The sequence below is a fragment of the Bradyrhizobium sp. USDA 326 genome, from assembly GCF_049739485.1.
Classification (GTDB): Bacteria; Pseudomonadota; Alphaproteobacteria; order Rhizobiales; family Xanthobacteraceae; genus Bradyrhizobium.
The window spans coordinates 6206191-6259463 of the sequence record NZ_JBMGQA010000001.1; the positions used below are offsets into that span (position 1 = coordinate 6206191).

Sequence of the window (53273 nt, forward strand, 5' to 3'; positions counted from 1 at the left end):
ATCCACGCATTGTTGCTGGAATAGGGCAGCAGGGCCGCGCTCGCGACCAACCGTGCGCCGTCGCGGATGCCGAACACGAAGCCTTCGCTCAAGAAGAAGCGCCAGTCCTCGATCGTCTGGTTCCAGTGCGCTTCGGTCGAGAGCACAAGGCCCGCGGCGGCGTCCTCGACGCCGAGCCGGACGATGCGCGGCCCGTCAGTAGCGGCCATCGCGCACCTCGTATTTGGTGGGCTTGCCGAGGCTCGGCATGGCGCGAGAGACCCAATCCGCGGTCCAGGCGATCAGTTGCTCGGTGTCAACGACGGGCAGGCCGAACAGTTCGACCGCCTTCGACGTGTCGGTCAGCCAGGCCGTCGGCTCTTCCTTGCCGGTCAGCACCGGCGCGCGGCCGAACCTTGCGCCGAATTTTTGCGCGAGATCGCGGACCGCCAAGATCTCATGGCCGCTGACATTGATCGGCGAGGTCGGCGTCGTGCAATGCGCGAGGCAGCGCAGCGCCTGGGAGGACGCATCGCCCTGCCAGATGAAATTGACATGGCCGAGGCCGACGTCGATCGGTGTGCCGGTCAGCACTTTCGTCGCGATGTCGTGCAGCACGCCATAGCGCATGTCGATCGCGTAGTTGAGGCGGAACAGCCGCCCTGGCGTGCCGAACTTGCGCGAGAAATATTCGAACATGCGCTCGCGGCCGACGCAGGACTGGGCGTATTCGCCGGGCGGGTTCGGCGCCATTTCCTCGCTCGAGCCTTTGCCGTCGACGGGAACGAACGGATAGATGCAGCCGGTCGAGAACGCCACGATGCGGGACGAGGGGAAGGCCTGCGCGACCAGCGCCGGGACATGCGCGTTCATCGCCCAGGTCAGCGACAGATCGCCCTCGGCGCCGAACTTGCGGCCGGCCATGAAGACGATGTTCGGCGCCTTCGGCAGGGCCGCAATCGCCTTCTCGTCCATCAGGTCGCAGTTGATCGTCTCGATCCCGCGCGCGTGCAGCCAGTCCTTCACATCGGCGTCGCTGAAGCGGGCGACGCCGATGATACGGCGATCGGGCGCGGCGGCCTTCGCAAGTCCTGCCAGCGTCGGGCCCATCTTGCCGGCGACGCCGAGGATCATGATGTCGCCCTCGACCTTCCTGAGGTCGTCGATCAGGGCCTGGCTCGGCCGGCACAGGAGGTCGTCGAGCGTAGCGATGTCGGGAATGGTCTTCGGCAGCGTCTGGCGGGTGAGCAGCATGAATTTATCCCAGTGCTAGTTCTGCCTGGCGTCGCCGACCACGAACATGCGTTCGAGGGCCAGGACCAGGCCGTAGAGAGCGACACCAAGCAGCGTGAGCAGCACGACCGCCATCACCATCGCGGGCGTGTCGAGCGAGGACTGCACCTGGATCATGAGGTAGCCGAGCCCGCGCTCGGAGGCGATGAACTCGCCGACGATGGCGCCGGCGACCGCGAGGATGGCGCCGACCTTCATGCCGGAGAACACGTAAGGCAGCGATCCCGGCAGCTGGATCTTGCGGAACAGAGTCCAGCGCGAGCCGCGCAGCGATTTGACGAGATCGAGCAGATCAGGCTCGACCTCGCGCAATCCTCGCGCGGTGGTGAGCAGGATCGGGAAGAAGCAGATGCTGAAGGCAATCAGGATGTTCGGCACGATACCGTAGGAGAACCAGACGATGAAGAGCGGGCCGAGCGCCACTTTCGGAATCATGTTCAGCGTGACGAACAGCGGCAGCAGCACGAGGCTGAGCAGTGGTGCCCAGCTGAAGATAACGGCGAGCGCGACGCCGACGAATGCGCCGAGCGCAAAGCCGCCGAGGATCTCCAGCGCCGTCACCAGCGTATTGGCACCCCAGGCGTAGCCCGTGGTTCCCAATGTCTGAATTGTCGCAAGCGGCGAGGGCAGGATGAATTTCGGCACGTGGAAGGCGTCGACCGCGACCTGCCACAGCACGAGCACGGCAAGGTGCACGATCAGGACGATCGCAAAGCTGCGCCAGCTGCGTGCCCCGTCTCCTGCCACCGATTGCTCCTGTTGCTCGCAGCCACCCCTGCCGCGGGCCGCAAGCCTAGCCGGACTCGAGGGAAGTTTCAACCAGTTGGTTGATTAGGGCCGGAGCGACTGGAGCACCAGATCGGCGACGTGCCGGCGGCGGGCGCGCCGCTGGGCCCGGCTCGACAGGTCCTTGCCGAAGATCGCCGACAGCGTCGGCGTGTTGGAGAAGAAGAAATAGCTGAGGCCGGCAATGGAGATATAGAGCTGGACGGGGTCGATCCCCTTGCGGAATACGCCCGAGCGCACCCCCTCGTTGAGGATGTGGGAGACGCTTTTGACGAGCGGTGAGTGCATCGCTTCCAGCCGGGTCGAGCCGCGGACGTGGCGGGCGCCGCCGCGGTTCTCGTCGTTCAGGAGCACGATGAAATCAGGGTTTGCCGCCAGATGGTCGAACGAAGCTTCGATCAGCTTGCGGATCGCCTTCTCCGGCGCCAAGCCTTCGAGATTGAGCCTGCGCTCCTGCTCGCGGATGTCCTCATAGACCCATTCGAGCACGGCGAGGTAGAGCGCGTCCTTGTCGCCGAAATAGTGGTAGACGAGCTGCTTGTTGACGCCGGCGCGCTCGGCGATCTCGTCGACACGGGCGCCCGCGAGGCCGTGCCGGGCGAATTCCTGGCGCGCCGCGGTCAGGAGCTTCTTGCGGGTGGCGACGGGGTCGCGGCGCTGCGGCACGGTGTCGCCAGATCGTTTTGCGGGCATTTCCAACCAAACAGTTGACAAGCGGAGGGCGGGCTTGTTGCATTGGTATCCTCACAAGGGGAGAGCGACAAGCCGGGTCGCGGCAACGAGGAGAGATACGATGAAGCGTTTGCAGGCGGCGGGCTCGGCCCTGGTGTTGGCTCTCGCGCTCGGTGTGCCGGCGGCGCCCGCGCATGCGGGAGAGGCCGTCAATCTGATCCTGAACTGGACGCCGACGGCCGACCACTCGCCGTATTACTACGCCAAGGCGCTGGGCTGGTACGAGAAGGCGGGCATCGACCTCACCATCGAGACCGGCAAGGGCTCCGGCGTCTCCGCGGCCAAGGTCGGCTCCGGCGGCTCGCCCTTCGGCGTCGCCGATCTCGCGACCATGCTGGTGGCCAAGAGCAAGGGCGCCGACACGGTCGCGGTGATGAGCGTCTATGCCAATACCGGCCAGACTTTCTATTGGCTGAAGAGCTACGGCGTGAACGGCGTGAAGGATTTCGCCGGGCACAAGATCGGCAACCCGCCCGGCGATGCCTCGCGCGTGATGTGGCCGGCCTTCGCCAAGGCGGCAGGGCTTGCGCCCGACTCCGTCGGCTTCGTCAATGTCGGGCCGACCGCCAAGATCGCGGCGCTGAAGAGCCACACCGTCGATATCATCAGCGACTTCTACAACGAGCACGACCTGAAGGTGATCGAGTTCGGTCCCGATCTCGGCTACGTCAACTGGAAGGACATCGGGCTCAACCCCTACGGCAATTCGCTGATCGTCAACGGCGCCTATCTGCAGAAGAATCCGAAGGTCGTCGAAGACTTCGTGCGCGTCACGCAGAAGGCCTTTGCGGCCTGCGTCGCCGACGTGGCCCCGTGCCTGAACGCGCTGCTCGAGCAGGTCTCGGGGCTCGACCGCGCCAACCAGGAGCGCCAGTGGGAGCGCATCAAGTTCCTGATGACGGACGAGTTCACCACCACCAAGGGGCTCGGCTGGATCGACGGCGAGCGGATGAAGAAGGACTACGAGCTGGTCCAGACCTATCTCGGCATGGAGAAGCCGTTCGACGTGACGACGGCGTTCACAACGAAGATGCTGGATCCGAACATCAAGATGGATGCGAGCAAGGTGAAGAAGTGAGCGGCGCTTGACTGCTGGCTGCGTCAGCCCTTCTTCATGTCGTAGACGTGTTCCGGTCCGGGAAAGGCACGCGACCGCACGTCGGCGGCATACCGTTCGACCGCCGCTTCGATGGCCGGACCGAGATCGCCGTAGCGCCGAACGAATTTAGGGGTTCGTGGCGAGAGCCCAAGCATGTCCTCGAGCACGAGCACTTGGCCGTCGCAGGCCGCGCTCGCGCCGATCCCGATGGTGGGGATCGCGATCGTTTCCGTGATCTTGCGCGCCAACGGCTCGGCCACGGCTTCAACGACGACTGAGAACGCACCGGCATCGGCGACCGCTTTCGCATCGTCCTCGATCGGCCCCCAGTCGATCTCGTTGCGGCCCTGGGCGCGAAACGAACCGAGCGTGTTGATGGATTGCGGCGTAAGGCCGATATGACCCATCACCGGGATGCCACGCCCGGACAGGAATGCGACCGTCTCCGCCATGCGGACCCCGCCTTCAAGCTTCACCGCGCCGCACTGCGTTTCCTTCATGATCCGTACCGCGGAATTGAATGCCTGCTCCTTGGAGGCTTCATACGATCCGAACGGCATGTCGACCACGACCAGCGCCCGCTTCGATCCCCGCATCACGGCCGCGCCCTGAAGGATCATCATGTCGAGCGTGACCGGCACTGTCGTCTCGAAGCCGTGCATGACGTTCCCAAGGGAATCGCCGACCAGAATGACGTCGCAATGCTGATCCACCAGCGCTGCCGTGTGCGCATGGTAGGAGGTCAACATGACGACCGGCTCGCCTTGCTTGCGGGCGCGGATGTCCGGGGCTGTCTTGCGTCTGATGGAGGACTGAATTGACATGATCGGCTCCGTCTGCGGGACGCGCATCGAAACCAGATGGCACGACCGTGTCAATCCGGGCAGCCGGGCCAGCAACCACATGGATGGTACGACATCCGAGGGTGGTGGACATGATCGCTTCCGCGTGACTGCTCGCAGCGCGACCCCGAAAAGCCAGCGGCGGTCCAGCGGTTCACCTTTCCACGTGATGCCACGGGAAATTAACTGGTCGTTAACCATATCCGCCGCATCGTTAACCATTCAATAACAGGGAACGAGTCGGCCGCTATGCAGGCTGCAGCAAAAGTCCAACGTCAGATGGTGCGCCTGCGCGGACGCTCCTATGTGGCGTTCGTGTTCACGCCGACGGTTCCGGTCCAGGACTGGCTGCATGAGATCGACGTCACCATTGCGCGGTCGCCGGGCTTCTTTGCCGGCCGGCCCGTGGTGATCGACCTGTCCTCGGTCGATCTCAGCCAGGCCGGCATCGGCCATCTGCTCACCAGCCTCCAGGAGCGCAACATCCGCGTGCTCGGCATCGAGGGCGTGGAGGAGAGCCGGCTGACCTCCGTGATGCCGCCGCTGCTGTCGGGCGGCCGCAGCTGCGTGATCGAGCCGAGCGCGCCGAAGAAGGCCGACGTGAAAGTGGAGACCAAGCCGACCTCGCTGCTTCTCGAAAACCCCGTGCGCTCGGGCCAGACCGTGATCTTCCCGGAAGGCGACGTCACCATTCTCGGCTCGGTCGGTTCCGGCGCCGAGGTCGTCGCCGGCGGCTCCATCCACGTCTACGGCGCGCTGCGCGGCCGCGCCATGGCGGGCGTGAACGGTCACACGAGCGCGCGCATCTATTGTCAGAAGATCGAAGCCGAACTGCTTGCAATCGATGGGTTTTATCAGACCGCCGACGACATCGACGAGGCCTTGCGCGGGCGGCCCGCCCAGGCCTTCCTGCAAGGCAACACCATGCGAATTACTGCGCTGAACTGACCAGAAGGAGATAATTGAGATGGCCAAGGTACTGGTCGTGACATCAGGCAAGGGCGGGGTCGGCAAGACCACGACGACAGCCGCGCTGGGAGCGGCGCTCGCGCAACGCGGCGACAAGGTCGTCGTCGTCGATTTCGACGTCGGCTTGCGCAATCTCGACCTCGTGATGGGCGCCGAACGCCGCGTGGTGTTCGATCTCATCAACGTGGTGCAGGGCGTTGCGAAGCTGCCGCAGGCGCTGATCCGTGACAAGCGGCTGGAGAATCTCTGGCTGCTGCCGGCATCGCAAACCCGCGACAAGGACGCGTTGACGGAAGAGGGCGTCGGCAAGGTCATCGCCGATCTGCGCAGCCGTTTCGACTGGGTGATCTGCGACAGCCCGGCCGGCATCGAGCGCGGCGCCTCCATGGCGATGCGCTTTGCCGACGAGGCCGTGATCGTCACCAATCCAGAAGTCTCCTCGGTGCGCGATTCCGACCGCATCATCGGCATGCTCGATTCCAAGACGGTGCGGGCCGAGAAGGGCGAGCGGGTCGAGAAGCACGTCCTCATCACCCGCTACGATCCCTCCCGGGCCGCGCGCGGCGAGATGCTGACCATCGACGATATCCTCGAGATCCTTGCCACGCCCTTGCTCGGCATCATCCCCGAGAGCCAGGACGTGTTGAAGGCGTCCAACGTCGGTACGCCCGTGACTTTGTCGAACGCGGATGGAGCGCCGGCGCGGGCCTATATGGACGCGGCCAAGCGCCTCTGCGGCGAGAATGTGACGATGCATGTTCCTGCCGAGCGCCGAGGTCTGATGGATCGTTTGCTGCGACGGAGGGCTGCATGAGCATGGGTCTGCTTCGACTTCTCCGCGGCAAGAAGGCCTCGGCTCCCGTCGCTCGCGAACGGCTGCAGATCCTGCTTGCCCATGAACGTGGAATGCGCGGCCAGCCCGATCTGCTCGGTGTGCTGCGCGAGGAAATTCTCGCCGTCGTGTCCAGGCATGTGGCGCTGGACCCGACCAAGGTCATCGTCCGGCTCGAGCGCGGCGACGAGGTTTCGACCCTGGAGGTCGATATCGAGGTGCCGAACGATTTCGAGCGCAAGAAGGCGGCGGTCGCGTAGGGGCCGCGGCTGAAGTCTGAAAGTTCTGGGGTGGGTGAAAGGGCGGTCCGCCGGGCATGGCGGGCCGCCTTTGTCTTGGCTCACATCGACGGGACGGAACGAGCTCCGGGCCTCGATCGTTGTGAGACACCCGCGGCGGCAGTTGTGCACTGCACCGCAGTTCCCTCAAGCGGGAGAGCGCCCATGATGTCCGAGGTCCAGGTCCATACCGTTGCCCGGCAGATGCTCGAACAGCACGGTTTTGTTGCGATCGCGAAGGCCGCCGAGCAAGCCCAAGCCTGCGAGAGCCGCGGCGAGGCCGACGAGGCCAGGGAGTGGCGTCACATCGCCGACGCCATGAAGATCATGCGCGGCCCGCATCAGAGCTGACATTCGTCAGCGCGATCGGCTTCAACGTTCCCCGCGATCGGCGCCTTGGGGCGACGTTCGGTTCTGTGTCTGCGGCTGCCCACGCTCGCCTGTCTCTTTGCAGGGGAGTGGCTCCCACGAGCCATCCGGCGCCTGCTGATAGGCACTGCAGGACGACGAGGTGGATTTTTCCTGGCCTTTCTGGGCGTCGGAATTCCTCGCCAGCACGGGCGCAACCAGCACCGTGGTGGCTGCAATCGCGCCGGCGAAAACGAAATGGATACTCCGCATGAGGACCTCCTGTTCGGATTCGAAGAGGCCGCATGCTTTCGAGGATTGTGACGATTTTGGGCCGCAGCGGAGGTTCCGTCGCGGCGTGCTTAACACGAATGGTGTGCTAGCTTAGCCGCCCTTGCTTCGGATCAGGCCGGCGAGGTTGGTCTTCTGGGCCTCGCACCAGCCGGACATACCGAGACGGCGCTGATCCATGTCGGTCGCCTGGGTCGCGACCGCGACCTCGGCCATCAAATCATCGTCCTGTTTCTCGCCCATCTTGCCGCCGGTGTGCATCCAGGCGATCGCCTTGCGCACCTTCTCCGTGGTGCCGTCGGGCAGGTGCATCTGCTGCGCCTTCTGCACCAGGTCCTGATAGACGAGGTCTGTGTTGGGACACTCGACCTTGGCCGCGAAGGCCTGCAAGACCATGGTCACATAGACCGATCGCGGCGGCGCGTCGGCCGCATGGGCCGGCGCGGTCAGCAGCAGCAGGCCCGCCATCAGAAAAACCGGTGCGCATCCTTGGAACCTCCTCCGTTTTTTGAGAGGCTAGCGCCCGGCACGGCGCTCCGCAATGGTGCGAGGCACAATTGTCGTCGGTCCAGGCGGTGGGCTAACCTGCCGCTCCCCAGCCTCGGAGCACGACATGAGCCTGTTCAGCACGCCCTTCGATTCCGCACGCGACACCGCGCTCGTCACCGGCGCAGGGAATGGCATCGGCCGCGCAATCGCGCAGGCACTGGTCGGTGAGGGCGTGCGGACGGTGTTTGCCGATGTGAGCGCGGAGCGGGTGCATGCCGCGATCGGCGCGAGCGAGAGGCCCGCACTGGCCGTGCCCTGGGTCGGCGATCTCGCCAGGCTCGAGGCCTGCGATGAGCTGCTGGCCGCCGCATATGCCGCGCTGGGCGAGGTCACGCATTTCGTCCACAGCGCCTCGCCGCCGCGGCGCGAGGCCGATCATGCCCTCGCGGTCGATCGCAGGACGTGGCAGGAGATGCATGCCGTCAATCTCGATGCCGGCTTTCACCTCGGGCGTGAACTCGCAAAACGGCTGATCGCGGCGAAACGGCCGGGCTCGTTCTTGTTGCTGACCTCGCTGCATGCGGGCACCCCGCGCAACCTGCCGCATTATTCGACGGCCAAGGCGGGGCTGGGGATGCTGGTGAAGGAGCTGGCCAAGACGTTTGGCCGCCACGATATCCGCGTCAACGCACTGGTGCCCGGTGCGATCGCGGCCGGTGGATTCGTTGCAGATCCCGCGCTGGCGCGGCACATTCCGCTCGGGCGTCTCGGCGAGGCCAAGGACCTCGTGCCGATGGCGCTCACGGTGCTGTCGAACAAGCTCTCCGCTTACGTCACCGGCGCCGCCTTCGTCGTTGACGGTGGATTGTCGCTGACGAATTGGTTCGAGCCGCCGACGCTTGAAGATTAAAGATCCAGTTCGCTTGAAAACGCTATGCCTGGCGTTGCCAGGCCGGCACCGGATCGAGCGGCGTGCGATAAAGCTCGTTGTGATCGCGATCGGTGACGCGCACCGCGCAACCCTTTTGCTGCAGCTCCGGCTTCACCTGCGACAGCTCGCACGCCAGCTGATCGGCGCGATCGGAGGCAACCTCGATGTCTTCGAGGATGATTCCCCCCTGGTTCTTGAACTCTTCACCAACCACAAGATCGAAATAGTAGTAGGGCATGTGGATTCCCCGTGTGACGATCTGAGCTTCAGTGCAAGTCTCAACACATCTCGGATGATACCACTGAGTCGATAGCTGCCGAATGAACAGGCCGCGCAATCTCTGTGCTTATGGCGCAGAAATGATGTGCAACGTGTGAGTGCGTTAACATTTTATTAAATATGCTTGCGCGACCATAACGCATGGAATTGCAGCAGAACCGGGCTCCGGGAACCGGCAGCTGCAAGAGAAGGCCGGCGGCATAGATCCCGACGGCCTTTTCTCTTGAGCGAAAGATGCGCGGCCTCGCTCCCGTAATCGCCCGGACTCAACCTATCACACCGACTCGGACAGCCTGCGCGACGTTGTCGCTTTATCGCAGCGGCATTGGCGGGCGCACGACCGGCCCATCGTCATCGGCAACGGCTTGTGTCGTCGTGACCGGCGCGGCTGGTGGTGAGGCCGCGGCAGACTGCGACGGCGGGGGCGCGAGCGGCGTCGGCGCATAAGCCGGCACGTAGGTCTGCGACACGGCCGGCTTCGGTTTGCGAACCGGCGGCGCCGGAGGCCGCGGCGGAAGCACCGACGCGCGCGCGCGGGGATCGACCGGTGGCTTCGCCTCGGCCTGGGGCTTCGGTGCCGGTGGCTTCGTCATCTCACGCGCCATCTGCTCCTGTCCCGCCTTCAGCTCGGCGATGTTGGCCTTGAGCTGCTCGATCTGCTGCGCCATCGCGGCGAGATCGCGCGTCATCGATTGCATCGACTGCGTTGTGTCGACGGGCAGTGTCGGGGCAGGCGCGACCGCGGCAAGCTGAGCGGCGGGCGGCGTCGCAGATTGGTCGGCCGCTTGATCCGAAGTGGCTTCCACCGTGGGCGGTGCGGCCTGCGAGGCGGCCACGGGCGTGGTTTGCGATGTCGCAGGTAGCAGCGAGGTCGCGGGTATCAGCGAAGCCAGTGCCGGCGTCCATTCGGCCAGCATTTGCGTTGCCGTGTCGCCGTGCTTCTCCCACGCGATGCTGGCGGCCACGCTGGCGCCGGCAAACAGGAACGCGACGAACGCACCGCGCAGCCACTTGCCGAGCGAGGATCGCTTCTGCACGACAGGACCGTCGCTGGACGTGACGCGGACAGCCGTGTCGACAAACGGTGCCGCGGCGGGCTTTCCGTAGACGACGTGGATGATGGGCTCGGGCGCACGCGCCTGCTCCGGCGTGAACTTCGGCTCCGAAGTAAGCTTGGGCTCCGGAGTGAACCTGGGCTCCGGACGCGGCGCGATCTCCGGTGCCAGCGCAGGGGACGCGCTGGTGGGCCGCGAGGCCAGCACGATCTCGGGAGAGATCTGAACCGCGTCGTGTGGGTCGTTGTCCTTGACCGTGTCCTTCACGATCTCATCGACAATTTGCTTGGCATTCAGCGTCGCGAGCATCGCAACTCCTTTGAAGCCTAGTGTTTGAAGCCTAGGTCGTCCGCATTGGCGCGGCGCCGATCGGTTGAGGTGAGCCCATCCCGAGCCCCGTGGCGCACGAGTCCAGCCGGGTTTGACCAAAGCAAGGCGAGGGGATGGAGATGATGCGACGGTCTTCCGCCGTTTGTGGTGATGGAACCCGGCTGATCGAACACGCGCACGTGTTCCTCTCCCGCCTTGTTTTCAGCACGATTTTGGCGATATGTGGCGGTGCTGGGGGTGCTGCGATCCGCTATCGGGGGGCCGGCGGTGCCAAGATCTCTACTCGTTTTGTTCGTCGCAGTCTTGTTGCCGCTTGGCGGCTGCATGCAGACGACACTCTCGCCATCGACAGATGCGAGCATGACGCCGCGCGACCGTCAGTTGCTGGCGCATACGCCTTACGCTCAGGCGAAGGTGCCTGAGCAATATCTCCGCCACATCGTGGACTACCACCGCAAGGAACAGCCAGGCACGATCCTGGTCGATACGGATGCGCGCTACCTCTATTATGTGCTCCCCGACGGCAAGGCGATCCGGTACGGCGTTGCGGTCGGCGAGGAAGCCATGGCGTTCTCCGGCGTCGCGCGGGTCGGCCGCCTGGCGGAATGGCCGGACTGGGTTCCGACGGCGGATATCCAGGCGCGGCTCGGACCGTATCCGGCGCGCGTTCCCGGCGGTCCCGCCAATCCGCTCGGCGCGCGGGGCATCTATCTATATGTCGGCAACAAGGACACGCTCTACCGCATCCACGGCACCAATCAGCCCGAATATATCGGCCAGGCGATCTCGTCCGGCTGCATCCGGATGCGCAATGAGGATGTCATCGATCTCTACGACCGGGTAAAGCTCAATTCGACGGTCGTGGTGTTGCCGCCAGGGCAGAACGCGCAGGCGCAGACGGGCGTGGGCTGGCGCGGGTGAGGGCTTGTGCGGATCGTTGCATTCCGTCGCAGGATCGTCCGTCATCCGCCGATGTTCTCGCCCTAGTTCTCGGGCCGCGCGATCCGCCATTGCAAGGTCGTGGCATTGCCGTTGGTATCGCCCGGCGCCTTGTCGGCGGGTGAGGTGTAGAGCGGACGATAGCGGTACGCCCACATCTTGCTGCCGTCGTTGCGGCTGATCACGGTGAAGTCGCCGACGGCCCTGGCGTCGGCCGTCGCCGCCAGCGGAACCCAGCTCTCGGTGCACTTGCCGTTGCAGTTCGACGTCTTACCCGTGGTGTCGCGCTCGTAAGTATAAAGCGTCATGCCATTGAGATCGACGAGCTTTGGGCCCTGTTTGGTCAGGATTACCTTCGCCGGAGCTGCCGGCGCCTCGACCTTCGGCGGAGGAGGGTCGCCGCCGCCGTGGCCGCCTGCGACTGCATGACTGGTCGAGAGCGTCATGGCTGCGGCCATAACGAGGAACCTGAGCATTCCGAAACTCCGCCCCGCAAAGTTAATCGCGCGTTAAGCGCCCAATGCGGCTGACGTTAGCAGGCGAAGGTTAGTTCCTGGTTTCGTGCGCTGCGACAATGACCGATGCGGTCCGGGATCAGACCTGAACGTCGCGCAGCGGGGCCCGGCTGAGCTCATTGCCGGCGGCAATGGCCTTGCGCAGCAGCCGCATCAGCTCCTCGGCCTCCTTCGCGCTGAGGCCACGCAGCATGATGCGCTGCGCAGATTCGACGGCCGGCGTGATATTGCGCAGCGTACGCCGGCCTTCATCGGTGATTTGAAGCTCCCGCGCGCGGCGGTCGCGGCTGGAGGGACGGCGCTCCGCGAGGCCCTTCTGTACGAGGCGATCGATCACGCCGGTGATGGTGGTGCGATCGTAGGCGATCAGTCCGGCGAGCGTCACCTGGCCGAGCCCCGGATTAGCCTTGATGGTCGCGAGCGCGGCGTATTGTACCGGCGTAAGATCGAATCCGGCGTCTTCGACCTCGGCCAGGAACACCGCCACCGCGATCTGCTGGAAGCGGCGCGCCAGATGCCCGGGCATGTCGTTGTTGTCTTTCACCGAAGTCTCCGCGGAGGGCAGGGAGGTTTCGAGGGTCGTTGACAAGTATACTGATAGTCAGCATACTGAGCAATATCCAAACAAAAATTTGGCGGGAGAGGTGCTCATGCAATTCCATCTGAATGGATTTCAGCCGGGCGATCCCGAAATTGCCGATCCCGCCGAGCGCGTTCAGGCATCGGGCGCAACGGGCGCCCTGCCTGGCGAGGTCGATGTTCTCATCGTCGGCTGCGGGCCTGCCGGCCTGACGCTCGCCGCCCAGCTTGCGCAATTCCCCGACATCAAGACCTGCATCGTCGAGCAGAAGCCGGACCGGTTGCTGGTGGGTCAGGCGGACGGCATCGCCTGCCGCACCATGGAGATGTTCCAGGCCTACGGCTTCAGCGAGCGGGTGCTGAAGGAAGCCTATTGGGTCAACGAAACGACGTTCTGGAAGCCGGATGAGCGGACGCCGGAGAAGATCATCCGCAGCGGCCGGGTTCAGGACGTCGAGGACGGGCTGTCCGAACTCCCGCACGTCATTCTGAACCAGGCGCGCATCCATGACCATTTCCTCGACGTCATGCGCAAATCGCCGGCGAAGCTCGAGCCGTACTACAGCCGACGGGTGCTTGATCTCCACGTCGATCCTGCCGGTGATGCCGCCGATCATGCCGTGACCGTGCGCCTCGAACGCGTCGATGCCGCGAACGAGGGCCGCATCGAGACGATCAGGGCGCGCTACGTCATCGGCTGCGACGGCGCACGCAGCACCGTGCGTAAATCGATCGGGCGCGAGCTGCACGGCGATTCCGCCAACCATGCCTGGGGTGTGATGGACGTGCTGGCGGTGACCGACTTTCCTGACATCCGCTTCAAGTCGCTGATCCAGTCGTCCAAGGACGGCAGCCTGCTGATCATTCCGCGTGAGGGCGGCTACATGGTCCGCATCTATGTCGAGCTCGCAAAACTCGATGTCGGCGAGCGCGTTGCGAACCGCAACATCACCGCCGCCGACGTGATCGCCAAGGCGCAGCGGATCCTGAAGCCGCATACGCTCGACGTGAAGGAGATCGCCTGGTGGTCGGTCTACGAGATCGGCCAGCGCCTCACCGACAAGTTCGACGACGTGCCGGAGGCCGAGACCGATACGCGCCTGCCGCGCATCTTCATCGCCGGCGATGCCTGCCATACGCACAGCCCCAAGGCGGGGCAGGGCATGAACGTCTCGATGCAGGATGCTTTCAATCTCGGCTGGAAGCTCGCTGCCGTGCTGAGGAGGCAGTGCGCCCCAAGCCTGCTGCATTCCTATTCGGCGGAGCGCCAGGCGGTCGCGAAAGAGCTGATCGATTTCGACCGCGAATGGGCAGGGATTCTCGCCTCCTCCGCTAAAGCCGGCGGCGCCGATGCCGCCAAAACGCAGGACTATTTCGTCAGGCACGGGCGCTACACCGCGGGTACGGCTACGCATTACAGGCCATCGGTGCTCACGGGCGCGGCTTCTCATCAGCACCTCGCGCAAGGCCTCATGATCGGCAAGCGCTTCCATTCCGCGCCGGTGATCCGGCTGGCGGACGCCAAGCCGGTCCATCTCGGCCACGCCGCGCAGGCCGACGGCCGTTTCCGCATCTACGCGTTTTCACCCGCGGAAGATCCTGCGGCCGCCGGCTCGGCCATTCGCGCGCTGTGCGGCTTCCTCACCGAGGCTCGGGAATCGCCATTGCGGCGATACACGTCTGCTGGCGCCGACATCGACAGCGTGATCGACCTGCGTGCCGTCTTCCAGCAGGATCATCGTCAGCTTGCCGTCGCGGCGATGCCGTCGCTGCTGCTCCCGCGCAAGGGCCGCTATGGTCTGATCGACTACGAAAAGATGTTTTGTCCGGACCTCAAGGGCGGCCACGACATCTTCGCAATGCGAGGCATCGATCGAAAGAGCGGTTGCATGGTCGTGGTGCGGCCGGACCAGTATGTCGCGAATGTGCTGCCGCTCGACGATTATGCCGGGCTTGCATCGTACTTCGACCGCTTCATGCTGAAGGTGCTCTGACTGCCGGCGTCGAGTTCCCTGCGCTTACAATTTAAGAAAGATCTTCGCGGGCAGATTTCATCGATCGTAAGATGTGTACCCAAAGATGTAAGCATCCACTCGGGGCAGCGGGGCACGGGAGGATGAGATGAGACAGAGCCAGGCGGAGACGCGCCGTCAGCAAAATGTCGCGAAGCGGTCGATGACCAGGGAGGCCAAGCAGCTCACCGGACTGATTGCCGGATTGCGCAAATCCCTCGAAGCGATCCACAAGGAACGGGCGAGCACAAAGCTCACGGGTGCCGAGATGGGTGTGCTCGACGAGCGCCGCAACAATCTGCTGCTCACCATTGCGGCCCTCGATGACCGCCTTTCGGCGGTGCAGGGCCTGATCAATCTCGGCCGCCCCCACATTATCCGCGTGCATTAAAGCGCGATGATTTGGATGAATCGTCATCGCGCTTCAAGCTGCTTTTTGCGCATGATCTTTCCGGAGGACCGCTCCGCACCTTTCCGGGTCATGCTCTAGAGCGTTAGCCGATCAGGTTGCAAATAGCCGGCGGCGGCGAAGTAGTTTTTGGATTCAGTGGGCGTGTAGGTGTCGACGATGCGCCCGATCGCGTCCCAAAGGCCGCCGACGGTACGTTCGGCGGCCTTTCGCAAGTGCGCCTTGAGCTTGGCGAAGGCGTTCTCGATGGGATTGAGGTCGGGGCTGTACGGCGGGAGATAGAGGAGCGTGGCGCCGGCCGCCTCGATCATCTCGCGTATGCGTGGCCCTTTGTGGCTGGACAGATTGTCCATGATGACGATGGCGTGCTCGGGCAGCTCGGGGACGAGCACTTTTTCGACATAGGTCTCAAAGGCGTCGCGGTTGATGGGGCCGTCGAGCACCCAGGGAGCGATGATGCCGTGCGTGGTGAGAGCAGCTACGCAGGTTGTCGTTTTCCAATGGCCGTGCGGAATGGCGGCGCGCAGGCGTTCGCCGCGCCGGCAGCGGCCATGTGTCCGCGCCATGTTGGTCGATGCCCAGGTCTCGTCAATGAAGACGAGGCGATCCCGGTCGAGCTTGTCCTGACGCTCGCGCCAAGCCTCGCGCCCCTTCAAGACATCCGGACGGTCCTGCTCTGCGGCATGGGCAGTCTTTTTTTGCGCGTGATCTTGTGACGCGCGAAGAAGCGGCGGATCGTGCCATAGCCGAAGGATAGGCCTTGTTTGCTCAAGCTATGCCGCAATTCCTCGATGGTAATATCGGGCGAAGCCTCCAGCAGAGCCATGATCGTCGCCTGATGGGCATCAATGCGGTGAGACTTGCGGTCGCCGCCTTGGGCCTTCGGCAGAGCATCGCCTTGCTCCCGCTCGCGCGTTCGCCAACGGCTTACGCTCGCCGGACTGACGCCAAATCGCTCGGCAGCCTGCCGGCCTGAAACGCCCCCTTCAATACAGCCGAGAACGCGTTCGCGAAGATCCATCGACAGCGGTTTCGCCATGCCCGCCGGCCTCCAGTCCCCGGCAGACAGTTTGAATCATTAAACCGCTGATTTGGGAATCCCAAACGATTCAGTCAGGTAGGCTACCGCTCTAGCGCCGATCCGACGCAGCAGGATCGGCTCCGTTGCCGATGCACGGGGCCGGCCTACCGTCTGCGGATGGCACCAAATTGCCACGCTCCCGGCGAATTGCCGCCAAAGCCCGCTGCCACGACGAGGTAGGGCGCAGGGCGACGCAAAGGGGATGCGAATTGGCCTACAAAATGGTCGCAGAACGCGACAACGAGAAGTACAGCTTCGCCCGCGAGAGCCGGTTGGTCATCGTAGCGAAAGCGAAAGTGTGGGCGAGCGAGGGGTGGCGGGTCGTCATCACCGACCAGGACGGCAAAGCCTACGCCCCGCCCGAATTCGATCAGCTGTCGGCGGCGTGATCGCGAGACGGGCGAGAGGACGACAATTTGACGTCGCAGTTTCGATCCTGGTGCGACCTGATCGCGCCCTCGATGATGCTTGCGGCCGCCGCAATGCTGACGGCGACGGTTGCGGCCGCGCAAAATCTCGATGCCGGTAAACCGCCGGCGAAGCTCTTCGCTGAAGGCTGCGCGACCTGCCATCGCAGCCCGCGCGGCTTGGCCAAAGGCCGCTTCACTCTGACGCTGTCCTGGTTCCTGAAGGACCATTACGCAACCAGTGCCGACTCCGCCAAAGCACTCGCCGCCTACCTCGTGTCGGTCGACGAGTCGCCGCCCCGGGGGGCGGCCAAGGCTGGCGCAAAGTCGTCTCGATCCGCGCCACGTCAGCCCAAGCCGGTGCAGAGCCAATAGGCGTGCCGGCATTGGCCGCCATCAACGCACCGTGGTGTCCGAGAACAGGTTGATGACCACGACCCCGGACACGATCAGCGCGATGCCGACGAAGGCTGCGGCGTCCAGTATCTGGCGGAACAGCACGAAGGAGACGGTGGCGGTCAGGATGATGCCGACCCCGCCCCAGATCGCATAGGCGATGCTCAACGGGATAACCCGGATCGCCACCGACAGCGCGTAGAACGAGGCGACGTAGAACAGCACCATCGCCAGCGTCGGCCAGGGACGGGTGAACTGGGCGGACTGCTGCAGGAACGCCGACGCGGTGACCTCGAACACGATGGCGAGGGCGAGAGCCGAATAGGCGTTGAAGACGGAGCTCATGCGGAGACGGGGCCGACGATGGCTGACATATGACGGCGCGTACCACGCCGGGGTGACGTGCCTGCGACAGCTTGGAGCGCGGCACAAAGGCTCCGCGGTCGGACCGGATGACCAAGCCGCCGCGCAATGATTCGCGCAGCGGCTCCGTGACACAGCGACGGTCGAACGTGGCTTCAATTCGATCCGCACCGAAAGCTCGACGTCGTCGGCGAAGGCCGTGGGCATATAGCCGCTTCCGGACTTGCGCATGCGGGAGAGATAGTCTGGGCTGTCGTCGGCGTTGTCGGCGACGACGATCGCGCCCGGCTCGAGACGGTCTTCGACCAGATCGAGGATATCCGGGTAGAGCGCCTTGGCACAGTCGAGCAGCACGAGATCGATCGATTCTGGCAGATCGGATTTCAGCGTCGTCAAAGCATCGCCTTCGTGAATGTCGACGAGATCGATCACGCCGCCGGCCGAAAGGTTGTTCCGGGCCCGCGCGCGAAGCGCTGCCCAAAGCTTCGGATGCGACGCGCACCATCGCCGGCGACCTGATCACGAGGACGCTGAGCGAAGTCGGCAAGAGTTTTTCGGAACAGATGCGGATTGAGGCGGAGATCGCATGTTTTGCGCCTGTCTTGCGAGGTTTTCGCGGCGCTGAGGAATTGCCGGCAGGCGGTCGAAGGTCGATTGTTGTTCAGATTTCGGGGGATTATGGGTTAGCCTCGCCGCGTTCGTCATCCATTCATCGAGTCCTCGCGCCATGCACGTTCTCCGCGCCCAGTTCCGCATCGAGACGCAGCGCGCGCTGGAATTTGCCGCATCTCGCGGCTTCGGCGTGATCGTGGCGACGGACGAGCGCGGTCCGCGGGCCTCGCACGTGCCATTCGTGCTGATCGAGCGCGACGGGCACACTGTCGTACAGATTCACTTCACCGCCAAAAATCCGCTTGTGGCGCTGGCCGATGGCAGCAGACGATTTCTGCTGATCGTTACGGGCGACGATGCCTATGTCTCCAACGACTGGTATGCCTCACGCGACAACGTCTCGACCTGGCTTTACGAAGCGGTGCACCTGTCGGGCGTGGCTCATCTACGGGGGCTCGACGAGAACCGCGGACACGGCGATGCGCTGCTCGCAGTCTCCGAGGCGCGCTTACCCAAAGAACCCTGGGACCTCACGCAGATGGAGCCTGGCAAGCGCGAGAGCATGCTGGCTGCGATCCGCGTCGTCGATCTCGTGGTGGATGAGGTCGAAGGGCAGGCCAAGCTCAACCAGCACAAGAGCGATGCTGACCATGTCGCGGTCGCCGATCGATTGGCGCGGTCGGAGGAGTCGGGTCACCGGCGGCTGGCGCGCAAAATGCAGGCGCTGCGGGAGGGGCTTGGATACGAGATGCCGTAACGCTTGCCCCGCGCAACGTTTGACCTTACGGACCTTCCTCATGCTCGTTATCTCCATTCAGAGCCAGGTGGTGCACGGCCACGTCGGCAACAGCGCGGCTGCCTACGCCATGCAGGCGGAGGGCGTGAATGTTGCGGCGGTGCCGACGACGCTGCTCTCCAACCATCCACGCTATCCGAGCCTGCGCGGGCGGGTGCTGGAGACCGAACTCGTCGCCGATCTCCTGAAGGGCGTCGAGGAGCGCGGCCTGGTCGACGAGGCTGCGGTGCTCGTCACCGGCTATCTCGGCTCGTCCGGCAACGCCGCCGTGATCGCCGATTTCGTCGAGCGGGCGCTCGCGCGGAATCCGAAGCTGGTCTATCTCTGCGACCCCGTGATCGGCGATGACGGCCGCGTCTATGTGGCGGATGGCATCTTGGACGTGGTCCGGCACCGGCTGCTGCCGGCGGCAAACGTCGCGACGCCGAATCAGTTCGAGCTCGAGCTGCTCTCCGGTCTCACCATTGCCGATGTCCAGGGCCTCCGCGCGGCGTGCTCCGCGCTGGCAGGGGCGGGTCACATCGACGTCGTGGCCACCGGCTGCACGCTCGCTGACACAGTGGCGGGGCAGGTGGAGACGATCCTGTGCGCGGGCGGGCGATTGTCCCGCTTTGCGACGCCGCGCCTGCCGATCCGGCCCTACGGCACCGGCGACCTCCTCACCGGGCTGATCGCCGCGCATCTGGCCAAGGGCGAAGCGATGGAGTCGGCCGTACGGCTTGCGGTCGACACGATCTTTGCGGTGCTGGTGCGCACGCAAGAAGCCGGCTCCGCCGAGATACGGCTCGTGCCGTTGCCGACGCGCGGGCCCGACGCCTGAGGGTTCAGGTCGCGGGCTTGAGGGCCGATTGCGCCGATTTCTGCTGCTTGGCCGGGGTCTTCTGCTCGCGTGCGGCGTGCGCCTTAGGCGGCTTGGCGCTGGCGGCAGCCCGCGTCTTCTTCGGCTTGACGTTCGCGGCTTCCTTGCTGTCGGTCGCAACGCCGCGGCGCGAGATGTATTCCTTCCCGTCGATCGGGCCGACATGCGGCGGATCGCGGCCAAGATAGGGGCGGCCGATGCCGAACGCCTTGCCGTTGGCGTCGACCCACTTCCACAGGATCTCGGTCGAGACCCAGCGCTGCGCGCGGTTATCGCCCTGGGTGCTGACGATGTCGGCCGCCATGCCGTGGCCATAACCACCGCGCGTGCTGCCGCCATGATAGGAGCGGTCGGAGGCGGCCTTGAGGCCGCTCGCGATCGACTGGCGATAGTCGTCGCGGAATGCGCTGGTGATGCCGGGCGACAGGCCGGCGGCTTCGGCCGCGAGCAGCGTGCGGAACAGCTTTTTCTTGAAACTCTTGTCCATGCCGCCGATGACGTAGTCCATCATCGACATGCCGGCGCGCTCGGCCGCCTTCGGATCCTTCCAGCCGAAGTCCTGATCGACAAGCTTCGTGAAGCTGCGCATCACCGTGACGGTCTTGCCCTTGCGCTTGACGGTGACGGCGCGCCGTTCCTGAACCTTGATCGTGTCCTCCTTGGCCGTGCGTTGATAGAGCGCCCAGAGGTAGCGGTCGATGCAGGCCTCCATGACGAAGCATTCGTCGAGCACGGCGACGGTGTCCGCCGGCGGCGAGGCCTTGCTTGCGGGCGTGACGGGGCCGCTCGCGATTGCCGCAGGCGACAGTGCGTCCGTCGTCACGATCTCGGTGGGATCGGCGGATGCGAGCTTGACGGGCTCTGGCGCGGGAGCAGGGGCAGCCTCGCCGACGATGGCTTCCGGTTCAGGCGAAATCTGCGGCGCGGGCGCCGCTTCTGTCGGCAGGATCAGTGCCGGGTCGGCCGAAGCGAGCTTGATGGCAAAGGCGAGCCCCTCCGGCGTTTCCTGCGCAGTCGCCGCCGGGGCAGGCGCCGCAGCGACGGCGGCGGCGATGTCGGCGGTCAAGGCGATGCCGTCCTCGATCGTTGCAGCGCGCGGCACGTCGGCGAGGTCAAGGCGACCGACATCCTTGACGTGCGAGACAGCAGCCGCATTGGCACCGCTGTTCTCGATGAGGGCAGGCGCATAGGCGGAAAGAGACAACACCAGCCAGCCGGCGAGAACGGCTGAGGGACACGATACCGCCACCAGAAGAGACCGCCGATCGTTCATGATCCCCTGCCTCCAAACGGTTCTGTCCGAACCATCTTGTTCGAACAGTCATGATGCAAACAGTTGACGAAACAGTCTTGCACGGAAAGGCACGCAGTTCGTCGATTGTTCGGGGGATGGTGTGGCGGCGCAATGGCGCAATCGGCGGATGCGGGCTTTTCGCGCTGGGTGTTGCCGAGCTGCAACGCGCGGTTCCACCCGGTGCTTTGCCCGAGGCCGTGCCGCAACTTTGCGGTCGCTGCTGCGTTGGAGGCGCCATGACGCATCCCACGCTTCGTCCCATGGACGCCTTCGATCCCGCCGAGCCCGCCATCCTGCACGATCGTCTTTCGGATACGATCATCACCTGGACGGCCGATCAGGCCGATGACTATCGCCGCTCCAGCAGGCCCGGCGGGGACGGAACCGTGGCCTGGAAGACCTATGTCTTTGATGGTTGGGGCAACGTGCTCGGTGGCTGAGCACCGCCCACGGAAACGCCATGTCGCCGTCAGCGTGATTCGCCCAAGACCTTGTACGCATTAGGCAGATCGCCATGCGCCGCGCGCGATGTTGCAATGCAACAAGACATGTCGCAATGCAGCAAAACACGCCTAAATAGGCTCCGACCTTCCCCCTCGGAGCATCACCATGAACAAGAAGACGTTGTCGATCGCCGCCGCCATCCTGACCATCGTGGGCGGCACCGCCGCTTTCGCTGCCGAGTTGCCGACCTACGAGGCCAACGGTCTGCCGGTCTCCCCGCTGCAGGTGCGCGTGCTCGGTGCTCAGCATGTCGAGCAGCAGGTCGCCGCGCCCACCACGATCGCCTCGGTCCACCAGGCGAAGGTGCTCAGCCCCCGCAAGGTGACGACTGCGGACGTGACCACGGGCGCAGCCCGCTAAGCCTACGTTCGCCTGAGGCAGGTGGGATCTCGCGCTGACCGAGATTTCGCCGCCTCGTGCGGCCATTGACACTCCGCCGCCGCATGCGCATTGCGTGTGCGGCAATCACCGTCCTAACGCGGCTTCGTCGCGATGCCTGCGTGCCAGCCCTGCAGCCGCGTGGGTTGAGCGGCTCAGCGCGCCGACATATCGCTTGATCCATGGATCAGCGGACGAGCGGCGCTGACGCTCTCACTCAGAAGAACGACGCAGCGCCGGCACTGCTCGGCGTGGTCTGCGGCCTTGCCGCGGCGCTGTTCTGGGCGCTCGGCTTTGCCGCCACGCGGCACGGCCTCAAGATCGGCTTCACGCCGGTCGACCTGCTGGTGCATCGCTATGTCTGGTCGGGAATCGCGTTCCTGCCGCTGGTCGCGCGTGCGGGCATCTCCGATCTCTGCGGCATCGGCTGGCGCAGGGGCCTCGTGCTGATGGTGCTCGGCGGCCCCGTGATGTCGCTGATCTCCTACACCGGCTTTTTGTTCGTGCCGCTCGGCCATGGCAGCGTGATCCAGCCCTCTTGCGCGACGCTGGGAGGCCTCCTGCTCGCGGCGGTCGTGCTGAAGGAGCGGATCTCCGCTTCGCGCCTCGCCGGGGCGATCGTCATCGTCGGCGGCCTCGGCGTGATCGGCGCGGAATCGATCGGCCATATCGGCACCGACGGGGTGCAGGGCGATCTGATCTTCGTGCTCACCGGGTTCATGTTCGCCGGCTTCGGTGCGGCTCTGCGCGGCTGGCGCGTCTCCGCCGTGTCGGCTGCGCTCGTGATCAACGTGCTGTCGCTGCTGCTGTTGCCGCTCTACGTCGCAACCGTGGGCCTTGCCCATATTGCGGCGATCGGCGTGACCGAGAACGCCATCCAGGCGCTGGCGCAGGGCGTGCTCGCGGGGCCCGCCGCGCTCTATCTCTATGCCGTCTCGGTCCAGCGTCTCGGCGTGGCCCGCGCCGCGGTGTTTCCGGCCTGCGTGCCGGCGCTGACGCTGCTCACCGGCTGGCTGCTGCTCGGGGAGCCGCCGACGATGTTGCAGACGGCGGGACTCGTGACGGTGCTGTGCGGATTCTATCTGGCCCAGCGGCAAAGCTAGCGGACCTTACGCCTTCCGCACGAACTCCGACTTCAGATTCATCGCGCCGATGCCGTCGATCTTGCAGGCGATGTTGTGGCCGTCACTGGCGTCCTGCAGGCGGATGTTGCGCACCTTGGTGCCGCCCTTGACGACCGAGGACGAGCCCTTGATCTTGAGATCCTTGATCACGATGACGCTGTCGCCGTCGGAGAGCACATTGCCGTTGGCATCGCGCACGCCCGCATCCTGCGCCGTGTCCGGGGCTGCTTCCGCCGCGCCGCTCCATTCATGGCCGCATTCCGGGCAGACCCAGAGATCGCGGTCCTGATAGGCGTGCTCGGAGCTGCAGGCCGGGCATTTCATCGTGTCGGTCATGTCTGTCTCGTCTCAACGGTTCGTGCGCGGCGCGACCGTAGAGACGGGAACCGGGAAAGCAAGGAAAAGCTGCAAGCCGCGCCGGCCGCGGCTCGCCTGCCGGTGCGATATCACCGAAACAGCGCGACGAAGATCACGTAGAGCCAACCCAGGATGCCGTGGATGATTGCCCACAGAATCGAATGGTTGTTGGTGTAGGAGATCGCGATGGCGAGCGCCGAGCCGAATCCCACGCCGTATTTGGCGCCTTCGACCCGGACGCCGTAATAGCGATTGCCGTTCATGGTGATGCCTCCTGAACCATAACTGAGCGCAAGCCTAAGCGGTCGCCGTGATCCTGGCGAGCGGCATGATCAATGAGCCAACGTCGCCCGCGCGGGATTGAGCTGCGTCAACGGCATTGCGCGTGAGGGTCGTATCCTCTTGCGGAAATGACCACCGGAGGCCGTGCGATGGACAATATGCTCAGACAAAAAATCCAGGCCCTGCTGGACCAGCACCGCACGATGCGGATCGCAACCATTCGCCCGGATGGCTGGCCGCAGGTGACGACCGTTGGCTATGCCAACGAAGGCTTCACCATCTACTTCCTCTGCGGCATCGACAGCCAGAAGGCGCAGAACCTGTCCCGGGACGACCGGGTCTCGCTGGCGATCGACGACGACCCGGCGCAAGTGATGGAGATCACTGGCCTGTCCATGGCGGCGGGGGCGGTGGCCGTGACCGATCCGGCCGAAGCCGAGAAGGCAATCGCGCTTTTGATGGCGCGCTATCCCGAGCAGAAGGCCTCCGGCCTCACCGTGCCGAAACCTTCAGAGGTGCGGCTGATCCGTCTCACACCGACGGTGATCTCGCTGCTCGATTATTCCAAGGGATTCGGTCACACCGACCTTGTGACGTGCTGAGGAGGTGGGCGGCAAGCTGCGAAGGCGAGAGCGGCCATCCGCCCCTCGCTTGAGGCAGATCAACTAGGCCTTCCGGTGAAAATCTAGGCTGGGCCGATGTTTCAGTGAGGTCTGGCCATGTCGCACACTGTTCGAATCTACATCGGCATCGTCATCCTGATCGCCTTGTCGGTGCTGTTTCTCTTCAGCGTCGTCCACACCGCCGCGGGGGCCTCAAGGCCCGGCTCGCGCACGATCGCGGAGGGACATCGCCTGGCGCGGGCCTGGTGCCAGACGTGTCACGCCGTCGAGCCGCACATGACCGGAGTGTTCGACGAGGCCCCGAGCTTCCAGTCCATCGCGGACCGGCACGGCACCACCGCGCTGTCGCTCAAGGTGTTCTGGCGGACCAGCCACCAGAACATGCCGAACCTGGTGATCTCGCCGGAACAGGCCGAGGCGCTCTCGGCGTATATCCTGAGCCTGAGGGACGATTGAAGGCCCGGCCAGACGATATCTGCGAAAACAACCCCATGCACAGTAGACATCGCCATGGAATCGTTCGGGATTTGATTTGACTTCGGCAATACCGAATGACGTTTGACCTGTCGCGCAAAACAGGCGCATGACGTCACGGTGGAGTCCCCTCGACGTCTCGGCGTTTGGTGCGTAGCTTCCGCTCATCCGGAAACCTCGCCGACGAGCCCGCCATGACCTTCCTCCTCAACATCGACGTCCCGGACGTCGGGATAGCCACGACCTTCTACACAGAAGCGTTCGGCCTGACGGTCGGCCGCCGCTTCGGCGCCGACTTCGTCGAGCTCAACGGCTGGCCGGCGCCGGTCTATCTGTTGACCAAGCAGGCCGGCACGATCGGCGCCGGCGGCGATCGCCGGCGCTACCAGCGGCACTGGACGCCCGTGCATATCGACGTCATCGTTGACGACGTCGACGCCGCCGTGGCGCGCGCGCTCAGTGCGGGTGCGATCCTCGAGGCGCCCGCGCGCGATGCGCCCTATGGCCGGATCGCGATGCTGGCCGATCCGTTCGGGCACGGGTTCTGTCTGCTGGCGTTCAGCGAGAAAGGCTATGACGCGTTGTTGGGAAGTTCGTAGTTCGCGACCGGACTGCGCCTGCTACGATCGCCAGCGGACAGCGAAGCCAGAATCAGGGCGGCATGTCAAAACGAGCGAAAAGCAGATCGGCGAGGAAACTCAAGACCTACCAGACCTCGCTCGGCTTCTACGATCAGGCGATCGCCGCTCCCTCGATGAAGGCGGCGCTGCAGGCCTGGGGCGCCAGCTCCAACCTGTTCCATCAGGGCGTCGCGAAGGAGACCGAAGATCCAAAAATCGTCGCGGCGGCCATGGCGAAGCCGGGTGTCGTGCTCAGACGTCCGGTCGGCTCGGACGGTCCGTTCACCGAGAGCGCGGAGCTGCCGACCGATCTCGGCGAGAGCGAGGCCAGATCCGGGAGCGAGCGCAAAAGCAGGTCGAAGAGCAATTCGCGATCGAACAGGCGCACCGTCAAGCCGACACGGAAAGCATCGCGCAAGATCGACGATCAGGCAGCGCGCAAGGCTGCCGCGGCATTCGAGAAGGAAGAGCGGCGGCGCGAGGACGAGCGCCGGAAAGAGGAGGCTGCCCGCGCCAGGGAGCGCGCGCGGCGGGAGAAGGCTGTCGCGACAGCGCAGGCGGCGCTGGACAGAGCGAGGCGGGAGCACGAGGCGCGGGCGGAGGAGATCGAGGCCGAGCGGACCGCGCTCGACGAACGCACCGAGGCCGAGCAGGGCCGCTGGGACAAGCAGCGGATGAAGCTGGAGCAGGCGCTGCGTCGCGCGCGCGAGTAGAGCCCGCGAGTGCCGATCGACCGTGCATCGCTTCGTCCAGGCAGCGAGATCGCGGTTCCATCCCTATATGAGGTGAAGCCCCATATTGGTCTGTAATGCCTGAAAAGCCCTCGAAATCTGCAATGCCGAAATCTCAAGACCCGATGATCGCCAGATCGCGCCGCGCGGCGCCGGTCCTGGTATGCCGAAAGTGCCTGAAGCGCAGCGACGAGGGCGGCGACGTCAGGCGTGCGCTGAAGTCCGAACTCAAGGCGAGCAAGCGCGACGGTAGCAAGCCGGCAAAGCTGGTCATGACCGGATGCTTCGGCCTTTGCCCGAAGACTTCGATCGTGCTCGCGAGCGGCGCCAGCCTCTCGCGACAGGAATATGTGCTGGTCGCGGATCGCGCTCAGGTGCCGCGGGCGCTGGCGCTATTCGATGGTGACGGCGGCGCGTGAGGCTCGCGCGTGGGCGACGCTGGGCCGTGGCATGCCTGCTGAGATAGTCCGAGCTTCGTTCGCAACGACGCAGGGCCTTGGAAGAGTGGCATCGGTCATTCCCGCAAAACTCGTGCGCGAATTCGCTTGCCTTGCTGTCCGTCCTTTTGCACTCTGGCGGCAAGGAGACCAATGTAATGAAGAAAATGACCATCGCCTACGCGCTCGGAACGGCCCTGGTGCTGAGCGGCCTTGCAACATCGGCTGCCGAAGCAAAGCCGCGGAAGCAAGTGGTCCGTGCACCGCAGGAGAGGCTGATCGTCACGGCGCCGGTGCTGCGGCCCACGCCGTGGGACTACAACATCATTCCCCGCTACCGGTATCGCCCGGAAGACGACAAGGTCGATCCCTACGGTCCGCCGCTGGTGCCGTCTTACGTTCGTTACGAGGGATGGCGCTGGCCGTATTGGTGGTGAAGGCCACCGAACGCGGCTCATTGATAGGTGCGTAGGGTGCGACGGCGCAAAGCGCAGTTCGCGTAGCGTAACCCACCACTTCTGTTACCGCGGAGAAAAGAGGTGGGTTACGCCAGCAGCCGCACTTTGCGTTTGTGCAGGCTAACCCACCCTAAGGATCCTCCGCCGCAAGCCGCAGAAACTGCCGCTTCATCGCGTTGACCCTGGCGAGATAACCCGCGACGAGGTGATCACCGCAACGTTTCCCCGCGATCATCTGAAACTTGCGCCGCACATAGGCCGCTGCTGGACCCGCGCCGCAGAGATGGATGAAGGCGGCCAGATCCTGCTTCTGCTGCGCGCTCGCCTTCACATCGCCCGCGAGGGTGAGAACCACGGCCACCTGGCGGTCCAGATACACCGAGGCCAGCTCGACGGCGTGGCTCGGGATCGTACGGATGTAGAAGCCCGTGAACCCGCAGCCGGTCTGCGTGACCGCGTTGCCGCGGACACAGAACCGCGCGGCCTCCGCGAAGGCCGGGTCGGTCATCTGGAACAGGCCGACCGCGCTGGAGGCAGGACGGTAGATCGCCAGCGGATTGAAGCTCCATCGCCAGCGCCAATAGGTGCGCGCCACCGGATTGCCCGAGCTCTCGACCTGCGCCAGCGCGGCCAGCAATTCCGGCGTGACCGTCGCGGTGGAATGATTGCGGAAGAGGGGCCCGTATCTCGCCCAGGTCTCCGCCGGCTCCTTGTCGAGGACGTTGCCGATGAGGACGAACAACTCGGTCGGCTTGCGGATCAACTGATAGGCGATGTTCACAAGCGCGAGAGCCGCAAGCAACACCGCCACGCTGCCTGCGATGCGAACCATCCGCGGTGCGCGCGCGAACCTCGTTCGCACCCACCGGGCGCCACGCCGAACGCTGCGAAGGCTGGGCAGGAGGCTCTTGCTTTTCGTTGCCATGGCGTTGTGAGCGTGCAATTGCAGGAAACTGTGGACCTGGTTGACGCTGTCTACCCGACGTGAACCGAAACCGTAGCTTCCGCATCTTGAGAACAGCTCCAGGGCCATCCTTCGGCGGCCGTTTTGGGCGGGCTCGCCAGGACGAGGCCGTTCTAGAAGAAAACCCGCCTCGCCGGCGGGTTTTTGTTCTCTGCGAAGGAGCTCGTTGTGGATCAGTATCGCCTCGCTTTGCTCCCGGAGCAACCTGCTCAGATGAGGAAGTCGATCGGGTGCAGGCTCGCGGTCTGGACGCCGTCGAGCGTGATCGAATCGCTGGCGGAGAGATGAATCACGGCGTCGCCCGCGGCATTGTCGCTGATCAGTTTCGACAGCGCCGCCCAGTCCGCAAACCCGTAATCTTGCACATTGATCAGGTCGTGCTCGGTCACGGTGCTGCCGACCGCCTTGTTGCCCTGGTCGAAGTCGGTGATCAGGTCGTTGCCGGAGCCGGTGTTGAAGACGAAGGTGTCGCTGTTGCCACCGCCGGAAAGCTGGTCATCGCCGGCGCCGCCGTTGAGGATATCCCTGCCGCCGGTGATCGAGCCCGGCGTGGCGGGGGCATAGCTCGCGGCATCGCCATAGAGGTGATCGTGAGTTGCCCCGCCGGTGAGGATATCGTTACCGCCTTGGGCATTGCCGGACATGGTCGGTGCATCGCCGTAGAGCTCCGGGTGCGCAAAGCGGATGGTGTCGACGCCATCAAATTCGAGTGTGAGAATGTCATTCCCCCCTCGGGCATTGTCGGTCAGCGAGGTCACCGAATCTCCGTAGCCAAATCCGCCAGTCATGACGACCTCGGTGCCGAAGGTGAAGGTGATGTTGTCGTTGCCGCCATGCGCATCGCCGCCGATGGGGCCGATGGCATCGCCGCTAGCCGTCGCAAAGCCCTGCAGGGTGTCCACAGTGATATCTAGCATGTCATTGCCGCCCTGCGCCGTGCCGGTCATGGAACCGCCGGCATCGCCGGCGTACACATTGTCGTAGCTCCGCCAGCCCACCGCGCCGGTGATGACGTCGCTGCCGCCATGCGAATTGCCCGACATGTCGCCGACGACGTCGCCGAAAGCATGCGCGTTGGTGTACAGCGAGTCGTCATCGACACTGATCGTGTCGTTGCCGCCCCTGGCGTCATCGGTCATCGCCTGGGCATCGCCGACCACCAGGGCTGCGTTCCAGCCGTAGTTGAAGTTGACCGTGAGCGTGTCGTTGCCGCCGCGGGAGTGGCCATGCAACGTCGTGTCGTCCTCACCGAAGATCGTGACCTCTGCTTCGGGTTGGCTGATGGTCGCCGTCACGGTGTCGTTGCCGCCCCAGGCGTCCGTGGTGGTCGGAAAATTCGGGTCGCCGTGGATGGTTTCGATTTGACCAAACTGGTCGAGCAGGACGTCGATGGTGTCGTTCGGCAGATATTGCATGGCGTAACTCCCATTTCATTTGTCGGAAGCCGGTCTGACGCCTGCCGAAGTTTTGCAGGACGCGTTGTTGACCAGGCTTCACGGAGACGAATCTAGTTCTGGTCGATGGCAGGGGTTTGCTGGAATTCGGGACAGAGTTCGATGGCGGTGAAGATTGCCAGCGCCGCGCGACGGGAACCCGTCATCGTGCCGTTGCAATCTCCGATGTCGCCCCCTGTGCGCCACGGGGCGACAATCGCCGCTTTTCGATTCGATTCCTCAGATGATGAAGTCGGTCGGATGCAGGCTCGCCGCCTGGACGCCGTCCAGCGTGATTGCATCATGGGCCGACAGATGGATCACGGCATCGCCGGCGGCGTTGTCGCTGATCAGGCTGGACAGCGCCGTCCAGTCGGCAAAGCCGTAGTCCTGCACGTCGATCAGATCGTGCTCCACAGCGGTGCTGCCGACGGCCTTGTTGCCCTGATCGAAGTCGTTGATCGTGTCGTTTCCGGAGCCGGTGTTGAAGACGAAGAGGTCGCTGTTTCCCCCGCCCCACAACTGGTCGTCGCCGGCTCCGCCGTTCAGCGTGTCGATGCCGCTGGTGATCGAGCCGGGAGATGCGGGTTCATAAATCCGCGCATCGCCATACATGAAGTCCCGGCCGGCGCCGCCGTTGAGGATATCGTTGCCGCCATGGGAATGACCCGTCATGATCGGCGCGTCGCCGAACAGCGACGAGATCGCATCCGCGTACTGGCCCTCGATCTGGACGGTGAGGACATCGTCGCCGCCTTGGGCAAAATCCATCAGGGACGTCGACGAATCCCCCGACAGGGATGCGCCGGAGATGGGGCTGTCGCCGTTCAGCGTGACGGTCAGACTGTCGTTGCCGCCTTGCGCAAGGCCGCGCAGGGCACCGATGGAGTCGCCGCTGACAGTCGCCCCGCCGTCCGTGGTGAGCACGCTGACGTCGAGCGTGTCGTTGCCGCCGTGCGAGGTGTCGATCATGGAACCGCCGGCATCGCCGGCGAACAGGTTGGCGCCACCGCGCCACCCGATCGAGCCGGTAATGTCGTCATGGCCGCCCTGCGCATTGCCCGACATGTCGCCCGCGACATCGCCGAAGGCCGAGACAGTGGTGTAGACCGTGCCATAGGCATCCGCGACGATGGTGTCGTTGCCGCCCCTGGCGTCGTCGATCATCGATTGGGTATCGCCGACCACGAGACCGGTGTTCCAGCCGCCGCCGATGTCGGCAATGAGCGTGTCATTGCCGCCTTGCGAGTGACCAAGCAGCATCGTGTGGTCGTCGCCGAAAATCGTCAGTCGGGTATTGAGCTCCGTGACGGTGGCCGTCACGGTATCGTTGCCGCCCCAGACGTCCTTGGCTGCGGGAAAGCCGGGGTCTCCATAGACGGTCTCGATCTGACCAAACTGATCGAGGGCGACGTCGAAGGTGTCGTTCGGCAGATGCTGCATGGCGTAACTCCCATTTCATTGTCGGAAGCGAGCCTTACGCCTGCAGAGTTTCTTGCAAGTCGCGTTGTTGACCACGCTTCGTGGGAGAAATCTACCTTTGGTAGATGGCGGAGATTTGTAGGAATTCGGGAGAGAGTTTGATGGCGTGCATGGAACCGCGGCGGCGTTCGTCGAGACCGCCTCGGCAAGATGGCGCCTCCCGTGAAGTTTTGATGATCCATCTCCAGCGCGCAGCATAGGTACAGCGAAGAAACCCATCATTTTTGCTCGATCAGGGTGATGATGGACTTTGCTTCGCTCCACACTTCCTAGGGGCTGTCGTCCTGCTTCCTCACATCCTCAGCCCGGCTTGCGTCCGCTGATCGCGTGGGCGCGGGCGCTGCAGGTGATGCGGCCATCCGTGTCAGCGGGCAGGCGCGCCCTCACGCGCTGCATGAGCTGGGCGACATCGGCCGCCGGCATGGCCGCGATCACCGGCGCGGTGGAGGGGGCCTTCGTCTCCACGTTCCAGAACTCGTCGAAATCGCGAAACGTCCGCTGCACGGTGATCTCGCGGGTCTCGATCTGCTGCAGCCCGGCCGCGCGCCAAAGGTTCTGAAGCGCGGCAAGCGTGGACACCTCCATATGCGGTGGACGCGTCGGCGACAGCCCCATCGCGTGCATCTCATCGAGGATCGGATCGAGCGGAAATCCGCCGCCCAGCATGTCCCACATGTAGGTCGCGACGAGGCCGCCGGGACGAACGACCCGCATCAGTTCCGCGATACCTTTCGACGGATCCGGCACGAAGACGAGGACCAATGCCATCACCGCGGCATCGAAACTCGCCGTCGCAAAGGGCAGTGCCATGGCATCGCCCGTTTGAAACACGGCGCCGCGCGCGCCGGGACGCGAGCGGGCAAAGGCGAGCTGTCCCTCGGAGGGATCGATGCCCTGCAGGTCGCTGGGGGCGCAACGTGCCAGGATGAGCTCGGTGAAGGCGCCGCTGCCGCAGCCGACATCGATCCAGCGCAGCCCTTGCGCAGGCCTAAGCCAGTCGAGAAAGACCTCGCCGACCGAACGGCTCCAGACTCCCATCATCTGCTCATAGGCGGCACCGTCATCGAAGCGAAGCTCGGGCATGGAACGGCTCCCTCAGTGCTTTTCATCGGGCTATGCGTGGGAGCGAGGTTAACACATTGGTCATTTCTTTGCGGTCATTTTCACGACCTCAGTCAGCAAAGAGGCACTATGTCCGACATCACCATTCCCGGCGGCAAGATCCGTTCCTTCGTCGAGCGGATCGAGAACCTCGACAGCGAAATGCAGGAGTTGAGCGAACAGAAGAAGGAAGTCTTCGCGGAGGCCAAGGGCGAGGGCTTCGACGTGAAGATCCTCAAGGAGATCATCAAGCTGCGCAAGGAAGACAAGAACGAGCGCGACGAGCGCGAAAGCCTGCTCGACCTCTACATGCGCGCGATGGAGACGGCCTCGCCGGAGCAGGCGAAAGCGGCGTGAGACGATCGGTCTGATCGGCGAGGAGATGGCCGCGATCGGAGGATCTCGCGCTCTTTCCGCATATGAGTGTCGCCAACAAAATTGCCTACGGTCTGAAGACCCGCGGCATCGACAGCAAAGAGATTGCGCGCCGCGTCGACGAGGCTATGGCGCTGGTGAGGCTGGACGGATTCCGTGACCGCAAGCCGCGGTAGATATCGGGCGGCCAGCAGCAGCGCGTCGCACTGGCGCGCGCGCTCGTGATCAAGCCGAAGGTGCTCTTGCTCGATGAACCGTTCTCGGCGCTCGACAAGAATCTGCGCGGGTCGATGCAGGTCGAGCTGAAGCAGATCCAGCGCGAGCTCGGCGTCACCAGCGTCTTCGTCACCCCACGACCAGGGCGAGGCGCTGTCGATGTCAGGCCGTATTGCGGTGATGTCGGCGGGGCGGATACGTCAGATTGCCGCGCCTGGTGATGTCTATTGCCGTCCCGCGGATTGCTTCGTTGCATCCTTCGTCGGGAATGTGAATGTTCTCACCGGATGTCTCGTTGAGCGGCGCGGAGAGGCCGCGACTGTTTCCGTCGGCGACATGCGCCTGGAGGTTCCGGCGGCGCCGCTCGCGAAGCTTGCCATCGGTGACGATGTGGACGTCTTTCATTCGGCCGGAGCATCTGGCCGTGACGTCGGGAAGCACGCCGGGATCGTTGCGTGGAACAGTGACGACACAGGTCTTCCAGGGCGATCACATCGATCTCTACATCGAAGTCGCCGGCGTTGCGCGCGCGCCCGTCCTGCTGCGCGCGCCGGGGATCGCGGCCTTGTCGTCCTGCCCGGCCGGTGCCGAATCCGTCTGATCGTGGGGTCTGACGATGTCGTGGCATTTCCCCCCGAAGCGCGCGAGTCGTGAGGCGCGTAGCCATGGGCGGGCCGCGCCTTATACGCACGAGGCTTCCTGCTGACCATGCGATGGGCGCGGGGCGCTCAGGCAGGCACTGCGCGTCGCCTTCGCATGGCGGGCTTGGTTGGGTGATCGTGATGCGCAACAAGGCGGTGTGCGTCAATGTGCTCTCGGCGAGGCACGAGCAACTGTCCCGCCTGTTCGGCGGCAAGGTGCCTGCCGAAGAGCGGTTCGCCGCCGCGGATTGGTCGACACTCGCAACGGGTGCGCCGGTGCTGGTCGACTGTGCCGCCGCGTTCGACTGCCGGATTGCCGATATCGTCAATGTCGGCACGCATGATGTGCTGTTCTGCCGGGTCGTCGCGCTGCAAAGATCGGGCTCCACCGACAATCTGATCTATTTCGGCCGCGCCTACCACGCGATTGGAGTGATCAATCCAGCTGAAGTTGGACCCAAATCGGCTCTTGGCCGATCCTGATGGGCCGGCGGCTATCGCCAGCCGTTCCAGTGGCCTCCATGTCATGGAAAAGAATCGTCACGCGGTCGCTCAGCGCGTTCCTTACTGTGCAGGTGCAATCTGTCGTCCTGGACGAGCCCCATCTTTTTGACAATTGCGAACCGGAGTCGTAAAGACGACAAGATACGAACGAATGTTCGATAGTCGAACTAACAACAAAATGGATGGATGATGGATTTACGTGGCCATAGTGCCCGCGGCACGAACCGCAGCGAGTCCATCGGCACGCCGAACACGATTTACACCAACGGCAAGTTCCTCAGGGTTGACCCGCTGTTTGGCGTGGCGAACGCGGTCGCCGTGCGAGACGGCCGCTTCGTCGCGGTCGGCAAGATCGATGAAATATCTGCGCTCGCGGGCCCGAACACGGCCGTTATCGATTTGGGCGGTCGAACCGTCCTTCCGGGCCTGATCGATACCCATGCTCATGTCGAGCAGGCCGGATTGATCAAGTACACGGTGCAGCTGAACGACGTCACCACGGTCGAGCAGGCATTGGCCCGTATCGGGGAGCACGCTGGCAGATTGCCCAAGGGGAAATGGGTGCGCGGTGCACAATGGCACCCAGTCTCGCAATTGGCCGAAAAGCGCTTCTTGACGCGCGAGGAACTCGATCGGGCCGCTCCCCACAATCCGGTGTGCTTGCCGATTGGCCACTTCACTCTCGTCAACTCGCAGGCATTGGCCCTCGCAAAAATAACAAAGGACACGCCTGATCCGGATGGCGGGATCATCCATCGCGACAAATCCACCGGCGAGCCGAACGGTACATTGGAGGAGGCCGCGGAGGACCTTGTTCACGGCCTTCTGCCCGAATGGTCGGACGAGGATCGCGATGAGCAGATGAAGTTCGCGATGCGATACTTCAATCAATTTGGGCTGACCTCCGCAATTAGCGCGGCAGTCGATCCCGCAACCTTCCGCGCCCATCAGCGAGTCCGGCAAACAGGACATGCGTCTTTGCGCATCAGCGCCATGTACGCGCCGACGGGCGGCCTCAATCCCAGCATGACGATCGAAGAATGGGAGCTGTTCTTCTCTCGCATCGGCGCAGCTTCAGACTTCGGCGATGATTGGTTGAGCTATTCCGGCGTCAAGCTTCAGATCGACGGCGGGATGACATTGCGAACAGCCGCGATGCGGGACGGTTACCCCGACGATCGCGAATACAAGGGGACCATCGTTATCGAGCCATCCAGGTTCAATGCCCTGGTTGCAGCGGCCAATCGCTATGGCTGGCGCGTCGGTGTCCACGCCGTTGGGGACGCCGCCATCGACCGTGTCATGGACGCCTACGAGCTCGCGGATGCTGAGAGGTCGATCAAGGGAAGGCGCTTTATCGTCATCCATGGCAGCCTTATGCGGCCAGATCAAATGCTGCGTGCCAAGAAATTGGACGTGCGTGTCGACGCGCAGACCTCGTTCCTCTGGGACAAGGCGGCTGTCGTGGCGAAATTTCTCGGCAAAGATACCGCCGATAGGGCCTTCCCCATGCGAACCATGATCGACGTCATGGGCTTGAACTTGATTGGGCAAGGTACCGACTATCCGATCAACCTCCTAAATCCATTCGTCAATATGTATGTCATGGTGACCCGCCGCGACAAGAATGGCGACGTGTATGGAGAAGGAGAACGGATCAGCCGGAAGGAAGCTATCCAGCTCTACACGAGCGCAGCATCTCGATATTCGTTTTCAGAGGACAAAGTCGGATCGATAGAACCGGGCAAGTATGCCGATATGGTCGTTCTGTCCGACGATATCATGACGATTCCGGAAGAAGGCATAAAGGACATCACGGCTGTGCGGACCATCGTTGGGGGGCGAACGGTCTACGACGGTGGGGTCATCTCATGAACGCGACCTGAAAACGAGAATAGTGTCATGCCGCACCTGGTGATCGAATATTCGGAAGGAGCGCTCGCTCGCGACGACGTAGCAGGCTTGATGGAAGCGCTCTTTGAAGCCGCTTGGCGAACGGGGATCATGAAGGCGGAGGACGTCAAGGTGCGAGCGTGCGTCTACAACGATTTCCTGGTTGCCGGGAAGCGTGACAGCTTCGTGCATCTGTCGGTCTACTTGCTCGAAGGTCGGTCGCCCGACCAGAAGATCGAGCTGAGTACGAGCCTTCGACGGACGATGACTGAGCGATGCCCGGATGTGGTCAGCATAAGCGTGGATGTCCGTGACATGGACCCGGTCGCCTACAAGAAACGGCTGAAATGAGGGTGCTCGCCAGAAGGCGGCAGCTTCTCAGACGAGCAGGGGCTGCGCGGCGAGGGACATCTCTTTGAGAAGAGGCAGGAAGCGATCGATCATCTCACCGGTCGTGATGCGATCGACATGAGCCCCAATATTTGCGGCTGCGATGACTGCGCCATCGTAGCGGCGAATTGGCACCGATATCGACCGAAAGCCCTCTTCGGCTTCCTGATCGACAAGGCTGTACCCTTTGGTGCGGTCGGCAATGATTGTCGCAATCACTGCCGATTTGTCGACCAGCGTCGACTGGGTCTGAGCCGCCAGCTTCATGCCGTCGACCGTTCTCGTCAGCTCGTCGTTGGCCAATCTGCCCAGCAGAACGCGTCCCACTGACGTGCAGAAAGCCGGCAGTCGATATCCTATGTCCAGTCCCGTCGAAAATACCCGCGCCGGACTCGAACGGGCGATGAAGACGACCTCTTCGCCATCCAGGATCGCAAGGGAGCAGACCTCCTTGGCCTTGCCGGCGACCTCGTCCATCAACGGCTGCATCACGGAGCTGATTTGGTTCGACGTCAAATAGGCCGAAGCCAAAAGCAGCACCCTGGGCGTTAGCGAAAACAACCGTTCGTCGCCCACGACGAATCCGGATCTTACGAGGGTCATCAGGATCCGGCGCACCGTCGCCCGCGGAAGATTCGCGCTCTTGGACAGGTCGCTGAGGGTCATTGGACGGCGATCGATGCCAAATGACTGTATCACGCGAAGACCCCGATCCAGGGTCTCGATGAACTCGCTTCCCTCGCGCGCCTTTTCCTCTTCTTCCGTACGCTTCAGTCTGGGCATTCTATTGGGCGGTCCCTGTCGGCGGCCTCTCGAAAGTGAGAACCATCACAAATCCGCGGGCTAGGCGCTAGCCTTGTCTCCGGCTGTCACCAGGGATTTGAGGTCAAAGGAAGGATCTGCGGCTTGCTCCGGTGCAGGGGAGATCCCCGCGGCAATCAGGCGTCGGGCTGCCATTTGCTCGCCTGGCCGGTTGACGCTGTCCACCGCGACCAATCGGCCCTGGCGATAGTAGAAGACCGAGAACCTTCCGTCGTCGACCGCACCTCGGACCGCCTGCCGATCATACTGTCCGGCCAGCCCGACAATCTGCAGCTTGACGTCGTATTGGTCGGACCAGAACCTCGGCACACTCTCATAGGGCGCTCGAGTCCCGGCGATCGCAAGTCCAGCGGCCTTCGCTTGATCCTGGGCGTTTTGCACCGATTCCAATCTGACCCAGCTTTCGCAAAAGCGGTTGAAGTGGTTGGCGCAGTCACCGGCCGCGAAGATGTCCGATGTTTCGGATTGTCCGTGCTCGTCAACAACGATTCCATTCGTGCATCTAAGCCCAGCCGAGCGCGCGATCTCGTCATTGGCGACACCACCAATCCCCACCAGCACCAGGTCGGCGCGGACACTGGCACCGTTGCCCAGCACGACAGCGGAAACTTTTCGATCGCTTCCTTTGAAGGACGTAATCGTTTCGTTGAGCATCACGTCGACGCCAGCCCGCACATGCGTATCAAGAAGAAAGGCCGACAAGACCGGCGAGACCGCACGCTCAAGCAGGCGGCTGCTTGCTTCCACGACGGTGACCTTCTTGCCCAGCTTTGCCGCGGAGGCCGCAACTTCCAGCCCTATAAAGCCACCCCCGACGATGACGATCTCCGCGGCATCGGACAGACGTGGCTTCAGGTCGATCGCATCGGTCACTGAACGCAGATAGAAAATCCCATCGAAGTCCGCGCCCTCGACCGCGATGCGCCGCGCGCGCGAGCCTGTGGCGATGAGGAGTTTTTCAAACTCCAGAGCTTTGTCGTCGGCCAGAGTGACCTGTCGCGCGCGCAAATCAAGCAGCGTGGCGCGGTGCCCAAGAACGAGATCGATCTGCTTGCCTTCGAAGAAGGCCTCGTCGCGCAAGATCAGATTTTGCTCGCTGATGCGCCCGAGAAGGAAGTCCTTGGATAGCGGCGGCCTCTGATACGGCAACCACTCTTCGTCGCACACAATGGTGATGGGCTGAGAATAGCCGGCGTCACGAGCAGTGAGAGCGGCTTGAACCCCGGCATATGAGGCGCCGATGATGACCAGTCCCGTCATGACTGCCTCGCCGGCACATGGACCACCAGCTCGTCGAGAGGGGGCAGCACCTTCAGCTGGCAACTCAGCCGACTGTTCGGCTTTCGCTCTCCCGACACGGCGGATAGCAACTCGAGCTCTTCTTCGCCCGGCTGGGGGACAGAGCTTGCTTGTTCTTCATCGACGTAGACGTGACAGGTCGCGCAATCGAGGCTGCCGCCGCATTCGCCGTCGATACCGTGAATACCGTTGCGAACGGCCGCGAGCATCACGCTGAGGTCGCGTCCGACCTCGATGGATTTTTCGCTGCCGTCCTGCTGGACAAATCTCACTCGCGGCATCCGACCTCAATTCCTTTGAAGTTGTTCGTTAAAAGAACATAAGTTCGTTGATCGGTTACAACAATTCTAGGATCCTCTCAATCTCGTTCTGGTTGGCGCGATGCGGTTGCATTGGGCAGAGATTGCGGAAATATTTTGCTTGCTAGCTCGTCACATTGGAGTCATTCTGATCTAAATCGAACCATTGTTCGACTACCGAACAAACAGAGAAGGCGCGATGAAGCTGACGACGGCGATCCTCGGAGTTGTGCTGACATCAAGCGCGGCATTTGCCCAGCAGCAGGAGCCCAACGCCCCCTCGCTGGCCTTGATCAACGGCAAGATTCTCACCATGGACGGTCAGTCAAAGGTTGCGGAAGCGCTTGCCGTTCGCGACGGAAAAATATTGGCCGTAGGAGACACCGCGACGATCAAGGCGTTGGCCGGAAATCGCACCCGCACAATCGACTTGCAGGGCAAGACTGTCATTCCCGGGCTGATCGACACGCACGCGCATTTCAGGGCCGCCGGTCTGTCCGACTACGTCGTGAGTATGAGCGGCGCCAAGACTGTTGCGGATGCCCTCGCAAGCATCAAGCAGTTCGTGGCGAAGAAGAAGCCCGGCGAGTGGATCATCGGAAGCGCCTGGCATCCCCCGTCACAACTCGCGGAAAAGCGCTACCTGACACGTCAGGAGATCGATGGCGTCGCGCCGAACAATCCGGTCTATCTGCGGACCGTTGGCCACTTCTCGATGGCCAATTCGATGGCGTTCGAGAAGGCCGGCGTAACCAAGGCCACGCCAAACCCAAGCGGCGGATCGTTTGAGCGCGACAGTGCCGGTGACCTGACCGGCGTTCTGGTCGAGACGGCGATCGATCAGGTCGAAAAAGCCGTTCCGGAGTGGACCGCGGACGACGAGTTTCGCCAATTCAAGCTCGCGGAAGGTGTGCTGAACTCGTTCGGGATCACCAGCGCCGTAGAAGGGGCCACCTCGCCCAGGGACATCGCGGCCCTGCAGCGAGTGGCGCAGGCGGGTGAAGCAACGCTACGGGTCGGCCTCATGTGGCGCCCGGAGCCCCCCGCCGAGAACGCGGCCTGGGAAGCCATCATGCGAGGCAACGGCGCCTCGTCGGGCTTTGGCGATGACTGGCTGAAGTTCGCCGGAATCAAGATCCTCTACGATGGCGGCATGACGCTCAAGACGGCGCTCATGCGCGAGGCCTATCCAGACTCGCATGATGACTACCACGGCATTGCCCAGCAATCGCCGCAACGTCTCAAGGAGCTGGTGTCCATTTGCAATCGCCACAACTGGCGCGTGGGTATCCATGCCGTCGGCGACAAGGGCATCGACCAAGTCCTTGATGCATTCGAAGCGGCCGACAAGGAAAAATCGATCAAGGATCGGCGTTTCGTCCTGATCCATGGAAGCTTGATAGTGCCCGAGCAAATGGAGCGCGCGAAGCGCCTCGGTGTCAGGGTCGACTTCCAGAACGTGTTCATGTGGGACAAGGCGGCGACCGTCGAGCGCTTCCTGGGTGCGGCGGTCGCCAATCGGGCCGTGCCCACCAGAACTCTCATCGAGAAGGTGGGGCTGAACAGCCTCGGCGCAGGCACCGACTTCCCGGTGAACACGATCAATCCCTTCATCAATATGTACATCATGGTGACCCGCAAGGATCCCGCCGGACGCGTTTATGGAGCGAACGAAGCCGTCAGCCGCGAGCAGGCGCTGCGCCTCTACACCAGCGCGGCATCGCACTACATGTTCGAGGAGAACGAGAAGGGGACGATCGAGGCGGGAAAACTGGCGGATCTGACCGCGTTGTCGGCGGACCTCATGACGGTCCCCGAGGAGCAGATCAAAGACATCAAAGCCGACCTGACGATTGTCGGCGGCAAGATCGTGTTTCAGCGTTAGTCCGCGTCCCGATAGCCGGAGGACGCATCTCGAAGCCGGAGAGAGGAGATCCAAGTCATGATGAGCCAAGAGCAGAACGACCTCATTACCCGCGTCGGACCAAAGGCGCCCGCGGGAAAGCTGATGCGGATGTATTGGCAGCCTGCTGCACTTGTCGACGAACTCGATGAGGGGCGCCCGATCAAGGCCGTCAAGCTTCTCGGTGAGAACTTCGTTCTGTTCAGGGACGAAACGGGGCGCTATGGCCTGCTCGATCGCGACTGCCCGCATCGGGGCGCCGACCTTGCCTTCGGCCGGCTCGAGAACGGTGGTCTGCGCTGCGCCTTCCACGGGTGGCTGTTTGATGCCACGGGACAGTGTCTCGAGACGCCCGCCGAGCCCGCAAACTCCTCGCTCTGCAAGAACATCAAGCAGCGGTCCTATCCCGTCCTGGAGAAGGGGGGAATCCTGTGGGCGTATTTGGGTGAAGGCGAGCCGCCGGCGTTTCCGGAGATCGACTGCTTCGCCGCGCCGGGCGAATACACCTTCGCCTTCAAGGGCCTGATCGAATGCAATTGGCTGCAGGCCCTGGAAGTCGGCATCGACCCGGCTCACGCCTCGTTCCTTCACCGGTTCTTCGAGGATGAGGATGTATCGGCGGCTTACGGCAAGCAGTTCCGCGGTGCGTCGGCCGACTCGGAGATGCCCATGACGAAGGTCCTGCGCGAATACGACCGGCCGATCATCAACGTCGAGCACACTGAATACGGCCTGCGGCTCATCGCCTTGCGAGAAATCGACGAGCAGCGCACCCACGTTCGCGTCACCAACCAGCTATTCCCGCATGCGTTCGTCATTCCGATGAGCACGGAGATGACGATTACCCAGTGGCATGTGCCCGTCGACGACGAGAATTGCTATTGGTATGCGATTTTCACCAGCTACGCCGCGCCCGTCGACAAGGCGAAAATGCGCGCCCAGCGCCTCGAGCTTTACGAATTGCCGGAATACCGCTCGCGGAAGAACAAGTCGAACGACTACGGCTTCGACCCGCACGAGCAGGCGACCGAGACTTACACCGGCATGGGCGCGGACATCAACGTCCATGACCAGTGGGCCGTCGAGTCGATGGGCGCCATTCAGGACCGGACGCGTGAGCATCTCGGGCAATCCGACAAGGCGATCATTCAGTACCGCCGGCTGCTTCGCCAGGAGATCGAGAAGGTGGCCTCCGGGGGCAAGCCGCTGTTGTTCCTCGACGCTGCCAGCGCGCGCAGCATCCAGGGGCCGGCCACAATGGACGGCATCGGTCCGACGAAGGGCTGGGAAACCTACTGGATGGAAGTGGACGTCAAGCGCCGTCGGGGCGCTCCCTGGGCCGCGCCGGTGCCCGCCGAGCTCGCCAAGAAGGTGCCTCACCTGACCGCCGCCGAATGACCCAGGCCGGCCCAGCTCAGCAAAGGAGATGTCGTTGAGTTTCGTCGAAAAGCACGGCCTCTGGTCGGCCGAACAGAAGGAGGCTGCCATCCGCATGCGGCGGATGGCTGAGGAGCAGGAGCTGCATACGATCCGGCTCTCCTTCCCGGACCAGCACGGCATCTTGCGCGGCAAGGCGCTGGTCGCTTCCGAGGCGCTCTCGTCGATCGAGAGCGGCTGCTCGATAACGACGACGTTGCTCGCGAAGGACACCTCTCACCGCACGGTGTTTCCCGTCTTCACCGCCGGTGGCGGCTTTGGGATGAACGAGATGCAGGGGGGAGGCGACGTCATGATGGTCGCCGATCCCACCACCTTCAAGGTTCTCCCCTGGGCACCAAAAACCGGGTGGGTGCTTTGCGACCTCTACTTCTCCGACGGACGACCCGTGCCCTTCGCCTCCAGGGGCCTGTACCAATCCGTGCTGGGGCAGCTCAAAGACCGGGGCTATGATTTCAAAGCGGGCCTCGAGATCGAATGCCACATCTTCAAAGTCGAGAATGCCCGACTAGCGCCCTGGGACGCCGGCAGTCCCGGCCAACCGGGTGAGCCTCCGGAGGTCAGCCTGCTTTCGCAGGGCTATCAGTACCTGACGGAGCAACGTTACGACCAGATGGAGCCTGCGCTCGAGCTGATCAGGCAAAACATCGTGGCGCTGGGCTTGCCGCTTCGGTCGATCGAGGTGGAGTACGGGCCGAGCCAGTGCGAGTTCGTGTTTCAGCCCACCGTCGGCATCGAGCCGGCGGACACCATGGTGCTGTTTCGTACGGCAGTGAAGCAGATCTGCAACCGCCACGGCTATCACGCGACCTTCATGTGCCGGCCGCGGATACCGAACGTGATGTCATCGGGGTGGCATCTTCACCAATCGCTGGTCTCGCGAACAGACGGCGTCAACGCGTTCATGACGAGCGAACCGGCCGGTCTGTCGAAACTTGGCAAGCACTATATGGCCGGGTTGCTGGAGCATGCCAGGGCATCCGCGGTCTTCTCGACGCCGACGATCAATGGCTACAAGCGCTACCGTTCCTATTCGCTGGCTCCGGATCGGGCGATCTGGGGACGCGACAACAGGGGCGTCATGATCCGCGTCCTGGGCGGTCCCGACGACAAAGCCACCCGGCTCGAAAACAGGATCGGCGAGCCGGCCGCAAACCCCTATCTGTACATGGCGTCGCAGATTCTGGCCGGCCTCAACGGCATTGATCGCCAGCTCGATCCCGGTCCCTCGGCGGACACTCCCTACGAGACCAAGGCGAACCTCCTGCCGACCTCCTTGCGCGAGGCGGTGTTTGCGTTGCGCGATGACCCCTTCTTCCGCGAGGCTCTGGGAGAGAAATTCGTCGACTACTACGTTTTCATCAAGAACGCGGAAATCGAGCGCTTCCAATCCACGGTCACCGAGTGGGAGCAGCGAGAATATTTTGAAATGTTCTGAAACAACATCACTGAAGCGGAGAGAAGAGAGACATGAGCTTGAGGTTTGGACTTGTTGGGGTCGTCGCGATTGCCACTGCCTGGATGTCGCCGGCGCGGTGCGACACGATCAAGGTGGGGATCATTGGCACCATGTCCGGTCCGTATGCCCTGTTCGGCCAGAACTTCAAGTACGGCATTGACGCCTGGGTGGCCGAGCATGGATCGAAAGTCGGCGGTCATCAGATCGAGTTTGTCTACCGCGACGAAGAATCGCCGAACCCCGCCAAGTCGAAATCATTGGCTCAGGAGTTGATCGTCAAGGAGAAGGTTCAGTACATCGCGGGACTGTACTTCACTCCGGACGCCCTGGCCGTCGCTCCACTTCTCGAGGAAGCGAAGGTGCCTATGGTCGTCATGAACGCCGCTACGTCCGCGATCGTCGAGAAGAGCCCCTACATCGTGCGGACGTCCTTTACGATGTGGCAGAACACGGTCCCCGCGGCGAAGGTGGCGAAGGCCAGAGCGGCCAAGAAGGTGGCGATCGCCGTCAGCGATTACGGCCCCGGCATCGATGCTGAAGCAGCCTTCAAAAAGACGTTCGAGGCAGATGGAGGCACCATCGTCCAATCGATCAGGATGCCGCTCAATACGACCGACTTCGGCCCGATCATGCAAAGGATCAAGGATTCCGGCGCAGACATGATCTTCACGTTCTTGCCGGCCGGTCCGCCAACCCTGGGGTTCGTCAAGGCCTATATCGACAACGGACTGAAAGCGTCCGGCGTGAAGTTGTTGTCCACGGGTGATGTCGTGACCGAGCCCGATCTTCCGAACATCGGTGACAGCGGCGAGGGCATCTTGTCGACTTACCACTACGCGGTCTCGCATGACTCTCCAGAGAACAAAACCTTCCTGGCCGATATGATCAAGGTTGGCGCCAAGCCTGACGACATCACCATGGCGTCTGTCGCCGCCTATGACGGTGCTCGGCTCATTTACAAGATGGTTGAGGCCACGAACGGTCAAAAGGATCCGGACAAAGCCCTTGCGGCCGTGAAGGGCATGAAATGGGTCAGTCCGCGCGGACCCGTGTCGATCGACCCGGATACCCGACATATTCGTCAGAACGTGTATTTGCGCGAAGTCGTGAAGCAGGACGGCAAGTTCCTCAACAAGGAGCTGCAAACGTTCGATGCGCAGCCGGACTGGGGCCTGGCGAAGAACTAGAGCGGATCGCTCGCGAAGTAAATCTCGCGAGCAATCTCTTCATCGTGTCGGAGAAGGGCCCAGAATGAGTGGTCGGTCGCAGTCTATTCGCTTCGTCAACGGTCGCATCTATCGCGATGCCAGCGACCGGATTCCGGCCGCTACGCTGGTGACGCAAAATGGCGCCATTGGTTTTGTCGGCCCTCAGGACGAGGCCCCCTCCGCAGACGCCACGGTCGATCTGTGCGGAGCAACTGTGATACCCGGCGTGACGGACGCACACATCCATCTGTTCGGGATCGCTGCCGGACGGCTCCATATCAGCAAAGCCGTAGAAGTATTCAACTAATGGCGTGGACGGGTCTCAGCATCGGGCTGGATGCCCTCTCGTACGGCATGGTGCTTTTCATCATCTCCATCGGGCTGTCCATCATGATGGGCCTGATGAGGGTGGTGAACCTCGCCCATGGCGCATTTGCGATGATCGGGGGATATCTCGCGTCTTTCGCGCTCAAGAACGCAGGAGTTGGATATCCGCTCGCGATTGTCCTGGCGGTCCTGGGCACCATCGCGATCGCCTTTCCGCTCGAGTTTCTTCTCTACCGCCGGATTTATCGCAAGTCCGATGAGCTGACCCAGATTTTGCTCACGATCGGCATTGCGTTCGTCATCATCGGCGTTGCCAACTACATCCTTGGCCCGACAACCAAATCCATTCCGCTGCCTCCGCTGCTGAGCGGTCCCGTCGATCTCGGCTTCCGAATGATCCCGGCTCATCGGATCTTCGTGGTGATTTGCGGAGTGTGCACCGCAGGCTTGCTCTGGCTACTGATCGACCGCACCGAGTTCGGGATCCGGCTGCGCGCCGCGGTCGACAACGGTGATATGGCCGAGTCGCTCGGAATCAAGACGCAGATCCTTTTTTCCGCGACATTCGCGCTTGCGGTCGGCCTGGCGGCGTTCGGAGGTGTGGTGGGCGCCGAACTGTTGCCCGTCGAACCCTTTTACGCGCTCAGATATATGGTGACTTTCCTTGTCGTCGTCTCGGTCGGCGGCGCCGGATCGATCCCAGGCGCCGTGGCGGCATCGATATTGCTTGGCCTTGCGGACACGACCGGCAAGTACCTTGCACCCGAATATGGTGAGTTCTTCTTCTATTTTGCGGTCATCCTGATCGTGTTTCTGTTTCCGAATGGTCTTTTGGGCAGGAGACACTGACGTGACCGATCGAATCATGGTCAATGGCGTGAGCGCGCCTCGTTTCTCCGTCCCGCTCGAGCTGCGCGCGGTCGCAATCACGCTGGCGCTCGGAGCGCTCGGTTACACGCTTTTTCCTGATGACCTCGCGTTTCTGACGCGACTGATCAGCATCACGCTTCTGGTGCTGTCGCTCGATCTGGTCACGGGATATTGCGGTGTCGCCACTCTCGGGCATGCGGCGATCTACGGTGTGAGCGCCTATGTCGTTGGTAACGCCTGCCTTGCCGGACATTCCGACCCCCTGCTGCTGTTGCTCGTGGGAGCGGTGGCCGGTGCTCTGATGGGGCTGGTCTCAGGGGCCCTTGTCACGAGGTTCAGGGGTCTCCCCCAGCTCGTGCTATCCATTGCCGTCGGACAGCTCATCGCGGCGCTAGCCAATAAACTGTCCAGCGTCACAGGCGGAAGCGACGGATTGTCCGGCATTTCGCCTGGACGACTCTTCGGGATCTATGCGTTCGACATGTACGGCCGCACCGGCTACGTATTCTCCGTTGCGGTGCTCATGGTCGTGTTCGTGGTGCTGCTTCGAATCGTACACTCTCCCTTCGGCCTTCTTTGTCAGGCAATCAAGGATGACAGCCTTCGGGCACGGATGATCGGTGCCCGCGTGTATCCCCGGCTCGTGCTGATGTATGGCCTGTCGGGGGTTGTTGGCGGAATTGGTGGTGCTCTCAACGCCATCAATACGGGCGTCGTAGGACTGGATAGCATCGGATTTGAGCGGTCGGCTGAAGCTCTCGTCATGCTCGTCCTGGGTGGCGCAGGCAGTCTGTGGGGCGCGCTGATCGGATCCATCGTCTTCCAGGTTTTCGAGCACTATGTCTCGGCCGCGAATCCATTCCATTGGATGACCATGGTCGGTGCGTTGCTGATTGCGGTCGTGTTGTTCGCCCCCAAAGGCCTGGTATCCCTGGGGGGCTTGCTTGCTGGTCGCGCCGCGTCCGTGCTGAGGAGGCGCCCGTGAGCCAGTCCCTGCTTGAGCTGCGAAACGTTTCGATGTCCTTCGGCGGGATGAGGGTCAACGATGATATTTCCTTCAGTATCGGGAAGGGAGAAAGGGTCGCGTTGATTGGGCCCAACGGTGCCGGCAAGACCACGCTGGTCAACGTCATCTCCGGCGACTTGATCCCTTCACAGGGCGCCGTACACCTCGCCGGTGTTGATGTGACCGCGCTGCCGATTTCCGATCGCGTCGATGCCGGCTTGGTCCGGACATTTCAGATTACGAGGCTCTTCAAGAGCCTGACGGTCGCGCAGAACGTCGCGCTCGCCGTCATGCAACGAAAGGGGCTCACGAGTAATATATTTTCCTCCCCGATAGATCGGCCGGACGTTCGCCGGGAGTGGGAGCGGGCCCTTGGAACGCTCGGTATCGCCCATCTGGCGGATAGGCAGGTCTCGCAACTGGCGTACGGTCAGCAGCGCCTTCTTGACCTGGCAATCGGGCTTGCTCTCGAGCCGAAGGTCCTGCTCCTGGACGAGCCTGCGGCAGGGGTGCCGTCAGAGGAGTCCTCCAAGATCATCGAGGCGATCGACAGATTGCCATCTGATATTGCGGTTTTGATGATCGAGCATGACATGGACCTGGTCTTCAGATTTGCCCGCCGTGTGCTCGTTCTCGCCAACGGAAAGCTGATCTTCCAGGGCGAGCCGAGAGAAGTCACGCACCATCAGGAAGTCCGTCGAGCTTATCTAGGTAGCTACGCAGATGCCCGCCACGCGTCTTGAAGTCAAAGGTTTGAGTGCTGGGTACGGCCCCACGCGCGTCGTTGATGAGATGTCCTTCGAGGTGTTGCCTGGAGGCCGTCTCAGCGTCCTTGGCCGCAACGGAGTCGGCAAGACGACATTGCTCGCATCGCTGATGGGTCTCACAACACATCATGGGGGAAAAGTATTCCTCGGCGAGGTCGATCTTACAGATTCCAAGGCGTCTACACGCGCTCAGCTGGGCCTGGGCTACGTGCCGCAGACACGGGACATTTTCCGATCGCTGACGGTGGAAGAAAATCTGGTCGCGGGACTCAAGGACCGCCGTCGAGATGCGCTTGAAGAGGTCTACGTATTGTTTCCGAGATTGGCCGAACGTCGACGCCATTTCGGGACGCAATTGTCGGGCGGCGAGCAGCAGATGCTCTCGCTCGCCAGGACGCTGCTGGGAAGACCTTCAGTTCTCCTCCTGGATGAACCGCTCGAGGGGCTCGCGCCAGTGATCTGCGATCAGATCATGGAAATCATCACCGCGCTGGCGAGTTCTGGTGAGATGACCATCGTTTTGGTCGAGCAACAGATCGAACGAGCGCTGCGGTTTGCTGATCATGTCATGGTGGTTGAACGCGGCAAGGCGGTCTGGAGTGGGGAATGCTCGCAGCTACGCGACGACCCTAAGATGGTCGACCGCTTGCTCGGTGTTGGGGTGCATTAAGGCATGCGGTTTTCCTTGTCATTGAGACAATGGGCAAGCTCGTATCACCTTTTCGAGGAGCGCTTGTCCTGACCATTCGCAACCTGACTGGTGATTGCCTGGGTCGCCGCCGACGATCTCACGAGGCCATCAGGGGAAAACGGCTGAAGATCAGTGCGTGCTTTTGCGGCTGAAGAAAGTCTCTGAAGCGAGCAGCCTCTCGCAAGGCCCAAAGCCGGCGAGAGCACCTGCCACGCGCTGCGCGATGCCTGTACGATGCGCGCTGATCGGCTCCAATTGCCGACCGGCTGCGGCAGTTACCCTCTGAGCTTTGGTGCCTCCGTCTCGGCATGGACGGAGATTTTAAAGACGAAAGCCCACCGCGGACGGTGGGCAGTCGCTTACTCGGATTATGGAATGGACATCCAAAGCCGGGCACAGTGGGCACAAGAGTATGCGGGGTGAACAACTTTTACCCACCCCACACGCAAGTCGGAATATCAACTGCAGCCGGTTGTGCTTCCGCAAGTATCGCACTTCATGCAGGTCCCATTCCGCACCAGCGTGAAGTTGCCGCACTCCGAGCACATTCTCGCCCTCGTAGCCCTTGGCCTTGGCTTCGGCGCGGCGCTCGGCTTTGGTGGGGACGAGCGTTTGCGCGGTGCCGGCTTTGCTCCACTGGAGCTGCTCGAGCTTCTCCGTCGGCGAGAGGTCGTGCTGGGCTTCCTGTTTCAGGGCGACGGCGCCTTCCAGGGCGTCGCCGACGCGGGCGCTCGCGCCGTGCGAGGCCATCGCCGTGACCTTGCTGCCGCCTGAGGGCGCGCTGTCGTTGCCTTGCGAGACCGCGGTCGAACCGCCGCGCATCACGAACAGGTTGTCCGTCCGCGAGCGGGTGAGGCCGCGCGAGACCAGCTTGGTGGCGTGATGGCCGCCGTCCTCGTCCGGCTCCTTGCCTTCTTCGACGCCCTTGCCGAGCGCGTCGAAGCCCGTCTCGTTGGGATCGACGTGGGCGAGGTCGAAGCGGCTGAGATAGCTCACCGCGAGCTCGCGGAAGACGTAGTCGAGGATCGAGGTCGCGTACTTGATTGAGTCGTTGCCCTGCACGGGGCCCGCCGGCTCGAAGCGGGTGAAGGTGAAGGCGTCGACATATTCGTCCAGCGGCACGCCGTATTGCAGGCCGAGCGACACCGCGATGGCGAAGTTGTTGATGAAGGAGCGGAGCGCCGCGCCTTCCTTGTGCATGTCGATGAAGATCTCGCCGAGACGGCCGTCGTCATACTCGCCGGTGCGCAAGTAGACCTTGTGTCCGCCGACGACCGCCTTCTGGGTGTAGCCCTTGCGGCGATCCGGCATCTTCTCGCGCTCGCGCATCACGATGATGCGCTCGACGAGCTTCTCGACGACCTTTTCGGCCACGTGCGTGGCGCGCGCCGCCATCGGCTTCTCGTGGAGCGCCTCGACCGCATCGTCCTCGTCCTCGTCGTCGCTGATGAGCTGCGAGTTGAGCGGCTGGCTCAGCTTGGAGCCGTCGCGATAGAGCGCGTTGGCCTTCAGCGCGAGCTTCCACGACAGCATGTAGGCGGACTTGCAGTCCTCGACCGTGGCGTCGTTCGGCATGTTGATGGTCTTGGAGATCGCACCCGAGATGAAGGGCTGCGCCGCCGCCATCATGCGGATGTGGCTCTCGACCGACAGATAGCGCTTGCCGATCTTGCCGCAGGGATTGGCGCAGTCGAACACCGGATAGTGCTCAGGCCTAAGGTGCGGGGCACCTTCCACCGTCATCGCGCCGCAGATGTGGACGTTGGCCGCCTCGATCTCGCGCTTGGTGAAGCCGACGGCCTGGAGCAGGTCGAAGCCGGGGGCCGCGATCGCTTCAGCGCCGATGCCGAGCTGGTCGCGGATGAAGTCTTCGCCAAAGGTCCACTTGTTGAAGGCGAACTTGATGTCGAAGGCCGTCGGCAGGGCCTTCTCGACCTTGGCGATCGCCTCATCCGTGAAGCCCTTGGACTTCAACGTGGTGACGTTGATGCCGGGGGCGTTCGCCAGCGAGCCGTGGCCGACGGCATAGGCCTCGATCTCCGCGATCTCGCTCTCGCGATAGCCGAGCGCGCGCAGCGCTGCGGGGACAGCGCGGTTGATGATCTTGAAGTAGCCGCCGCCGGCGAGCTTCTTGAACTTGACGAGGGCGAAGTCGGGCTCGATGCCTGTCGTGTCGCAGTCCATGACGAGGCCGATCGTGCCGGTCGGCGCGATCACCGTGGTCTGGGCGTTGCGATAGCCGTGCTTCTCGCCGAGCTCGAGTGCCGCATCCCAGGCCGCCTGGGCATGGCTGACGAGGTCGGCTTGCGGGCAGGAGACGAGGTCGAGCGGCACCGGGTTGACGCTGAGCGCTTCATAGCCGTTGGACTGGCCATGCGCGGCGCGGCGGTGGTTGCGGATCACGCGCAGCATGTGCGCGGCGTTCTTCTTGTAGCCGGGGAAAGTGCCGAGCTCGGCGGCGATCTCCGCCGAGGTCTTGTAGGTGATGCCGGTCATGACCGCGGTGAGGGCGCCGCAGAGCGCGCGGCCTTCCTTGGAGTCATAGGGCAGGCCCGTGGTCATCAGCAGGCCGCCGATATTGGCGTAGCCGAGGCCGAGCGTGCGGAACTCGTAGGAGAGCTCGGCGATCGCCTTCGACGGGAACTGCGCCATCATCACGGAGATTTCCAGCACGATGGTCCAGAGCCGGCAGAGGTGTTCGTAGCCCTCGACGTCGAAGCGCTTGGTCTCGGTGTTGTAGAACGTCAGCAGGTTCGCCGAGGCGAGGTTGCACGCCGTATCATCCAGGAACATGTATTCCGAGCACGGATTGGAGGCGCGGATGTCGCCGGACGCCTTGCAGGTGTGCCAGTCGTTCATCGTGGTGTTGAAGTGCAGGCCCGGGTCGGCCGAGGCCCAGGCGGCGTAGCCGATCTTCTCCCAGAGGTCGCGCGCCTTCAGCGTCTTCGTCACCTTCTTCGAGGTGCGGGCGGTCAGATTCCAGTCGCCATCCGTTTCCACGGCGCGCAGGAAGTCGTCCCTGAGCGAGACCGAGTTGTTGGAGTTCTGGCCCGAAACGGTGAGGTAGGCTTCGCTATCCCAGTCGGTGTCGTAGGTGTCGAACTGGATGTCCTTGTAGCCCTGCTTGGCGAACTGGATGACGCGCTTGATGTAATTGTCGGGCACGAGGCTGCGGCGGGCGAGCTTGATCTCGCGGCGCAGGGCAGGGTTCTTCTCGGGGTCGAAGCAGTCGTCGCCCGAGCCTTCGCAGTTCACGCAGGCCTTCAGCACCGCCTTCAAGTGCTTCTGGTTGATCTTGGATCCCGTGACGAGGGCGGCGACCTTCTGCTCCTCCTTCACCTTCCAGTCGATATAGGTCTCGATGTCGGGGTGATCGACGTCGACGACGACCATCTTGGCGGCTCTACGCGTGGTGCCGCCGCTCTTGATCGCGCCGGCGGCGCGGTCGCCGATCTTGAGGAAGCTCATCAGGCCGGACGAGCGGCCGCCGCCGGAAAGCTTTTCGCCTTCGCCGCGCAGGCGCGAGAAGTTTGAGCCGGTGCCGGAGCCGTATTTGAACAGGCGCGCCTCGCGCACCCAGAGATCCATGATGCCGCCCTCGTTGACGAGATCGTCGCCGACGCCCTGGATGAAGCAGGCGTGCGGCTGCGGATGCTCGTAGGCGGACCTCGACTTGGTCAGCTTGCCGGTGAAGGGGTCGACGTAATAATGGCCCTGGCCGGGGCCGTCGATGCCGTAGGCCCAGTGCAGGCCGGTGTTGAACCATTGCGGCGAGTTCGGCGCGACCATCTGCCTGGCGAGCATGTAGCGGAGCTCGTCATAGAAGGCCTGGGCATCGTCGTCGGTCGAGAAATACTTGCCCTTCCAGCCCCAATAGGTCCAGCAGCCGGCGAGGCGATCGAACACCTGCTTGGCCGAGAGCTCGCTGACGTAGCGCTCCTTCTCGGGCAGCTGGCTAAGGGCATCGGTGTCTGGCACGGAGCGCCACAGGAAGGAGGGGACGGATTCCTCCTCGACCTTCTTCAGGCGCGCGGCAACGCCGGCTTTGCGGAAATATTTCTGGGCGAGCACGTCGGAGGCGACCTGCGACCACTCGGCCGGCACCTCGACGTTCTCCAGCTTGAACACGACCGAGCCGTCGGGATTGCGAATCTCCGACGTGGTCAGGCGGAATTCGATTCCCGCATAAGGTGACTGTCCCGAAGTGGTGTGGCGCCGCTCAATCCGCATGGTCTTGCCCCGTCCTTAATCTTTGACCGGTCCCGCCCCTCGTTGTGGGCGTGCCGGGTCGACATTTCGTTTCGCGGCTCCTTCCGGCCGTCCGGCCTCGAGGTTCCGCAGTTCAGCCGGTGGATCCGGCCCTGTTTTTTCCCGGCGCGACGTCGATGCGTGCATCGATCATCCCGCCGGCACGTCCACACCCATCCGCCCCCAAGGGGATGTGCGCGACATGCGTTTAACGCCTCACAACGCCGCAACTTGTCTCACTTCACGCAGGTGTCACTTCGGCACCACCGCGAAGTCTGCCTTCCGAGCCTGTTGCCGGCCCGTTCTGGCGCCCCCGGGAGTCCGCATGTCGAGGGCAGACAAGCCCTCATGCCGCTGCCTTTGGCTGGCCGGCGGAGCTGAGATTTGCGTGACCCTTTGGGGGAGTGCCGGCGGGACGCAAACTCACTCGCGCCGAACGGACCGAAAGCTAGGACTCTCCGTTGCGTCCGTCAAGAACTAGTGCGAGTTCCTGAATCAAATACTAAATATGGTGGATTGTGGGGGATAACAGGGGTCTTCGCCGCGCCTGTTGTGGGCCCAAGTATCAGTGAGTCCTCAGGGATTCCCAACCGAAAAAATTTGCATCCGGTGAGCTGCGGAGGCTTCATCCCGCTGTTCACAGGGCAGGTATATTTTTCAGGACCGGGATTGCGTCGGGGGGACTCACGTAGCCCTACGGAAGGTGAGGGCAGGCATGCCCGCTGCGGCGGTGGTTTGGCCAGCGAATCCGGGCCAAGCTGAGCCCGATTTTCGCCGGACCACCTGACATGCTTGATTCGACTCGCCGGGATGCGCGGCCGCGCATCGCCCCGGCCGGCCTGATGTTCCTCGCGATCACCTCGATCGGCTGGGGCTTCAACTGGCCCGTGACCAAATTCCTGCTCGGTGAGCTGCCGCCGCTGACGCTGCGCGGGGTCACCGGCGTGCTCGGGGCGGTGCTGCTGGCGCTGTTCGCGGTAATGCGTCGGCAGAGCTTGCGCGTTCCGGGCGGGGTCTGGCCGCGCCTGCTCACCGCAGCCGCGCTCAACGTCACCGGCTGGATGGTGCTGATGGGGCTGGCGCTGCTCTGGCTGCCGGCGAGCGAGGCGGCGCTGATCGCCTATACCATGCCGGTCTGGGCCTCGATCATCGCCT

62 protein-coding genes and 2 pseudogenes (2 of these 64 only partly in view) are annotated in these 53273 nt (G+C 63.2%); 39 read left to right on the top strand and 25 right to left on the bottom strand.

Translation table 11 applies throughout. The features are described from left to right. From ABIG06_RS29115 to ABIG06_RS29130, 4 genes are all read right to left on the bottom strand, one after another. Positions 1–209, bottom strand: the 5' end (the start) of a protein-coding gene (locus tag ABIG06_RS29115; protein WP_370139503.1) for a GNAT family N-acetyltransferase. Its footprint begins 613 nt before the window's first position; only the first 209 of its 822 coding nucleotides appear in the window; its start codon is at positions 207–209; its stop codon lies off the left edge, out of view. Further along, the gene (locus ABIG06_RS29120; protein ID WP_370139504.1) at positions 196–1233 is read right to left on the bottom strand and encodes an NAD-dependent epimerase/dehydratase family protein; all 1038 of its coding nucleotides are present in this window, start codon (positions 1231–1233) and stop codon (positions 196–198) included. The genes ABIG06_RS29115 and ABIG06_RS29120 overlap by 14 nt, the downstream gene beginning before the upstream one ends. A 15-nt stretch (positions 1234–1248) precedes the next feature. Next, positions 1249–2019 (bottom strand): ABC transporter permease, encoded by a 771-nt coding sequence (locus tag ABIG06_RS29125; protein WP_370139505.1) that lies wholly within the window; start codon positions 2017–2019, stop codon positions 1249–1251. 84 nt (positions 2020–2103) lie between these two features. Continuing rightward, positions 2104–2751 carry a TetR family transcriptional regulator gene (locus ABIG06_RS29130; RefSeq protein ID WP_370139506.1) on the bottom strand — a complete coding sequence of 216 codons (648 nt, stop codon included), beginning with the start codon at positions 2749–2751 and terminating at the stop codon, positions 2104–2106. Between the two features lie 100 nt (positions 2752–2851). On the opposite strand from ABIG06_RS29130, the gene ABIG06_RS29135 reads away from it, so the two are divergent. Beyond that, positions 2852–3868: an ABC transporter substrate-binding protein gene (locus ABIG06_RS29135; protein WP_370139507.1), complete on the top strand. Its 1017-nt coding sequence runs from the start codon at positions 2852–2854 to the stop codon at positions 3866–3868. A gap of 23 nt (positions 3869–3891) precedes the next feature. Here ABIG06_RS29135 and panB read toward each other — a convergent pair whose 3' ends face one another. Further along, positions 3892–4713 (bottom strand): 3-methyl-2-oxobutanoate hydroxymethyltransferase, encoded by an 822-nt coding sequence (panB, locus tag ABIG06_RS29140; RefSeq protein ID WP_370140934.1) that lies wholly within the window; start codon positions 4711–4713, stop codon positions 3892–3894. Between the two features lie 267 nt (positions 4714–4980). Between panB and minC the strand changes: the two genes are divergently transcribed. From minC to ABIG06_RS29160, 4 genes are all read left to right on the top strand, one after another. Continuing rightward, entirely contained in the window at positions 4981–5679 is a 699-nt protein-coding gene (gene minC, locus ABIG06_RS29145) for a septum site-determining protein MinC (RefSeq protein WP_370139508.1), read from the top strand. Between the two features lie 19 nt (positions 5680–5698). Next, a complete protein-coding gene (minD, locus tag ABIG06_RS29150) occupies positions 5699–6514 on the top strand; it encodes a septum site-determining protein MinD (protein ID WP_370139509.1) in 816 nt (271 codons plus the stop codon). After that, positions 6511–6792: a cell division topological specificity factor MinE gene (gene minE / locus ABIG06_RS29155; protein WP_124158994.1), complete on the top strand. Its 282-nt coding sequence runs from the start codon at positions 6511–6513 to the stop codon at positions 6790–6792. Before minD ends, minE begins: the two co-directional genes overlap by 4 nt. Positions 6793–6975: 183 nt before the next feature. After that, positions 6976–7161 (top strand): hypothetical protein, encoded by a 186-nt coding sequence (locus ABIG06_RS29160; RefSeq protein WP_124158995.1) that lies wholly within the window; start codon positions 6976–6978, stop codon positions 7159–7161. Between the two features lie 21 nt (positions 7162–7182). Here the strand turns inward: ABIG06_RS29160 and ABIG06_RS29165 are convergent, their stop codons facing one another. After that, entirely contained in the window at positions 7183–7431 is a 249-nt protein-coding gene (locus ABIG06_RS29165; protein WP_124158996.1) for a hypothetical protein, read from the bottom strand. Positions 7432–7542: 111 nt separating this feature from the next. Further along, the gene (locus ABIG06_RS29170; RefSeq protein ID WP_424578455.1) at positions 7543–7917 is read right to left on the bottom strand and encodes a hypothetical protein; all 375 of its coding nucleotides are present in this window, start codon (positions 7915–7917) and stop codon (positions 7543–7545) included. A 145-nt stretch (positions 7918–8062) separates the two neighbouring features. Here ABIG06_RS29170 and ABIG06_RS29175 point away from each other — a divergent pair, with 145 nt between their 5' ends. Beyond that, on the top strand, positions 8063–8848 hold the full coding sequence (locus tag ABIG06_RS29175) for an SDR family NAD(P)-dependent oxidoreductase (protein WP_370139510.1): 786 nt from the start codon (positions 8063–8065) through the stop codon (positions 8846–8848). Between the two features lie 22 nt (positions 8849–8870). On the opposite strand, the gene ABIG06_RS29180 is transcribed toward ABIG06_RS29175, so the two are convergent. Together ABIG06_RS29180 and ABIG06_RS29185 are read right to left on the bottom strand one after the other, a co-directional pair. After that, positions 8871–9107, bottom strand: coding sequence for a DUF6894 family protein (locus tag ABIG06_RS29180; RefSeq protein ID WP_124158999.1), 237 nt, complete (start codon positions 9105–9107; stop codon positions 8871–8873). Between the two features lie 352 nt (positions 9108–9459). Continuing rightward, positions 9460–10512 (bottom strand): hypothetical protein, encoded by a 1053-nt coding sequence (locus tag ABIG06_RS29185; protein ID WP_370139511.1) that lies wholly within the window; start codon positions 10510–10512, stop codon positions 9460–9462. A gap of 345 nt (positions 10513–10857) precedes the next feature. On the opposite strand from ABIG06_RS29185, the gene ABIG06_RS29190 reads away from it, so the two are divergent. Next, positions 10858–11454 (top strand): L,D-transpeptidase, encoded by a 597-nt coding sequence (locus ABIG06_RS29190; protein ID WP_370139512.1) that lies wholly within the window; start codon positions 10858–10860, stop codon positions 11452–11454. 62 nt (positions 11455–11516) lie between these two features. Here the strand turns inward: ABIG06_RS29190 and ABIG06_RS29195 are convergent, their stop codons facing one another. Then, on the bottom strand, positions 11517–11948 hold the full coding sequence (locus tag ABIG06_RS29195; RefSeq protein ID WP_370139513.1) for a COG4315 family predicted lipoprotein: 432 nt from the start codon (positions 11946–11948) through the stop codon (positions 11517–11519). Between the two features lie 118 nt (positions 11949–12066). After that, complete coding sequence (locus tag ABIG06_RS29200) at positions 12067–12531, bottom strand: MarR family winged helix-turn-helix transcriptional regulator (RefSeq protein WP_370139514.1); 465 nt, start codon at positions 12529–12531, stop codon at positions 12067–12069. A 106-nt stretch (positions 12532–12637) separates the two neighbouring features. Here ABIG06_RS29200 and ABIG06_RS29205 point away from each other — a divergent pair, with 106 nt between their 5' ends. Together ABIG06_RS29205 and ABIG06_RS29210 are read left to right on the top strand one after the other, a co-directional pair. Further along, positions 12638–14560, top strand: coding sequence for an FAD-binding monooxygenase (locus ABIG06_RS29205; RefSeq protein WP_370139515.1), 1923 nt, complete (start codon positions 12638–12640; stop codon positions 14558–14560). A 127-nt stretch (positions 14561–14687) separates the two neighbouring features. Further along, a complete protein-coding gene (locus ABIG06_RS29210; protein ID WP_124159005.1) occupies positions 14688–14969 on the top strand; it encodes a hypothetical protein in 282 nt (93 codons plus the stop codon). Positions 14970–15064: 95 nt separating this feature from the next. Here the strand turns inward: ABIG06_RS29210 and ABIG06_RS29215 are convergent. Then, a protein-coding gene (locus ABIG06_RS29215; RefSeq protein WP_370139516.1) for an IS630 family transposase occupies positions 15065–16026 on the bottom strand; the annotation gives its coding sequence in 2 pieces (ribosomal slippage) (positions 15065–15690 and positions 15690–16026; 963 coding nt in all). A 251-nt stretch (positions 16027–16277) separates the two neighbouring features. Between ABIG06_RS29215 and ABIG06_RS29220 the strand changes: the two genes are divergently transcribed. Together ABIG06_RS29220 and ABIG06_RS29225 are read left to right on the top strand one after the other, a co-directional pair. Further along, a complete protein-coding gene (locus ABIG06_RS29220) occupies positions 16278–16457 on the top strand; it encodes a hypothetical protein (RefSeq protein ID WP_124159006.1) in 180 nt (59 codons plus the stop codon). Between the two features lie 72 nt (positions 16458–16529). After that, complete coding sequence (locus ABIG06_RS29225) at positions 16530–16850, top strand: hypothetical protein (protein WP_124159007.1); 321 nt, start codon at positions 16530–16532, stop codon at positions 16848–16850. Between the two features lie 21 nt (positions 16851–16871). Here ABIG06_RS29225 and ABIG06_RS29230 read toward each other — a convergent pair whose 3' ends face one another. Continuing rightward, positions 16872–17216 (bottom strand): DMT family transporter, encoded by a 345-nt coding sequence (locus ABIG06_RS29230; protein WP_124159089.1) that lies wholly within the window; start codon positions 17214–17216, stop codon positions 16872–16874. A gap of 180 nt (positions 17217–17396) precedes the next feature. Next, positions 17397–17699, bottom strand: a pseudogene (locus tag ABIG06_RS29235) (O-methyltransferase); the annotation flags it as partial. Positions 17700–17961: 262 nt separating this feature from the next. Between ABIG06_RS29235 and ABIG06_RS29240 the strand changes: the two are divergent. Together ABIG06_RS29240 and pdxY are read left to right on the top strand one after the other, a co-directional pair. Next, on the top strand, positions 17962–18603 hold the full coding sequence (locus ABIG06_RS29240; RefSeq protein ID WP_370139517.1) for an FMN-binding negative transcriptional regulator: 642 nt from the start codon (positions 17962–17964) through the stop codon (positions 18601–18603). A 40-nt stretch (positions 18604–18643) separates the two neighbouring features. After that, positions 18644–19462 carry a pyridoxal kinase gene (gene pdxY / locus ABIG06_RS29245; protein WP_370139518.1) on the top strand — a complete coding sequence of 273 codons (819 nt, stop codon included), beginning with the start codon at positions 18644–18646 and terminating at the stop codon, positions 19460–19462. A gap of 4 nt (positions 19463–19466) precedes the next feature. On the opposite strand, the gene ABIG06_RS29250 is transcribed toward pdxY, so the two are convergent. Beyond that, complete coding sequence (locus tag ABIG06_RS29250) at positions 19467–20774, bottom strand: hypothetical protein (RefSeq protein WP_370139519.1); 1308 nt, start codon at positions 20772–20774, stop codon at positions 19467–19469. A 50-nt stretch (positions 20775–20824) separates the two neighbouring features. On the opposite strand from ABIG06_RS29250, the gene ABIG06_RS29255 reads away from it, so the two are divergent. From ABIG06_RS29255 to ABIG06_RS29265, 3 genes are all read left to right on the top strand, one after another. Beyond that, positions 20825–21235: a hypothetical protein gene (locus tag ABIG06_RS29255; RefSeq protein ID WP_370139520.1), complete on the top strand. Its 411-nt coding sequence runs from the start codon at positions 20825–20827 to the stop codon at positions 21233–21235. Positions 21236–21404: 169 nt separating this feature from the next. After that, positions 21405–21659 carry a hypothetical protein gene (locus ABIG06_RS29260; RefSeq protein ID WP_124159011.1) on the top strand — a complete coding sequence of 85 codons (255 nt, stop codon included), beginning with the start codon at positions 21405–21407 and terminating at the stop codon, positions 21657–21659. A gap of 200 nt (positions 21660–21859) precedes the next feature. Next, positions 21860–22780, top strand: coding sequence for a DMT family transporter (locus ABIG06_RS29265; RefSeq protein ID WP_370139521.1), 921 nt, complete (start codon positions 21860–21862; stop codon positions 22778–22780). Between the two features lie 6 nt (positions 22781–22786). Here ABIG06_RS29265 and ABIG06_RS29270 read toward each other — a convergent pair whose 3' ends face one another. Together ABIG06_RS29270 and ABIG06_RS29275 are read right to left on the bottom strand one after the other, a co-directional pair. Further along, positions 22787–23137 (bottom strand): zinc ribbon domain-containing protein YjdM, encoded by a 351-nt coding sequence (locus ABIG06_RS29270; RefSeq protein WP_370139522.1) that lies wholly within the window; start codon positions 23135–23137, stop codon positions 22787–22789. 110 nt (positions 23138–23247) lie between these two features. Beyond that, the gene (locus tag ABIG06_RS29275; RefSeq protein WP_018644642.1) at positions 23248–23421 is read right to left on the bottom strand and encodes a hypothetical protein; all 174 of its coding nucleotides are present in this window, start codon (positions 23419–23421) and stop codon (positions 23248–23250) included. 168 nt (positions 23422–23589) lie between these two features. Between ABIG06_RS29275 and ABIG06_RS29280 the strand changes: the two genes are divergently transcribed. The 6 genes from ABIG06_RS29280 to ABIG06_RS29305 all read left to right on the top strand — a co-directional run bounded on the left by ABIG06_RS29280 (position 23590) and on the right by ABIG06_RS29305 (position 26762). Next, a complete protein-coding gene (locus ABIG06_RS29280; RefSeq protein ID WP_370139523.1) occupies positions 23590–24042 on the top strand; it encodes a pyridoxamine 5'-phosphate oxidase family protein in 453 nt (150 codons plus the stop codon). A 117-nt stretch (positions 24043–24159) separates the two neighbouring features. Beyond that, complete coding sequence (locus tag ABIG06_RS29285; protein ID WP_370139524.1) at positions 24160–24519, top strand: c-type cytochrome; 360 nt, start codon at positions 24160–24162, stop codon at positions 24517–24519. Positions 24520–24731: 212 nt separating this feature from the next. Continuing rightward, positions 24732–25136, top strand: coding sequence for a VOC family protein (locus ABIG06_RS29290; protein ID WP_370139525.1), 405 nt, complete (start codon positions 24732–24734; stop codon positions 25134–25136). Positions 25137–25198: 62 nt separating this feature from the next. Then, positions 25199–25870, top strand: a complete 672-nt coding sequence (locus ABIG06_RS29295) for a cell envelope biogenesis protein TolA (protein WP_370139526.1) — start codon at positions 25199–25201, stop codon at positions 25868–25870. A 122-nt stretch (positions 25871–25992) separates the two neighbouring features. After that, positions 25993–26307: a hypothetical protein gene (locus tag ABIG06_RS29300; RefSeq protein WP_370139527.1), complete on the top strand. Its 315-nt coding sequence runs from the start codon at positions 25993–25995 to the stop codon at positions 26305–26307. A gap of 176 nt (positions 26308–26483) precedes the next feature. Next, complete coding sequence (locus ABIG06_RS29305; protein WP_124159018.1) at positions 26484–26762, top strand: hypothetical protein; 279 nt, start codon at positions 26484–26486, stop codon at positions 26760–26762. A gap of 151 nt (positions 26763–26913) precedes the next feature. Here the strand turns inward: ABIG06_RS29305 and ABIG06_RS29310 are convergent, their stop codons facing one another. The 4 genes from ABIG06_RS29310 to ABIG06_RS29325 all read right to left on the bottom strand — a co-directional run bounded on the left by ABIG06_RS29310 (position 26914) and on the right by ABIG06_RS29325 (position 31745). Then, positions 26914–27708, bottom strand: a complete 795-nt coding sequence (locus tag ABIG06_RS29310; RefSeq protein ID WP_370140935.1) for a transglycosylase SLT domain-containing protein — start codon at positions 27706–27708, stop codon at positions 26914–26916. A 248-nt stretch (positions 27709–27956) separates the two neighbouring features. Next, positions 27957–29162, bottom strand: coding sequence for a calcium-binding protein (locus ABIG06_RS29315; RefSeq protein WP_370139529.1), 1206 nt, complete (start codon positions 29160–29162; stop codon positions 27957–27959). Between the two features lie 258 nt (positions 29163–29420). Next, on the bottom strand, positions 29421–30623 hold the full coding sequence (locus ABIG06_RS29320) for a calcium-binding protein (protein ID WP_370139530.1): 1203 nt from the start codon (positions 30621–30623) through the stop codon (positions 29421–29423). A 339-nt stretch (positions 30624–30962) separates the two neighbouring features. Next, on the bottom strand, positions 30963–31745 hold the full coding sequence (locus ABIG06_RS29325; RefSeq protein WP_370139531.1) for a class I SAM-dependent methyltransferase: 783 nt from the start codon (positions 31743–31745) through the stop codon (positions 30963–30965). A 108-nt stretch (positions 31746–31853) separates the two neighbouring features. Between ABIG06_RS29325 and ABIG06_RS29330 the strand changes: the two genes are divergently transcribed. From ABIG06_RS29330 to ABIG06_RS29360, 7 genes are all read left to right on the top strand, one after another. Next, the gene (locus tag ABIG06_RS29330) at positions 31854–32120 is read left to right on the top strand and encodes a DUF2312 domain-containing protein (protein ID WP_025575662.1); all 267 of its coding nucleotides are present in this window, start codon (positions 31854–31856) and stop codon (positions 32118–32120) included. 62 nt (positions 32121–32182) lie between these two features. Further along, positions 32183–32314: a hypothetical protein gene (locus ABIG06_RS29335; protein ID WP_370139532.1), complete on the top strand. Its 132-nt coding sequence runs from the start codon at positions 32183–32185 to the stop codon at positions 32312–32314. A gap of 30 nt (positions 32315–32344) precedes the next feature. After that, on the top strand, positions 32345–32575 hold the full coding sequence (locus ABIG06_RS29340; protein ID WP_370140936.1) for a hypothetical protein: 231 nt from the start codon (positions 32345–32347) through the stop codon (positions 32573–32575). A 242-nt stretch (positions 32576–32817) separates the two neighbouring features. Beyond that, entirely contained in the window at positions 32818–32955 is a 138-nt protein-coding gene (locus ABIG06_RS29345; protein ID WP_370139533.1) for a hypothetical protein, read from the top strand. A 181-nt stretch (positions 32956–33136) separates the two neighbouring features. Continuing rightward, positions 33137–33478, top strand: coding sequence for a flavin reductase (locus ABIG06_RS29350; protein WP_424578456.1), 342 nt, complete (start codon positions 33137–33139; stop codon positions 33476–33478). 207 nt (positions 33479–33685) lie between these two features. Further along, positions 33686–35374 (top strand): amidohydrolase, encoded by a 1689-nt coding sequence (locus tag ABIG06_RS29355; RefSeq protein WP_370139535.1) that lies wholly within the window; start codon positions 33686–33688, stop codon positions 35372–35374. Positions 35375–35401: 27 nt separating this feature from the next. Further along, complete coding sequence (locus ABIG06_RS29360) at positions 35402–35743, top strand: 5-carboxymethyl-2-hydroxymuconate Delta-isomerase (protein ID WP_370139536.1); 342 nt, start codon at positions 35402–35404, stop codon at positions 35741–35743. 27 nt (positions 35744–35770) lie between these two features. Here the strand turns inward: ABIG06_RS29360 and ABIG06_RS29365 are convergent, their stop codons facing one another. From ABIG06_RS29365 to ABIG06_RS29375, 3 genes are read right to left on the bottom strand one after another with little or no spacing between them, the layout of a single operon-like run. Next, positions 35771–36565, bottom strand: a complete 795-nt coding sequence (locus tag ABIG06_RS29365; RefSeq protein ID WP_370139537.1) for an IclR family transcriptional regulator domain-containing protein — start codon at positions 36563–36565, stop codon at positions 35771–35773. Between the two features lie 60 nt (positions 36566–36625). Further along, a complete protein-coding gene (locus ABIG06_RS29370; RefSeq protein WP_370139538.1) occupies positions 36626–37864 on the bottom strand; it encodes an NAD(P)/FAD-dependent oxidoreductase in 1239 nt (412 codons plus the stop codon). Continuing rightward, entirely contained in the window at positions 37861–38184 is a 324-nt protein-coding gene (locus ABIG06_RS29375; protein ID WP_370139539.1) for a 2Fe-2S iron-sulfur cluster-binding protein, read from the bottom strand. The genes ABIG06_RS29370 and ABIG06_RS29375 overlap by 4 nt, the downstream gene beginning before the upstream one ends. A gap of 217 nt (positions 38185–38401) precedes the next feature. Between ABIG06_RS29375 and ABIG06_RS29380 the strand changes: the two genes are divergently transcribed. The 9 genes from ABIG06_RS29380 to ABIG06_RS29420 all read left to right on the top strand — a co-directional run bounded on the left by ABIG06_RS29380 (position 38402) and on the right by ABIG06_RS29420 (position 47849). Next, entirely contained in the window at positions 38402–40087 is a 1686-nt protein-coding gene (locus tag ABIG06_RS29380) for an amidohydrolase (protein WP_424578457.1), read from the top strand. 57 nt (positions 40088–40144) lie between these two features. Then, positions 40145–41503: a Rieske 2Fe-2S domain-containing protein gene (locus tag ABIG06_RS29385; RefSeq protein WP_370139540.1), complete on the top strand. Its 1359-nt coding sequence runs from the start codon at positions 40145–40147 to the stop codon at positions 41501–41503. Positions 41504–41537: 34 nt separating this feature from the next. After that, positions 41538–42980: a glutamine synthetase family protein gene (locus tag ABIG06_RS29390; RefSeq protein ID WP_370139541.1), complete on the top strand. Its 1443-nt coding sequence runs from the start codon at positions 41538–41540 to the stop codon at positions 42978–42980. A 32-nt stretch (positions 42981–43012) separates the two neighbouring features. Next, entirely contained in the window at positions 43013–44188 is a 1176-nt protein-coding gene (locus ABIG06_RS29395) for an ABC transporter substrate-binding protein (RefSeq protein WP_370139542.1), read from the top strand. Between the two features lie 64 nt (positions 44189–44252). Beyond that, positions 44253–44516 (top strand): hypothetical protein, encoded by a 264-nt coding sequence (locus ABIG06_RS29400; protein WP_124159031.1) that lies wholly within the window; start codon positions 44253–44255, stop codon positions 44514–44516. Beyond that, complete coding sequence (locus ABIG06_RS29405) at positions 44516–45385, top strand: branched-chain amino acid ABC transporter permease (RefSeq protein ID WP_370139543.1); 870 nt, start codon at positions 44516–44518, stop codon at positions 45383–45385. The genes ABIG06_RS29400 and ABIG06_RS29405 overlap by 1 nt, the downstream gene beginning before the upstream one ends. Before the next feature lie 16 nt (positions 45386–45401). Next, positions 45402–46391 (top strand): branched-chain amino acid ABC transporter permease, encoded by a 990-nt coding sequence (locus ABIG06_RS29410; RefSeq protein ID WP_370140938.1) that lies wholly within the window; start codon positions 45402–45404, stop codon positions 46389–46391. A 32-nt stretch (positions 46392–46423) separates the two neighbouring features. After that, entirely contained in the window at positions 46424–47155 is a 732-nt protein-coding gene (locus ABIG06_RS29415; protein WP_370140939.1) for an ABC transporter ATP-binding protein, read from the top strand. Continuing rightward, the gene (locus ABIG06_RS29420) at positions 47136–47849 is read left to right on the top strand and encodes an ABC transporter ATP-binding protein (RefSeq protein ID WP_124159033.1); all 714 of its coding nucleotides are present in this window, start codon (positions 47136–47138) and stop codon (positions 47847–47849) included. Before ABIG06_RS29415 ends, ABIG06_RS29420 begins: the two co-directional genes overlap by 20 nt. 479 nt (positions 47850–48328) lie before the next feature. Here the strand turns inward: ABIG06_RS29420 and ABIG06_RS29425 are convergent. Next, positions 48329–52100 (bottom strand): annotated as a pseudogene (locus ABIG06_RS29425) (vitamin B12-dependent ribonucleotide reductase). Between the two features lie 806 nt (positions 52101–52906). Between ABIG06_RS29425 and ABIG06_RS29430 the strand changes: the two are divergent. After that, positions 52907–53273, top strand: partial view of a DMT family transporter gene (locus tag ABIG06_RS29430; RefSeq protein ID WP_370139545.1) — the 5' portion only. It continues 533 nt past the right edge of the window; only the first 367 of its 900 coding nucleotides appear in the window; its start codon is at positions 52907–52909; the stop codon falls past the right edge of the window.

Excerpts from the sequence above, each read along its gene's own strand:
- ABIG06_RS29255 (WP_370139520.1), top strand. The coding sequence starts at position 20,825 with ATGATGCAAACAGTTGACGAAACAGTCTTGCACGGAAAGGCACGCAGT.
- ABIG06_RS29230 (WP_124159089.1), bottom strand. The coding sequence starts at position 17,216 with ATGAGCTCCGTCTTCAACGCCTATTCGGCTCTCGCCCTCGCCATCGTG.
- ABIG06_RS29405 (WP_370139543.1), top strand. The coding sequence starts at position 44,516 with ATGGCGTGGACGGGTCTCAGCATCGGGCTGGATGCCCTCTCGTACGGC.
- ABIG06_RS29210 (WP_124159005.1), top strand. The coding sequence starts at position 14,688 with ATGAGACAGAGCCAGGCGGAGACGCGCCGTCAGCAAAATGTCGCGAAG.
- ABIG06_RS29410 (WP_370140938.1), top strand. The coding sequence starts at position 45,402 with ATGGTCAATGGCGTGAGCGCGCCTCGTTTCTCCGTCCCGCTCGAGCTG.
- panB (WP_370140934.1), bottom strand. The coding sequence starts at position 4,713 with ATGTCAATTCAGTCCTCCATCAGACGCAAGACAGCCCCGGACATCCGC.
- minC (WP_370139508.1), top strand. The coding sequence starts at position 4,981 with ATGCAGGCTGCAGCAAAAGTCCAACGTCAGATGGTGCGCCTGCGCGGA.
- ABIG06_RS29335 (WP_370139532.1), top strand. The coding sequence starts at position 32,183 with ATGAGTGTCGCCAACAAAATTGCCTACGGTCTGAAGACCCGCGGCATC.
- ABIG06_RS29380 (WP_424578457.1), top strand. The coding sequence starts at position 38,402 with ATGAAGCTGACGACGGCGATCCTCGGAGTTGTGCTGACATCAAGCGCG.
- ABIG06_RS29295 (WP_370139526.1), top strand. The coding sequence starts at position 25,199 with ATGTCAAAACGAGCGAAAAGCAGATCGGCGAGGAAACTCAAGACCTAC.
- ABIG06_RS29265 (WP_370139521.1), top strand. The coding sequence starts at position 21,860 with ATGGATCAGCGGACGAGCGGCGCTGACGCTCTCACTCAGAAGAACGAC.
- ABIG06_RS29365 (WP_370139537.1), bottom strand. The coding sequence starts at position 36,565 with ATGCCCAGACTGAAGCGTACGGAAGAAGAGGAAAAGGCGCGCGAGGGA.
- ABIG06_RS29315 (WP_370139529.1), bottom strand. The coding sequence starts at position 29,162 with ATGCAATATCTGCCGAACGACACCATCGACGTCCTGCTCGACCAGTTT.
- ABIG06_RS29320 (WP_370139530.1), bottom strand. The coding sequence starts at position 30,623 with ATGCAGCATCTGCCGAACGACACCTTCGACGTCGCCCTCGATCAGTTT.
- ABIG06_RS29420 (WP_124159033.1), top strand. The coding sequence starts at position 47,136 with ATGCCCGCCACGCGTCTTGAAGTCAAAGGTTTGAGTGCTGGGTACGGC.
- ABIG06_RS29310 (WP_370140935.1), bottom strand. The coding sequence starts at position 27,708 with ATGGCAACGAAAAGCAAGAGCCTCCTGCCCAGCCTTCGCAGCGTTCGG.
- ABIG06_RS29120 (WP_370139504.1), bottom strand. The coding sequence starts at position 1,233 with ATGCTGCTCACCCGCCAGACGCTGCCGAAGACCATTCCCGACATCGCT.
- ABIG06_RS29185 (WP_370139511.1), bottom strand. The coding sequence starts at position 10,512 with ATGCTCGCGACGCTGAATGCCAAGCAAATTGTCGATGAGATCGTGAAG.
- ABIG06_RS29395 (WP_370139542.1), top strand. The coding sequence starts at position 43,013 with ATGAGCTTGAGGTTTGGACTTGTTGGGGTCGTCGCGATTGCCACTGCC.
- ABIG06_RS29285 (WP_370139524.1), top strand. The coding sequence starts at position 24,160 with ATGTCGCACACTGTTCGAATCTACATCGGCATCGTCATCCTGATCGCC.
- ABIG06_RS29180 (WP_124158999.1), bottom strand. The coding sequence starts at position 9,107 with ATGCCCTACTACTATTTCGATCTTGTGGTTGGTGAAGAGTTCAAGAAC.
- ABIG06_RS29355 (WP_370139535.1), top strand. The coding sequence starts at position 33,686 with ATGATGGATTTACGTGGCCATAGTGCCCGCGGCACGAACCGCAGCGAG.
- ABIG06_RS29375 (WP_370139539.1), bottom strand. The coding sequence starts at position 38,184 with ATGCCGCGAGTGAGATTTGTCCAGCAGGACGGCAGCGAAAAATCCATC.
- ABIG06_RS29290 (WP_370139525.1), top strand. The coding sequence starts at position 24,732 with ATGACCTTCCTCCTCAACATCGACGTCCCGGACGTCGGGATAGCCACG.
- ABIG06_RS29275 (WP_018644642.1), bottom strand. The coding sequence starts at position 23,421 with ATGAACGGCAATCGCTATTACGGCGTCCGGGTCGAAGGCGCCAAATAC.
- ABIG06_RS29165 (WP_124158996.1), bottom strand. The coding sequence starts at position 7,431 with ATGCGGAGTATCCATTTCGTTTTCGCCGGCGCGATTGCAGCCACCACG.
- ABIG06_RS29135 (WP_370139507.1), top strand. The coding sequence starts at position 2,852 with ATGAAGCGTTTGCAGGCGGCGGGCTCGGCCCTGGTGTTGGCTCTCGCG.
- pdxY (WP_370139518.1), top strand. The coding sequence starts at position 18,644 with ATGCTCGTTATCTCCATTCAGAGCCAGGTGGTGCACGGCCACGTCGGC.
- ABIG06_RS29330 (WP_025575662.1), top strand. The coding sequence starts at position 31,854 with ATGTCCGACATCACCATTCCCGGCGGCAAGATCCGTTCCTTCGTCGAG.
- ABIG06_RS29175 (WP_370139510.1), top strand. The coding sequence starts at position 8,063 with ATGAGCCTGTTCAGCACGCCCTTCGATTCCGCACGCGACACCGCGCTC.
- ABIG06_RS29280 (WP_370139523.1), top strand. The coding sequence starts at position 23,590 with ATGGACAATATGCTCAGACAAAAAATCCAGGCCCTGCTGGACCAGCAC.
- minE (WP_124158994.1), top strand. The coding sequence starts at position 6,511 with ATGAGCATGGGTCTGCTTCGACTTCTCCGCGGCAAGAAGGCCTCGGCT.
- ABIG06_RS29300 (WP_370139527.1), top strand. The coding sequence starts at position 25,993 with ATGCCGAAATCTCAAGACCCGATGATCGCCAGATCGCGCCGCGCGGCG.
- ABIG06_RS29400 (WP_124159031.1), top strand. The coding sequence starts at position 44,253 with ATGAGTGGTCGGTCGCAGTCTATTCGCTTCGTCAACGGTCGCATCTAT.
- ABIG06_RS29370 (WP_370139538.1), bottom strand. The coding sequence starts at position 37,864 with ATGACGGGACTGGTCATCATCGGCGCCTCATATGCCGGGGTTCAAGCC.
- ABIG06_RS29325 (WP_370139531.1), bottom strand. The coding sequence starts at position 31,745 with ATGCCCGAGCTTCGCTTCGATGACGGTGCCGCCTATGAGCAGATGATG.
- ABIG06_RS29305 (WP_124159018.1), top strand. The coding sequence starts at position 26,484 with ATGAAGAAAATGACCATCGCCTACGCGCTCGGAACGGCCCTGGTGCTG.
- ABIG06_RS29350 (WP_424578456.1), top strand. The coding sequence starts at position 33,137 with ATGCGCAACAAGGCGGTGTGCGTCAATGTGCTCTCGGCGAGGCACGAG.
- ABIG06_RS29250 (WP_370139519.1), bottom strand. The coding sequence starts at position 20,774 with ATGAACGATCGGCGGTCTCTTCTGGTGGCGGTATCGTGTCCCTCAGCC.
- ABIG06_RS29270 (WP_370139522.1), bottom strand. The coding sequence starts at position 23,137 with ATGACCGACACGATGAAATGCCCGGCCTGCAGCTCCGAGCACGCCTAT.
- ABIG06_RS29240 (WP_370139517.1), top strand. The coding sequence starts at position 17,962 with ATGCACGTTCTCCGCGCCCAGTTCCGCATCGAGACGCAGCGCGCGCTG.
- ABIG06_RS29260 (WP_124159011.1), top strand. The coding sequence starts at position 21,405 with ATGAACAAGAAGACGTTGTCGATCGCCGCCGCCATCCTGACCATCGTG.
- ABIG06_RS29415 (WP_370140939.1), top strand. The coding sequence starts at position 46,424 with ATGTCCTTCGGCGGGATGAGGGTCAACGATGATATTTCCTTCAGTATC.
- ABIG06_RS29385 (WP_370139540.1), top strand. The coding sequence starts at position 40,145 with ATGATGAGCCAAGAGCAGAACGACCTCATTACCCGCGTCGGACCAAAG.
- ABIG06_RS29205 (WP_370139515.1), top strand. The coding sequence starts at position 12,638 with ATGCAATTCCATCTGAATGGATTTCAGCCGGGCGATCCCGAAATTGCC.
- ABIG06_RS29170 (WP_424578455.1), bottom strand. The coding sequence starts at position 7,917 with ATGGCGGGCCTGCTGCTGCTGACCGCGCCGGCCCATGCGGCCGACGCG.
- ABIG06_RS29360 (WP_370139536.1), top strand. The coding sequence starts at position 35,402 with ATGCCGCACCTGGTGATCGAATATTCGGAAGGAGCGCTCGCTCGCGAC.
- minD (WP_370139509.1), top strand. The coding sequence starts at position 5,699 with ATGGCCAAGGTACTGGTCGTGACATCAGGCAAGGGCGGGGTCGGCAAG.
- ABIG06_RS29130 (WP_370139506.1), bottom strand. The coding sequence starts at position 2,751 with ATGCCCGCAAAACGATCTGGCGACACCGTGCCGCAGCGCCGCGACCCC.
- ABIG06_RS29195 (WP_370139513.1), bottom strand. The coding sequence starts at position 11,948 with ATGCTCAGGTTCCTCGTTATGGCCGCAGCCATGACGCTCTCGACCAGT.
- ABIG06_RS29160 (WP_124158995.1), top strand. The coding sequence starts at position 6,976 with ATGATGTCCGAGGTCCAGGTCCATACCGTTGCCCGGCAGATGCTCGAA.
- ABIG06_RS29190 (WP_370139512.1), top strand. The coding sequence starts at position 10,858 with ATGCAGACGACACTCTCGCCATCGACAGATGCGAGCATGACGCCGCGC.
- ABIG06_RS29225 (WP_124159007.1), top strand. The coding sequence starts at position 16,530 with ATGATGCTTGCGGCCGCCGCAATGCTGACGGCGACGGTTGCGGCCGCG.